Consider the following 56350-nt stretch of genomic DNA (forward strand, 5'->3'; position numbering starts at 1 on the left):
CATTCGGACACTCCGATTACGAAACAACGCCCCCAGATCGTGATGGTGCCGGTCATCGAGCAGGCCCCCGCCGAAGAACAGGGGGAGAATCCCGACCGGATCGATCCCACGGAAGCGCGTCTCAGGGCTGTGGAGGAGAAGCTCGACCTCATCCTCAAGCGGCTTGATGCGATCTCCACGGCAACTCCCGCGAAGCCGTAGCCGGATGCAGCGGGATAGCGTCCAGTTGATGCCCTCGCCGGCGGCGCGACGCCACAGGCGAGGGCATCAACCCATGAATCTCTCAATTGGGGCCGAATCCTGGGCGAAGTCCGGGTTACAACCGGGTGATGGTGCATTTCCGCTGATTCAAGGCTTCCATATTCGCCCTCATCCCCTCGGTGATGCGTCCGACGAGGTCATCGGGTAGCTGGCCTTCGATCACGATCCTGATGTTGCCCAGGCCACCGGTGACCGAGACCGTCACTCCTTCGACGAGGAAGCGTGTTTCATCCCACTCCGCTTCCTCAGGGGGGCCCATCGTATATTCGACGTTCTCGGGAAAGAGCGCCTTCGTATTCATATAGAAATCGATGGATCCGATCTCCTTTTCCTCCTCCTGGACTGAAAACTCCGCCCAGTTCCGGTCGGTCAGCCGACGCCAGACTCCGGTCCGGGTATCCAGGGCGTACTCTTCAAAATTCCGTCGAAAGTCCTGCTTTCCGTCACGCAGTCCGAGAACTTCCCCCCTTCGGACGGTGATGACCCCTTCCGAATCGCACTCGGCCTTGTGCTTGTGGATCCAACCCGGCATCTCGCCCGTGGTCTGAATCTCCTTGATCGCGTAGTCCGCCAGGTCGAGGGCGAAGACGGGCGTGTCGCCGAGGCGGCGGTCGTCGGGATAGCCGACGCTGCCGATGAGGATGATTCGATGGTCGACCAGCGTCGCCGTGTGGAAGTCCGTCGGCGGGAAGATCTCCTTCGGATATCCGTAGATCTCGATCTCACCGCCCGGCCCGGTCACGACGACGTCGTTGTAGATGTAGAAGTCGGGGTCGTAATAATCCTCATGCTCGCCGGCGACGCTGACGTATCGGCCGTCGGGCAACCGCGTGTGGGTCGCGCCCATCCGGTCGAACGTCCAGATCGGGCCTCCGTCATCGCAAATCGACAATCCGAAGCGTTGGCGGGCGTCGTATGGCCCGTATCCCGACTTGACGATCCCGTCGCGGATGATCATGCCGGAGTCGGTGACGACGTCGTCCTCCTCGGGCTCGGCCTTGCCGTCGCCGCGGATCATCCATTCCCAGAATTCGACCCGCATCCGCTCGGGATTGGCGGTGCCCATGCGAGGACATCGCTGCTGATCGAAGATCGAGCGACTGATTTCCATCGGAACGGCCCCCGCCCAGGCTCGGATCGCCCCTTCTCCACCCGTCTGTTCGGCAACGATCGCCGAGGCGGTGACGACGAGGGGGAAGGCCGGCACCGACTGCATCCAGAGCCGCGATGTCGACGCCCGGTTCGCATCCGGCGCCACGTTCGCCCCGGGAATAAGGGCCCGTATCCCGGCATCTCCCAAGCCAGAACGGCTTCGAGACGGCTCGATCAAGGCACGCGCGATCCGGGGCTCAGACGAGTTTTGCGATGGGCTGGGCGGTGCTGGGGAGGATGGAGATGGGGCGGTCGGACTTGTCGTTGACGAAGCCGTTGGGGTCGATGCCGAGGTTGTGGTAGACGGTGGCGAGGATGTCCTGGTAGTGAATGGGCTGGGCGGCGGCGTAGGCGCCCATGGCGTCGGTGGCGCCGATGACCTGGCCGGTCTTCATGCCTCCACCGGCAAGGAGGACACTGTTAACCGGGGCCCAGTGGTCTCGGCCGGCGTCCTTGTTGATCTTGGGAGTCCGGCCGAACTCGCCCATGACCAGGACGGTCACGTCGTCTTGCAGGCCCCGGGCGTGGATGTCCTCGATGAGGGCCGAGATGCCCTGGTCGAAGAGGGGGAGGTGCTTCTTCATGAGGTTGAAGTTGTCGCCGTGCGTGTCCCAGAAGCCGTAGGCGACGGTGACGCAGCGGGCGCCGGCCTCGACCAGGCGTCGGGCGATCAGGAGCTGATCGTTCCACATGGGGGCGGCGTCGCCCAGGGGGGTGGAAACCCCTTTGCCGTAGCGGTCGCGGAGGCGCGGGTCTTCGCGCTCGACGTCCAGGGCACGCGCGACCTTGTCGGAGGCGAGCACGCTGAAGGCACGCTCGTAGAACCGGTCCATGCCCTGGGTGGCGGAGGTGTCGACGGAGCGGCGGAAGGCGTCGAGGTTGGAGAGCAGGCCCTTGCGGTCGCCGAAGCGGGCGGGGGCGATGGAGGTCTGCTGGAGCAGGGCGAGGTCGTCACCGCTCATGCGCGAGGGGGAGTGCGAGACGCCGAGGTAGCCGGGCCCCGGGCTGTTGTAGGGCTTGTGCTGCATGACCGGGAAGAGGTCGATGAACGGGGGGACGACCGGGTCGCGGGGGCCTTGCAGGCGGGAGATGACCGAGCCGAAGTGGGGCCGGTGCTCGCGCTGGGCTACGTCCATCGGGTAGCCGGTAGCGGTGTGGAAGCTGCTGTGCTCGTCGCGCATGCCGACGATCGAGCGGATGACGGCGTACTTGTCGGCGATGCTCGCCAGGCGCGGCAGGTGCTCGCAGACGTCGAAGCCGGGGACCTTGGAGGCGATGGGCTTGAACTCGCCGCGGATCTCGGCGGGCGCGTTGGGCTTGAGGTCGAACGTGTCCTGGTGGGCGATGCCGCCGGCGAGGTAGACGAGGATGACCGACTTGTTGGAGGAACCGAGGCCGGCCTTCTCCTCGGCGCGCAAGAGCTGCGGCAGGGCCATGCCGCCCAGGCCGAGCGTGCCGGCCTTGAGGAACGAGCGTCGGCTGAGCCCGTCGCAGTATCGCCCTTCGCCCCGTCCCAGCATGTCGAGCATCGCGTCGGCCCCCTCCGTCGCGCCGTCGGGAACCGGCCATTTCGAGGCCGGGATGACGTCACGTCAACCAAAGTTTAACACCGGGCGAACTTCGGGGCAACGGCGGGGGGAAGTTCAGGAGAGACAGGCGGAGCCTTGCAAGTGTAGGATGGCTGGCCCAACGCGGAGCCGGGCGGGCCGCCGATGGGCCGGGTCTTGCCGCCTCTATCTGTCCAGTTCCGTCCAATTTCGTGAGGTCGTCGGGGCACTATGAGAGCCGGTATCGTCGGACTGCCCAACGTGGGCAAGAGCACCCTGTTCAACGCCCTGACTAGCTCGAAGCAGGCCCAGAGCGCCAATTACCCGTTCTGCACGATCGAGCCGAACGAGGGGGTCGTCAGCGTCCCCGACGAGCGGCTGGGGCGAATCAGCAAGTACATCGTCCCCAAGAAGCTGGTGCCGGCGGCCTTGCGGCTGGTGGACATCGCCGGGATCGTCAAGGGGGCCAGCATCGGCGAAGGGCTCGGGAACAAGTTCCTCAGCCACATCCGCGAGGTGGACGCCATCTTGCAGGTGGTCCGCTGCTTCGATGACCCCGACGTGGTGCACGTCGCCGGCGCGGTCAACCCGCTCTCGGACATCGAGACGATCGAGATCGAGCTGATGCTGGCCGACATGCAGACCCTGGAAGGGGCGCTCGGCCGGGCCGAGCGCGCCGCCAAGGGGAGCGATAAGGAGGCCAAGCTGCGGTACGACGTGATCCGCAAGTGCCTGGATCACCTCAAGACCGACGAGCCCCTGCGCAAGCTGACCCTCGACGAGATCGAGACCAACGCCATCTCCAGCTTCGGCCTGCTGACGGCCAAGCCCATCCTTTATGTGGCCAATGTCGACGAGAACGACCTGGCCGGCGAAGGCCCGCTTGTGCAGCAGGTCCGCGACTTCGCCGCCAAGGTGGGCGCCTCGGTCGTCCCGGTCTGCGCCAAGCTGGAATCGGAGATCGCCGAGTTGGATGAGGCCGACCGCGCCGAGATGCTGGAGTCGTCGGGCCTGCCCGAGGCCGCACTCCCCGTGCTGGCCCGCGAGGCCTACCGCGTGCTCGGCCTTCAGAGCTACTTCACCGCCGGCGAGATGGAAGTGAGGGCCTGGACCATCCCCATCGGCGCCACCGCGCCCCAGGGGGCCGGCGTGATCCACACCGACTTCGAAAAGGGCTTCATCCGCGCCGAGGTCTACACCCTGGCCGACCTCGAGGCGTACAAGGGCGAGAAAGAGATCCGCGCGGCCGGCAAGCTGCGGGTCGAGGGCAAGAGCTACGTGATGCAGGACGGCGACATCTGCCACTTCCTCTTCAGCAACTGAGCCCCCGCGGCGCGTTCCGTTCCGTTGCGACTTTGACCGAGTCCCCTTCCTCTAGCAGCGAGCGTCCGAGCGATGGCACGTCAGAACATCTCGACCGGAAGCAAGTGGGAACCCATCGTCGGCTATTCGAGGGCCGTGCGCGTGGGCAACCACGTCAGCGTCTCGGGCACGACCGGGACCGGAGCCGACGGCAAGATCGTCGGCGTCAACGACCCTTATGCGCAGACGCTCCAGGCCCTGAAGAACATCGAGACGGCCCTGGTGCAGGCCGGCGCCTCGCTGGCCGACGTGGTGCGGACCCGCCTGTTCGTGACCAACATCGTCGAGTGGGAGAAGGTCGCCAAGGCGCACGGCGAGCTGTTCGGGACCATCCGCCCGGCGACGACCATGGTCGAGGTCAGCCGCCTGATCGACCCGGACATGCTGGTCGAGGTCGAGGCCGACGCGATCATCGAGCAGGGCTGAGGGTTTCCCCCGCCCGTCGGGCACGCAAGCCGCCCGGCCTCATCTTTGTCCTCGGGTCAAGCGTGATTCGAGGTCGATCGAGGCCGGGATGCCCGTCTTCCGCGAAGGCATCGCCTTGAATCCCGTCGGGTGAGGCCAATTCGATGACCGGACTTTCGCGAACCGGCCGGATTGTGATCGCCGGTGGCAGCGGGTTCCTGGGCGTCTCGCTCGCCACCCATCTGGCGGCCCTGGGTGCGTCGGTTGTTTTGCTCTCTCGACGCCCGCCGAAACCTGTCGGGCCGTGGAGGCATGTCACTTGGGATGGCCGCACCCCGGGCGAGTGGTGTCGAGAGCTGGACGGTGCGATCGGGCTGGTCAACCTGACGGGTCGCACGGTCGATTGCATCAAGACACCCGACCATCAGGATGAGATCCTCCGTTCGCGGGTGGAAGCGACGCGGGTGCTGGGGAGGGCCGTGCGGGCCGTCGATTCCCCGCCGCCGATCTGGGTGCAGATGAGCACGGCCCACATCTATGGCGACCCTCCGGAAGTGATCTGCACCGAGGACTCGCCCTTCGGCTACGGCCTTGCACCGTTCGTCGGGCGTGCCTGGGAAGAGGAATTCCGGGCGAGCGTCCTGCCCTCGCAGCGTTCGGTCATCCTGCGGACGAGCATCGTCCTCGGCCGCGACCGGGGCGCCGGGGGCGGAGCCTTGAAGCCGCTGGCGAGGCTGGCAAGGCTGGGACTGGCCGGGACCATCGGATCGGGCCATCAAGGGATGAGTTGGATCCATGAGGCCGATATGAACGGCCTCTTCGAGCGTGCCCTGATCGACCCGGCCATGCAGGGCCCGTACATCGCCTCCTCGCCCAATCCCGTCTCGCTGCGGGACTTCATGCGTGATCTGCGCCGCGCCGTCGGCATGCCCATCGGCCTGCCGGCCTCGTCCTGGATGGTCCGGATCGGGGCGCACTGGTTCCTGCGTACCGACCCAGATCTGGTTCTGTATGGACGGTATGTCGTCTCGAAGCGGTTGCAGGAGGAGCGGTTCGAGTTTCAGTTCCCGGATCTCGGCGATGCCTTGAACGATCTGCTGGGCCGTCGCAGGCCCGAGCCTCACCCCGCCACCTGAGAGGGTCCCGCTCGGATCATGGCCCGCACAGGACGCAACGGGGGGTCGAGCACCCACTGTCCGAGAGTTAATTTCCGGGAGGTCGGCCCCCCTGGGCGAGGGATTCGGGCGAGAGCCAGCTGAGGGTGCGGGCAAGTCGGGCTTGGTTGTCATTGAGTGTCGATCTGGGCTCGGCCTGGACATGCGCCGGGCCGAATGCCCAGGAGGTCAGGCCGCCCGCGGCGATGAGCACGGGCAGGAGCAGGCCGCTGTTCATGGCGAGGTCGGCGACGCTGACGGCCAGCACGGCGACGGCGGCCGAGACGCCCCCCCACTGGGGACCGTCCCAGGCGAGGCGACGCAGGCGGGCCGCGGCCCCGGCCAGGGGAAGGTGGAGGGCGACCGCGACGGTGGCCAGACCGAGGGCCCCGTACATGCCGGCGGCCAGGACCCAGAGGCTCACGGCGATGGGGTCGAGGAAGGTGCCGTCGGGGGTCAGGCCCGACCAGTCGGCCACGCCCCTGCCCAGCAGCGGGTGGGCGGCCAGGGTGGGGAACTGCTCCTGGATCCGGGCCAGGCGCCAGGTGAATGACGACTTGCCCAGGCCGTGGAACAACGAGCGGGCCGCCTGACGCGGGTCTCCGCCGGCGTTGATGGCGACCCAGGCCAGGGCGCCGAGCACCGCCAGGCCGACCAAGCCGACGCCCCCCAGCACCAGGCCCTTGCCGGCGTGCCCGAGCCGGCCCCGGACCGCCAGGGGGAGTAGCGCCAGCAGCATCAAGGCGATGCTGGCGTGCGACTGGCAGGCAAGGCAGGCCGCCGCCAGCGCAACCGGCACGGTCAGGGCGGGGATCGTCAGCCGGCCGATGCGCAACGGCTTGCGGTGGCCCGTGGCCCAGAGCCAGCAGGATGCGACCGCCGCGGTGGCCATCCAGATGCCGAGCTGGTTGCCGTGCTCCAGCAGCACCAGAGGCCGGTGGCCGACCCGGCGCGGGGCCCCATCATAGCGATAGACATGCCCGCCATAGGCCAGGTGATACCAGACCGGCCCGGTGACGAACTCGACGGCGCAAAACGGCAGATAGGCCAGCCCGGCCACGACCCAGGCCCGGCAGAACTGGAGCATCGCGGGCGCACCAGCAAACGCAAGCCGGCCGACGGCGTAAGGAACCCCCCAGGCCAGGATCAGGTGCCGCACCTGGGAAAGCCCCTCGGCGGGAGGCCGGCCATTGGCCAGGCTCGAGGCGAGCGGGATCGCGCACCAGGCGATCATTGGCAGGTCGAACCACCGCGGGCGGAGGCCGGATGGAGAACCAGGCCGGCGCGTCGGGCAGTGGAACAGGAGGATCCCGGCAAGGCACCCCAGGCCGATGGCCGTGGCCTTGTTCAGAGGCGGCGGGGCGGGAATGGCCATCCCATGCACGGGGCCGAAGAGTTCACGGCCGTTTTCGAGGGCCGACTGCGGATACTCGGAGTTGGGCAGGATCGCCCAGCCGCCGATCACGGCGATGAGCGACGCGGTGCGGACGTCGAGCCGCCAGAAGAGCACAACCGTGACGACGATCCAGAGCCCAAGGAACAGGGCGGGCGGTGCGAGCATCGGTCGAGTCTCGGGGCCTGGCGTGGGGCCAGCTTCGGATGCCGACGGGGAGCATCGAGCAGGCCATCCCGAGTATCCTATGAAGCTCAGGGCACCGGCGACACGGGAGACCGGCGGTTTACTCCCGACGATGATGAGGGGACCTTCGGCGATGTCGCTTCAATTGGCCGATTCATTCGTGGGACGCTGGGCGATCGCCTTGATGTGGTCGGCTGTCGCCTGCTGGGGCCTGGCCGCGGTCGCGGCCGTCGCGCGGGGGATCCATGATTCGCGGGCGAGGCGATGGTGGCTGCTGCTCGCCGCCCTGTCCGCGGCGATGTCGCTGGAGATGGCGCTGGGGACGCGCTACCAACTGATCGTCCTGCTGCGCTCGGCCCTGAAGACGGCGGGGCGAGACTACTATCTGGGCCGGCGGCCGGTGCAGGGGGCCCTGATCGTCGGCGGCCTGGTGGTCGCCGCCGGCCTGGCGGCCTGGGCCTGGTCGATCGCGAGGCGAGTGTCGCCCGGGTGCAAGCTGGCCCTGATCGGTGCGCTCGTCGGCTGGGCGGGCATTGTGATCGAGACGATCTCGCTGCACCAGATCGACATGCATTATTCGATCTACTGGGCCATCTGGTTTACGGGCCTCGCGCTGACCTTCGCGGGCCTGGCCCGGGGAGGCAACCCGGGGCGACTCGACGATGCGATTCAGGTCGATTCGACGGGCCGGCGGATCGCCAGGCTTGCCGCGGCCGTCGTGCTGCTGAGCCTGCCGGAAGTCGTCGACCTGGTCTGGAGACGACTCGGGGGTTGAGACGAGACACCGCCACGGACCCCGGCGAGACGCGAAATCTCGCCGGGGCGGCCTTCGGGAATCGGACCCTGGCGGGTGTTGACCGTGGCTAGAGCTTCGGGACGGAGGCCCGCACGACCAGCGTCTTGCCCGTGTCGACGGTCGTCTTCGACCCGTCGGGGTCGGTCACGGAGACGAGGACGTGGTACGTGCCGGCCTGGACGCTCGCGTCCAGTTTCCGCGACGAAATGTTGAGCTTGGCCTGCCTGCCCGCCTTCAGCCTGACCTTCGCCGCGACGCTCGCGATGGTGATGTCCGACGACGAGCCCGTGGTGGTCGTCGAGAGGCTCAGCGTCACCTGTGCCTTCTGCGAGACGGCATCCGAGGAAGCGACCAGCGAGACCGACTGCTGGATCCTGACCCGCTGGCCCGCGACGACCGAGGCGGGCAAGGCGCCCCTGGTCACGGGGGTCAGCACCGAGGCGGGCTGGGGCTTAGTCGACACGGACGGGGGCTGAACCACGGGGGGAGCCGTCCCCGGCGGCGCCGCGGAGACATTCACGACGAACGTCTCCGTCGCTTGACTCCCGTCGGCGCCATACCCCACGACCGTGATGTTCGCGGTCCCGGCCGCGAGCGGTGTGACGACCAGGCTCTTCCCCTGGACCGACGCGGTGGCCACGGCGGGCGCGTTGCTGGAGGTCAGGAACAGTTCGTTCGCCGCGGTCACGCTCTTGATCAGGATCAGGTTGGAGGGCTGGACGCTCGTCCCGGTGGTGTAATTTTGCAGGGGGATCTGGTCCAGGGGCGAGCTCAGCGGCGATGGCGAGGGAGAAGGGACCGCCGCGACCGCGTCCATCACGGCCAGGCCCGCGGCGCCCACCACGCTGCCGAAGACGGTGAAGCCGCCATTCTGGTTGTCGAGGTTGGAGGCGTTGGCGTTGGATTCGTTGAAGAAGAACTGGCTGGTCGCGCTGTTGGGGTCGTTGCCGAGCTTGGCCATCGCGATCGTGCCGCGCACGTTCGACGCCCCGTACTCATTCTTGACCGCGGGGTCCGCCGTGATGGGCACGATCTTCGGCGTCGACGTGAGCTGGAAGCCGCCCGCTTGCCAGATGAAGCCGGGGACCGAGCGATGCACGACGGTGTCGGTGTAGGCGCCCTTGCCGGCGTAATTCAGGAAATTCGCCACGGTTGCGGGCGTGGTCTTGGGCGTCAGCAGCACCGGGATCGTGCCGAGCGTCGTGTCGACGACCGCATAACTGGGGGTCGTCGCATCGGGATCCTTGAAATAGGAATCGAGCGCCACCGGCGCCGAGGCGACGCCCGCCGCGATGCTCAGATCGGGCAAAGGGGCCGTCACGGCCATCGTCAGCAGGGCACGCGTCTCGAGATGCTCGACCGGGCCCAGACGGCCCGACCGACGCAGACGTTCCGGCCTCTTCATCGAAGCTCTCCGAATGACATAACTGCCTGGAATCCGCGAGATTGCAGCCAGGCAAGATTCGAGATCCGGCAGCTCTCTCGGGCCGGCCTACGAATTCGGGAGATAATCGGGCCTCGAAATCCGTTCCCTGATCTCGCGCCGAGGGCCCCCTATTACTGCCGATCGGCCTTCAGGGACAGGCCAGTTTCGGGACGCTCAATTCAAAGCTCATAACTTCTTTGATACAATCCGATGGGATGCGCGTGGACGGCTAGCCACCCTGATCGCGGCGGCCGACGATGACACCCTCGCAACAGCTCGCCGTCACCTTCCAGTGGTTCGCGCAACTCGCCAATGGGTCTGGAATCGTTTCCGGAGCAGGCACACGAAGTGTTCGGGAGAATGCTCAATCAATCAGTGAACTGAATGGGATCCTGGGACATTGATTCGACGCAATCGTGGGTGCAGATTGCCATTGACAACATTCCCCCGATGGAATATATTCCCTGAAAGGAATGAGGGTGCCCGATGGACTGGGATGTTCTGTTCGATGACGAATTCGCGGAATGGTTCGAGACGCTGGATGAAGATCTTCAAGACGAGATCATCGCCCGTACCAACTTGGTCAAACAATGCGGGCCACGGCTCGGAAGGCCCTATGTCGATACGGTCGAGGGCTCCGTTTTCGCCAACATGAAGGAATTGCGGGTGCAGCACCGGGGTTCTCCCTGGCGGATTCTCTTCGCGTTCGATGCCGCTCGGGCCGCCATTCTGCTGGTCGGCGGCTGCAAGCGGGGCGATACGCGGTGGTACAAGACGCAGATCCCGATCGCCGACGAACGCTTCCGTCGGCACCTGAAACGCCTGGAACGGTGAGACGAACATGCCCATTCGTTTAGACGATTACATCGCCAAGCTCCCCAAGGAGAGGCAGGACGCCATCAAGGTGCGGACCGCGGAATTGATTGCCGAGGAATTGACGCTGAGGCAATTGCGCGAGGTCCGCGAGCATTCGCAAGAAGCGGTTGCCCAGGAGCTGCACATCAATCAGGCCTCGGTCTCCAAACTCGAACGCCGCACCGACATGTATCTCAATACGTTGCGCCGGTACATCGAGGCCATGGGCGGCAAGCTCGAGATCATCGCCCGCTTCCCCGATCAGGCCGTGCGGATCAGCCAGTTCGAAGCGATTGACCCCGAACGCCAACCTCACGAGTGAGCCGGCGCAGCCTTCGTCGCGCCGGGATCGTCCCGCGGCTCAACCGAGCTGGATGTTGTAGCGCTTGACCTTGCGATAAACGGTGGCCTGGCCTAGACCGAGGATGCGGGCGGCCTCTCGGACGTTGCCGTTGCCCTGGTGGAGGGCGTCGAGGATGGCCTGTTTCTCGATCCGGTCGAAGACCCGGAGGTCGGGAATTCCCATGGAGAGGAGGGCCGGGGCGGGGGGGGCGGCCTGGATCTCGGGCGGGAGCATGGCGACGCCGATTTCGGGCTCGCGGCAGAAGATGACCATCCGCTCGATGAGGTTTTCGAGCTGGCGGACATTGCCCGGCCAGTCGTGGCGAGACAGGAGGTTGAGGGCCCCGGGGGAGATGGATTCGGCGGGCAGGCCGTGGCGGGCGGCGGCGAGGGACAGGAAGTGACGTGAGAGCGCGGGGATGTCCTCGACCCGGTCTCGCAGCGGGGGGACGGCGATGGGGACGACGTTGAGGCGGTAGTAGAGGTCTTCGCGCAGTGAGCCCCGGCGGACCTGTTCGAGGGGATCTCGGTTGGTGGCGGCGAGGATCCTGATGTCGACGGGGCGCATCTTGCTGGAGCCGACCCGGTGGAAGGCCCGGTCCTGAATGAACCGGAGGAGCTTGGCCTGGAGGGCCACGTCCATCTCGCCGATCTCGTCGAGGAAGAGGGTCCCGCCGTCGGCGGCCTCGCAGGCGCCCATCTGGACCTGGTCGGCGCCGGTGAAGGCGCCTTTCTCGTGGCCGAAGAGGGTGCTCTCGACGAGCTCGCGGGGAAGCGCGGCCATGTTCAGGGCGATGAACGGGCCGTCCCGGCGCGGGCCCAGGTCGTGCAGGCTGCGGGCGACGACCTCCTTGCCGGTGCCGCTCTCGCCCAGGATGAGGACGGTCACGTCCGTCGGCGCGACCCCCCGGATCAGGTCGCGGACGCCTCGGATGGCGAGGCTCTCGCCCAGCAGCCGGGCGGGTTCGGCGGCGAGGGCCGCCCTGCGCGGGGGCTCGGCGTGGTCGAAGCTTTGCCTGATGAGGGCCTGAAGCCGCGTGGGGTCGATGGGCCGGGTGAGATAGTCGCAGGCGCCGAGCTTGATGGCGGCGACGGCCCCTTCGATGGTCCCCGCGTCGGTCATCAGCACGACGACGCGGCCGGGGTCTCGACCGAGGATCTCGCGCATCAGCTCGACGCCGTCGGCCTCGCCGAGCCGGGTCTTCAGGAGGATGAGGCCGGGGGGTTCCTCGGCGAGCCTGGCATGCAGCTGGCGTGCGTCGGCCGCGGCGGTCGACCTCCAGCCCCATGACTGGATCTGGCCGGACAACCCCTTGAGCGAACGCTCGTCGTCGTCGGCGACGAGCACGGCGAATTTCCTGGACGCGGGCATGAAGGCAAAACGAGCCGCGAGGCCCGCCAAGACAAGGGGCGGAACGGAGAATAACTGGCCGGGCCATGGGGATTATCCCGATTGCTCGGCGAGTCGAACACGCACCCGGCGCAATCCGCGTTGTGGCTCGGGGGGTATCTGGCTAAAATGCCACCTGTCGCAATGAACAGGTACCTGCCATCGAGTCAAGAGCAAGGCTCCGGGTAAGGCAGCATCGAGGCGGATGACGGCCCGAAGGGCGGCCCCCGCGATGCGCCGGGCCGAGGACGGATACACGCCCATGTTCCGGTTCTTGCACGCCGCCGACATCCACCTGGACAGCCCCCTTCGCGGCCTCGACCGCTACGAAGGGGCCCCCGTGGATCAGGCCCGTGAGGCCCCCCGCGGCGCACTCGGGAACCTGGTCACGCTGGCCCGAGACGAGAAGGTCGACTTCGTCGTCATCGCCGGCGACCTGTATGACGGCGACTGGCCCTGCCACAACACGGGGCTGCATTTCGTCAAGCAGATGACGACCCTGAAAGACGCGGGGATCAAGGTTTACGTCATTCAGGGGAACCACGACGCGGCCAACGTGAACACCCGCCACCTACGTCTCCCTGACAACGTGACGGTGCTGCCTACCGACTCGCCTGTCACGCTGCACCTGGACGACTGGAAGGTGGCCCTGCACGGCCAAGGCTATGCCACCCGCGCGGTGGAGGCCGACCTGGCCGCCCGCTATCCGCAGGGGGAGCGAGGCTGGTTCAACCTGGGCCTGCTGCATACTTGCGCCGAAGACGACGGCGGCGAGCACGGCCGCTACGCCCCTTGCACGCTGGACGGGCTGCGGTCGAAGCACTACCAGTACTGGGCGCTCGGACACGTCCACGGACGACGAGGCCTGCACGCGGCGGGCGACGAGCCGGTCTGGTTTCCCGGCAACATCCAGGGCCGGCACGTGCGCGAGCCGGGGCCCAAGGGGTGCTTGCTGGTGACGGTGAACGACTCCAACCAGGCCGAGGTCGAGTTCCGCGCCCTGGACGTCCTGCGCTGGGAGACCCTGAGCGTCGACGCCGCCGACGCCGAGGACCGCGACGCGGTACTCGACCGGGTGGGGACCGAAGTCGCCCTGGCGATGGAGAATTCCGAGGGTCGCCCCCTGGCGGTACGGGTCGAGCTGAGGGGGAACTGCCGGGCGCACGCCGAGCTAACCGCCGACCCTCACGACCTGGCGCAGCAGGTCCGGTCGACAACGATCACGGCGAGTTCCAACCGGGCCTGGGTGGAGAAGGTGCGCGTGCTGACCTCGCCGCCGAGGCGTCGTGTGCCGGTTTCCGTCGGCGACGGGCCGCTGAGCGAGCTTGTCGGCCTGCTGGGTGAGCTTCGTTCGGATCCCGAGTCCCTGGCCAGGCTCGTCGCGAAGGAGCTGGGGGACCTCAAGGCGAAGCTCCCCGCGGAGCTACGCACCGGGACGAGCGTGGATGACCCGGCCAGGCTGCGAGACGCGCTCGATGCCCTGGTTCCAGGATTGCTGGGCCAACTGGGTCTGGCCGAGGCCGATTTCTGCGAGCGCAGCCGGGGGCCCGGGCAATGAGGATCGACCGACTCGACCTGCAAGCGTTCGGGCCGTTCCAAGGGCGGACCCTGGACCTCTCCGCAGGGCAACACGGCCTGCACCTGATCCACGGGCCCAACGAGGCGGGCAAGTCGTCGGCGATGCGTGCCGTCCGGGCCCTCTTCTTCGGCATCCCGGTGCAGACGCCCGACAACTTCCTGCACAGCTACGATAAGCTCAGCCTGGAAGCCGACTTGCGCCTTGCCGACGGCACATCGCTGACCGTCCGCCGCCGCAAAGGGAAGAAGGACACGCTCTCGCGCATCGGGCCCGACGGCACGCAGGTACCCGACGATGACGCGCTGCGGGCCCATTTCTCGGGCGTCGACGAGGCGCAGTTCAACCAGCGGTATGGGCTGGGGCACGACGAGCTGACGCAGGGGGGCCGGGCGCTGGTCGAGGGCAGGGGGGATCTGGGCGAGGCCCTGTTCACCGCCGGCATCGGCCTGGCCGAGCTGAAGAATCTGATGTCGACGCTGACGGCACAGGCCGAGGCCCTGTTCCTTCCCCGCGGCAAGTCGGTGCCGCTGATCAACAAGGCCCTGGCCGACCTGAAGGAGAAGCGCAAGGAGTTGCAGGGGACCGAGATTGCCGGCGAGGCCTGGGCCCGCCAGGAGATGCAGGTCAAGGACTCCAGGCAGCGCGGAAGTGAGATGCTGGCGCAGCTACGCGCTCGGCGGGCCGAGCGGGGGAAGCTGGAGGCACTCACTCAGGCCAGGCCCCTGCTCTTGCGCCGCCAGGCGGCGCTCGAAGGGCTGGAGCGGCTGAGATACGCGCGATTGCTGCGACCCGAATTCGCCGCCGAGCGGAGTCAGGCGGAGCGAGACCGCGCGGCGGCCTTGACGCGGCATGAAGACGCCCGGAAGACCCAGGTCGATCTGGCCGGCCAGATCGACGCGATGGAGCCCCCCGGCCCTCTGCTCGACGCCTCCGACGCCATCGAGCACCTGCGGGAGCAGCTCGGGACGCATCGCAAGGACCTGGTCCGTCGGCCTCAGATCGCCGATCGGCTGGCCGCCGCCGAGGACGAGGCACGCGCCAGGCTCGCCGAGCTGCGCCCCGACCTGGCGCTCGACGAGGTGGGCAGCCTCCGGCCCACCAAGGCGCAGGTCGCGGCCATCAGGTCGCTCGGCCAGCGTCGCGAGGCCCTTGCCGACCGCCTGGACGCGGCCCGCAAGGCGATTGCCCACGCGCTGGATGCCCAGGCCAGGCTGGCCGGTGACGGCGGATCGGCTGAGGGCCCGGGGCGCGTCGAACTCGAATCGCTCCAGCAAGCCATCGATGCGGCGCGCCAGGCGGGCGACCTCGATACCCGCCGCGCCAGGGCGCAGGCCGACCTGAATGCCAGCTCCGCCAAGGCCCGCCGCGACCTCGATCGCCTGGCCGGCTGGAACGGCTCGCTCGACGAGCTCGAGGCCCTCTGCGTGCCCGATTCCGAGACCCTGGGCTCGCACGAAACCAGGCTTCGCGACGCCGAAGACGACCTCAAACGCCTTGGCGACGAACTCGGCGAGGCCGAGGCCGACCGCAACCGGGCAACCGTCGAGCTCGACCGATGCCGCGAGCAGGGGGACGTCCCCACCGAGGCCGACCTGCTTCGAGCCAGGGCCAGGCGCGACGCCGGCTGGCGCCTGGTGCTGGACGTCTGGAAAGGCCCGGAAACCGACGCCGTCACGCAGGCCGCGGTCGGCGTTGGGTTCGATTTCCTGGCCGATCTCCCCCCGGGCGCCGACCTCGCGTCGGCCTTCGCCGGGGCACAGGCCGAGGCCGACACCGTGGCCGATCGCCTGCGTCGGGAAGCCCAGCGATCGGCCGAGCTGGCCCACGCCCGAAGTCGGCTCGAACTGGCCGCGCATCGCGTGGGCATGCTGCGGGCCCGGGTCCGTCGGGCACGCCGGCACCTGGACGCCGCCCGCTCGGATTGGGCCTCGCGGCTCTGGGCCCGACTGGGGCTGGATCCTCTCCCCCCGCGCGAGACGCGGGCCTGGCTCCAGTCGCATCAATCCCTCTGCACCCAGGCCGAGGCCGTGCGAACGGGCGGCGCGACCCTCGCCGAGCTCGACCGCGAGATCGGCCACCATCGCGGGGCACTGGCCGCGGCCCTCGGTCGGCTCGGCCACGCCGCGGGCGCGACGGATGGTTTCACGCTGGCCGACCCGCTGACGCGGGCGCAAGCCCTGGCGAATCACCTGCGGGAGACGGATCAGGCCCGCGCCGAGCTGGCCGGCGCGAGGCGCGAAGCCGATGAGGCCGAGGCCTCCCTGGCGCGATGGAAGCTCGACTGGGAGGCCCTCGTCCGGCCGATCGGGCTCGACGCCGACGCCACGTCCGAGGACGCCTCGGCGATGCTCGGCGCCATCGATGACCTGCTCCGCAAGGTCGAGGACCGCGACAAGTGCCGGCGCGAGCTGGCCACGATCGACGGTGATGCCGATCGCTTCGAATCCCAGAGCAGGGTCCACATCGCCCAGCTTGCCCCCGACCTCGTCGGCCAGCCCGTCCATCTCGCCGTGCAGACCCTCGCCGCCCGACTCAAGCTGGCCGGCGAGGCCAAGGTCACGCGTGACGGCCTGGTTGCGCAGGGAAACGCCGCAGAGCTGAAGGCCAGGGCCGCCGAGCTGAAGATCGCCGAGGCCACGGCGCAGCTCGAAGCCCTCTGCCGCGAGGCCGGGGTCGATCACGTCGATGACCTCCCGCTGGCCGAGGAAGCGAGCCGAGAACGACGCGACCTGGAGCAGAGGCGGCGCGAGATCGACGACCAGCTGACCGACCTGGGAGGCGGCATGGATGTCGACAGCATCCGGGACCAGATCGACGCGTACGGGCTGGGGCCGAAGGAGATGGAGGAGGAGATCCAGCGCCTCGACGATGACATCAAGGTCCTCGAGGAGGCGTACGGCGAGGAACGGCAGGTCACCGGCCAGATGTCGCAGGAGCTGGACCGGATGGACGGCGCGCCGACGGCGGCCCGGCTGAACCAGGACGTGCAGTGCATCCTGGCGGGGATCGACACCGACGCCGACCGATACATCCGCGCCCGGCTCGCCTCGGCCGTGCTGCGGACGGCGATCGACCGCTACCGGCAGAAGAACCAGGACCCGATCCTGAACCGGGCCAGCGACCTGTTCGCGGCCCTGACTCTGGGGTCATTCAAGGCGCTGAAGGTGGACAACGACGACCGCGACGACCGGCCCGTGCTCAGGGGAGTCCGGCCCGACGACAGGACCGTCGACGTCGCCGGCATGAGCGACGGAACCGCCGACCAGCTCTATCTCTCGCTGCGGCTGGCCAGCCTGGAGGGCCAGCTCAACCCGCGCGAGCCGCTGCCGCTGCTGGTCGACGACATCCTCATCCAGTTCGACGACGCTCGCGCCGTGGCGGCCCTGCGGGCGCTTGCGGAGCTTGCCACGCGCACCCAGGTCCTGATGTTCACGCACCACGGCCACCTACTGCCGCTGGCCCAGGCGAAGCTCCCCAAGGGGACCGTCTTCGTGCATGAGCTGGCCTGAATGACCCGGAGTTGGGGCCGGGTCCCCAACTCCGTCCGTGTGGGCTCAGTGGCCGTGGAGCCAGTCGTAGAAGGGGCGGTCCGAGAACAGGCCGGAGACCCCTCGCTCGGCGTCGAACAGGTCGTGGTTCTTGTTGTACTGGAAGGAGCCGGGGGCGATCTGGCCCGCCTCGTCGACGGCGAAGCAGCCGACCACATCGCCGGTCGGGGGCTCGTCGGCGTCGTCGCCGCGGAATCGTGGGTCGACGATGTAGAGCCACTCGCCCGGCTGCTTGGCCGCCTCGCCCTTGATCTCGGGGGTCTTGGCGGCGACGTCGTTCATGTAGCCGATGAACTTGGCGATGAAGTCGGGGTTGAGCTCGAAGGTCTCGAGCTGGAAGTCGCCGTCGGGGCCGGGCTGGAACCGGCCGACGATCGAGGCGGTGTCGATGCCCCGGGCCCCGGCCAGCACCGGGTCGACGAAGCAGACGACGTGCGCCTGCACGCCCTCCAGGTCGATCTCGTAGACGTTCAGCAGCGGCAGGGACGAGTCGGGCATCGTCGAAGAATCCGTGGGCGTCGGGGTCGTCGCGGGGGACGGCGAGTCTACGCGATTGCCGGCCCCCTTGCCGACCGCAACCAGGACCCTCCCCGCGCGAACGGGGGAAATCGGCCGCCGGAGGCCGCCGCGGCCCATCGACCCGCGTTGCAGCAGCCGCCCGCTCGATGCGGAGACGCTTACGAGTGATGGCGTCCGCGCGTGACCTGCGATAATCGCCCGGATGTCGCCCGTGAGTTCTTCAGCATGGTGGCCTTGCTCGCCGAAGCCAGGGGGGCCGCCCCCGAGCCGAAGCAAGCCTTCGCCAGGTCAACGAGGGCCGAGGCCTGCGGGGCGAGCGTGCTGGCCCCGACCCGGCGCAGACAGGACCGATCAACAAATGGAAAACCACGATGAAAACATGATTGATGGGTGACGTATAATCGCCGTTTTGGCGGTCCCGGTCGGCCGATCTCGCGAAAAAAAATCCGGCCTGGGACAGCCCGGTTGACTTGCGGATCTTGATCTTGCACTGTAGTTCGAACGTTGGGTCTCATGCTCGCAGGACGGGCCGGGGATTGATCTCGATTTCGAGATCAATCCTAAATGATACAGCCCTGAGACATCCTCCGCTCGGCCCATCTCAATCCCGCACATCCCCTCTTCGTTCGCCCCAACCGGTTTGAGTGCCAGGGCACTGCGGCGATCGGCCAGAAATGGCCACTCCACCTAATCGCCCCCCCAAACTCCTATTAAAGTCCGCTTTGATTGAACCCCCTTCGAGATCGCATGGAATGGCCGAAGTCCCGCCTCAGCCCGTGGTCGCCCCCCCCAGCCGAATGCCTCTCCTCATGCTCGGGCTCATCAATCTGGCGCTGCTGGCGGCGCTGCTGGTGACGTCAGGGAGAGTGAAGCTGCCCAGCGTGATGCCCGGCGTCGGTGCGTCGCTGGTCGTGCTCAACGAGACGCTCGCGCCGATGCTCGAGATGACCCTGACTTATCCGGGGGGTAACTTCCCGATCCCCAGGCTCGACGCCGGCAAGTCGGTCGGCTCCCCGGTGAACGTCCCGGGCGAGTGCAAGGCGACGCTGTCGTTCCGCGACGAGGATGGGAACCCCTACACGCAGGAATTCACCATCAAGCCGGTCGGCGACTTCCTGATCCTGATCTATGTTTTGCCGGTGCTCGAGCCGTCCGAGGTCGAGCTGGCCGGCGGGTCCCGCCAGAAGGTGCTGGTCCCCTCGCGCACAAAAGCCCGCGTCCTGGTCTCCTACCAGGGTGAGAATCTGAACATCTGAAGAGGCGTTTGACCGACATCCTCGCCTCGGCCGCCGGGCTCGCCCAGGTCGGCCGACCGAGGACCTCAGGAGTTCCCTCCATGACGTTCCCCCTGGCCGGCCTCCGCTTCGTCCTCGTCTCGTTGCCCGCGTGTGCGTTGTTCGCCCTCGCGGGCGGCTGCGGCGAGGCACCCAAGGAGCCCGTCGCCGTCCCGCCGGTCGTGACGAAGAGCGACACGCCCTTCAACTTCGAGAACCCGTACAACAAACCGTCCAAGTCGCCCGCCAAGGGCAAGAAATAACCGAGCCGGGGAGACGTCCAGCCCCCACCTCGTCTTCGCCCCCTTCCCTCGGCCCGACCCGAATGGGACGAGCCACGATCCTCAGCTTCGTACGCCCGAGTCCCCTGAGCGGAGAATCCTCACGATGAGTCGAGCCCTGACCGGTTGCCGTGTCATCCTGTGCTCGACCCTGGCTTTCGGCATCTTCGCCTTCTCCATCGCCGGCTGCGGCGGCGGCGAGAAGGAAGTCGTCTACGCCCCGTCTGGCAAGTCCAAGGATGCCCTCCAGAAGGACATCGAGAATCCCTACGGCGTCGCCCCAAAGGCCAAGAAGAAGTGACGTCGGGGGCCCCTCGCCCCCCTCTCCATCTCGACCATATCCCCCCCTCGTAGGCGATCTCCCGGGGTCGCATCACGATGCAACGAACCAGGTCGCCGCGCGCGGCCAGCTTTCAGTCCGCCCTTCACATCTCCCGAACGGAGCCTCGGATGCAGAGAATTGCGTCGCGTCACCGCGCGTTCACCCTCATCGAACTGCTCGTCGTCATCTCCATCATCGCCGTCCTCATCGCCCTGCTGCTGCCGGCCGTGCAGAGCGCCCGTGAGGCCGCCCGCCGGATCCAGTGCACCAACAACATCAAGCAGCTCAGCCTCGGGTTCGCCAACTACGAGAGCGCCACCGGCAGCTTCCCCCTCGGCGGCTTCCGCGCCCCCTCGGCCGGCGGTGCGCCCTGCAGCGGCTCGCACGAGCATAGCTTCATCCTGGCGCTGCTGCCGTACATCGAGCAGTCGCCCCTGTACAACGCCCAGAACTTCAACGTCCACTTCACCTCGGCCGACAACTCGACGGTGACCAGCACGCAGATCAGCGCCCTGTCGTGCCCGAGCGACGGCGCCGCGGCGGTGCCCGACAAGCGCTCGCTGGGCTACAACATGTACTACACCAATTACCGCGGCTGCGCCGGCACGGCGTACCAGGTCGGCCGCTACTCCGAGCCCAACTGCGACCCCGCCTACAGCGCCAAGGCGGCCGCAGCCGACGGCATGCTCTACTTCTACAGCAACGTCAAAATCTCCGGCATCACCGACGGCACCAGCAACACGATGATCCTGGGCGAGCTGGCCTACGGCAAGCTCCCCGTCGATGAGCGTTGGGACTGGGTCTGGTGGAACTCGGGCAACAACGCCGACACGCTGTTCAACACCCTGTTCCCGGTCAATCCCCAGAGGAAGATCAACCAGGGCTACACCAACACGGGCACGCTCGGCGCCAACGTAAGCATCGCTTACCACAGCGCCTCGAGCTTCCACCCGGGCGGGATCAACGCCGGCTTCTGCGACGGCTCGGTCCGGTTCATCAAGGACACGATCAACACGATGCCCTATGATGCCACGACCGGCCTGCCGATCGGCATGGCCCCCGACTCCAACGGCATCCTCCGCGTGGTGCCGCCCGCCCAGCGTGGCATCTGGCAGGCGATCTCGACCCGCAACGGCGGCGAAATCGTCAGCTCCGACGCCCTGTAAGGCGATGCCGGTTCGCTCCGGACCGGGATCGATCTGACCTAGACCATCGGCCGAGCGGGCCAGCCCCCTTCCCGGAGTGGCTGGCCCGCTCGGCTCGTTTCCGCCCTTCGCGCCTGATCGCCCCATCCCGCGGGCCACCCGCCCGAGGCCCGAACTCCGAGAACCAGGCAGGATCTTCCCTCGATGAAACCGAGCTTCCACCGCCGCAACTTCCTCGCAGCGAGCGCAGCCAGCGTGGCAACCCTCGCCGTAGGTGCCTCGCCCGCCAAGCCGCTCGGACAGAAGCGGCCTCTGGTGATCAGCGGCTCGCTGGCCGTCGTTGAACTGGCCATGAAACGCGTTATGGAAGGCGCCGACCCGCTTGATGCGGCCATCGAGGGGGTGGCCATCCACGAGGCCGACCCCAATGACCACTCCGTCGGCTACGGCGGGACCCCCAACGAAGAAGGGGTCGTCGAGCTCGACGCCGCCGTGATGCACGGCCCCACCCACGGCGCAGGCGCCGTGGCCGCCCTGCGCAACATCATGCACCCGGCAGCCGTCGCCCGCGTGGTCATGCAGCGCACCAAGCATTGCCTGATCGTCGGCGACAACGCCCTGAAGTTCGCCCGCGAGCACGGCTTCCCCGAGACCAAGCTGGAGACCGAGGTCACCCGCGAGGCCTGGATCCACTGGAAGGAAAACCTGCTCCGCGGCGGTGGGGCCCGTCTCGGCACCAAGCTCAGCCAGCTCAGCCCCGACGCCCGCGAACTGGCCCAGACCTACATCCACGGCACGGTCCACTGCTCGGTGATGGACACCCACGGCGACCTGGGCTGCACCACCTCCACCTCGGGCCTCGGCTACAAGGTCCCCGGCCGCGTCGGCGACTCGCCCATCCTGGGCGCCGGGCTCTACCTGGACAACACCGTCGGCTCGTGCGGGTCGGTCGGCCTGGGCGAGGTGAACCTGATCAACTGCTCGTGCTACCTGGTCATCGAAAATATGCGTCGGGGCATGCACGTTAAGGACGCGATGATCGCCACCCTGAAGCGCATCGCCGAGACCGCCACCCGCGATCCCAGGTTCCGCAACGACGACGGCAAGCCCAACTTCGACGTCACCTTCTACGGGTTGTCGAAGGACGGCAAGTTCAGCGCCGCCAACCTGAGGGGCCCGACCTCGCTGGCCGTCCACGACGGCAAGACCGCCCGCAACGTCGACGCCGCCTCGCTGGAAGACTGAGCCGGCAAAGTCATCGGCGAACCCGCCTGTCCGCTCACAAGTCAGACAATCGCTGCGTGGGGCTCGCCCAACCCCACGCAGCGATTGCGTCCAGCGAGTGAATTAAGGAACAGCAAGCGAAGAGATGGACCCAGGCAGCGTATCGCCGCGCCTTCAGAGCGAAGATCGCCGGCGTTCGCTCTGCGAGCCTTGCCATTCGCCGCCCGATTCTCGCCGTGACTTTCGCCTTCTAACTCCGGTATCTTGGATTCCTCCGATCGCCCGAGGCAAACGAAGTCCGGGTCCCGATTGATTCCCGCCGCACCCCAGGGGATGAAGCCCGTGGACGGTTCGATCCTCGACAAGATCGTCGCCACCAAGCGTCGAGAGGTGGCCGAAGCTCGTCGACGCCTCCCGCTGGACGAGGTGGAACACCAGGCCCAGGAAGCCCCGCCGACCCGCGACTTCAGGGCCGCACTGGCCGGCTCCGGGCCGATCCGGCTCATCGCCGAGGTCAAGAAGGCGAGCCCCTCGGCCGGCATCATCCGGGCCGATTTCGAGCCGGTCAGCCTGGCTCGCACCTATCAGTCCCACGGCGCGGCCTGCCTGAGCGTGCTCACCGACGAGACCTACTTCCAGGGCCACCTCTCGTACCTGGCCAGGATCAGGGCCGCGGTCGCCATCCCGTTGCTGCGCAAAGATTTCCTGATCGACGAGTATCAGGTCGTGGAGGCTCGCCTGGCCGGCGCCGACGCCATCCTGCTCATCGCCGAGATCCTCGACGACGACCAGATCGCCGCCATGATCCGCAGGGCCAAGGGCCTGGGGATGGCCGCCCTGGTCGAGTTCCACGACGAGGCCAACCTGCCCAGGGTGCTCGCCGCGGGTGCCGACCTGGTGGGGATCAACAACCGCGACCTGCGGCACTTCACGACCGACCTCGATCTCACGATCCGCCTGCGCGACCAGATCCCCGACGACGTCGTCCTGGTCGGCGAGAGCGGCATCCACACCAGGGCCGACGCCGAACGGCTCGAGGCCGCGGGCGTCCACGCAATGCTCGTTGGCGAGTCGCTGATGCGGGCGGACAACGTTGGCCTCGCCGTCGAGCGCCTCCTCGGGCTCAGCCCCGAGCCGATTCCGACCCTTGAGCCTTGGACTTCCTGAGCCGATGGGGACCGGATAGGGAAGGGGCCTGGGACTGGACGGGCGACCCCGCCTCGATCTCCCGGATGCGCCGACGCTCGGCCCGCATTCGGGCCTTCTCGATCAGCATGATATTGCGGACATAGATGAACAGCCCCATCGCCTGCCCGACGATGATGACGGGGTCCTGACGGTGGACCGCGTACGTCAGCAGCGTGAAGCCGCCCAGCAAGCTGAGCCACCAGAAGGCGACCGGGACGACCGAGTCTTTCTTCTTCTCAGACGCGGCCCACTGCACCATGAAGCGCATCGTGAAGAGCGTCTGGCCCAAAAACCCGACGATCAGCCAGCGTTCCGGGGTCATCGCGATCGACAAGGGATCAGGCCTCCTGTCCAACGGTCCGCCGCACGATCCCGAGATGGGTCGGCTGGGTCGACGCCAGGGCCGACTGGTCGGCAATCTGGCCCGCGACCGTGTAAGCCACCCCTCGACGCATCAGCCAGGCCACTCCTAGCAGGTCGACCACCACCTGGACCGACCGGTTCCAGATGTTGTAGTGCGAGTTGCCATGAGGACGCGGCCTGTGAGTCACCGGCAACTGCGCAATCCGACACCCTTCGCGGAGGAGCAGGGGCCCCATGAACCGGTGCGAGCCGCGGAACATTGGCATGCGTAAGGCCATCTCGCGTGAGAAGATGCGCACCGAACAACCCGTGTCGCGGATCGACTGCCCGAGCACCCAGTTCCGGGTTCGGTTGGCCATCTTGCTGATGATCCGCTTCGACCAGATGTCCTCTCGCTTGACCCGCCACCCCAGCGCCGCATCATGGCCGGGCAGGGCATCCCAGAGCGTGGCCAGGTCGGCCGGATTGTTCTGGAGGTCGGCATCCAGCACCGCAACCCAGCCCCCGCGAGCCGCCCTGAATCCGGCGGCCGTCGCGGCCGACTGGCCAACGTTGTTCGCCAGAACTAGACCCCGCAACTCGGGGTAGTCGGCCGTAAGCCGCCAGAGAACATCCTGGGTGTCGTCGGTCGATCCGTCGTCGACAATCAGGAGTTCAAATCCGGCCAGTCGATGCACCTGATCTTCGCCGCGTCTGGCCCTCAACGCGCGGAACGCCTTGGCAACTTCCTCGACGAGTTGAGGTAGGCTGGCCGATTCGTTCTTGGCCGGGACGACGATGGACAAGAAACCATCGGGCAAGCCCGGGGTCGAATCGCCGCCGTTCGTCAGCAGCCCACGGCCATTCGGGCCTGGTCGGTGCGACGGGTCGTGTCGCATCGCGGTCATGTCGAGGGCCTCCTTGCCAACCTACCTGGGCGGGCGACGCACCGGGATCCTTCCCTGGCCCCGGGCGCCACCGTCGTGCATTCTGTTCGATTCCATCGGCGCGCCTACCCCAATTGCTTTGGTCCGAATTCCTCGGTCCGACCCGGACCAGACAGATTCTGCGCCCCAGGTCACGCTGGACAGGACAGACCGCCGCTGCTAGCCTCCGACAAATCTGACAACTCTGACGATTGAACGGGCCCAAGCCCCCATGCCGAGCCCCGCAACCATCCTCGCCGAAGCCCGCCCGATTCCTGTCGCGATCCTCCGACCTAACCCCTTCAGCGTCATGGTCTACGGTGATCCCGCGTCCGAAATCGGGGGGCTCATCGACGGAGTCCGCGACCACGGGATCCTCGTCCCTCTCGTCGTTTCCCCCGCCGAACAGGGCTACGAACTCATCTCGGGGCACCGTAGGCTCGCATGTGCCCTCACTCTTGGTCTGACAGCCGTTCCGTGCGAAATCCGGGTCTATCCCGATGAGGCCGCCCGTCGCGAGGCAGTCATCGAGTACAACCGTCAACGGCGCAAATCGTTCACTCAGAAAATGCGTGAGGCCGACGCCGTCGAGATTCTCCTCGCCACCGCAGCCACCGCACGCCGCCTCTCCAACCTCAACAAAGGCAGCGAACCGAACGGTTCTCCCGATCGTCTGAATTCCGACGGTCGAGCCGGTCGCACGGACAGCCACGTCGCGGAGCTGATCGGGCTCGGAGGCAAGGATCTTTTTCGCCAGGCACGGGCCGTCTGGAAGATGGCCGGGCAGGGGGACCCACGCGCCAGAAGCGGCGTCGCTCTCCTTGACCTGGGCGAGAAGTCGATCCACGCCGCCTACAAGGATCTCCGCCGCCGCGATCGGTTCACCTCGGATTTCCGCCCGACTCCCTACGATGTCTGGAAATTCCGCCACGACCGCGCCTACGGTGTCCCCCATCCCGGCTCCATCCCCCCCGGAATCGTGGCGCACGCGGTCCATTACTTCGCCGCCCCCGGTGCCCTGGTGGTCGACCCGATGGCCGGTGGGGGAGTCACCCCCGACGTTTGCGCCGCCATGGGACGCCGCTGCCTGGCCTACGACCTTAATCCCGCCCGCGAAGACATCGCCGCCCATGACATCCGCCTCGGCTTCCCGGAAGAGGCACGCGACTGCGACCTGATCTTCTGCGACCCCCCCTACCATACAATGCTTTCCGCAGCCTACGCGAAAGAGGGCGTCTCAAACTCTCCGCTCGACGCATGGACTAGCTTCCTGAAACTTCTAGCCGGCAGCGCCTACGCCGCCTTACGCCCAGGTGGCTACCTTGCCCTCCTGCTGGCCAATCAGACCGAGAAAGACCTGCCCGCTGGCCACGGCTATCTCGACCACGTTTTCCTGGGTTATCAGGCCCTGACCCAGGCCGGATTCCTGCCCGAACGGCGGATTCATTGCCCGATGGACGGGGCTTACCTGCCCCAACACGTCCGCAGGGCGCGCGTGGAAGGACGCATGCTCGGGCAAGTCAGAGACCTGCTCGTCATGCGTAAACCCTTACCAAACCAAGCCTTACCGCCACTTAGCTCTTAAGTGGCATCCGGCTCGCCGCCGGCCAGCTCGTAGACCATGTTGCGGACGAATGGATTGCTCAACGTCGGGTTGCGACGGACGATCGGCCCCGGAAGCATACCGACGGCACGTTCAACCAGTCGTTCGAGTTCGTCCGGGCTCAGCCGCTCCAGCACCAGCCCCATCGCCTCATCTTCGGACTCTCGCTCGACTTCCACCCGAATCTGTTCCTGTTTCGTGGAGACCTTGCGCAACGATTCCTCGAGTTCTCGGCGGCGGACTTCCAGTCGAGCGGCGACCTGAGGGAGCAGGTCGTATCCGTCCTCGATTCCCGCGCGGAGATATCCGGGCCCGTTCTGCAATTTGCCTTGGCTCTGGAGGTAGAACGCATTGAGCAAGACCTTGGCCACATCGCTCGGGTCTTTTTGCGCCGCAATTCGCTGAGCCAGGCGTTGCGGGATCCCTTGATCTGTTAACAAACCTTGCAAGTCCGCAGCAACAATCAGGCGACCTTCGACCGTCAGCTGGAACGGCGTTCCCGGAATCGGAATGGTGTGCGTATCTTCTCTCGTTCGTTGTTCTCGTTTGGGCCCAATCCCGGGGCCGCCCGGGCCGAGGAATGAGGCCACCGCCCCTAAGGAGATTGGGACACCTGGCGGGGTCGCCCCTAAAGAATCTGGGCCAGTGTCGAGGATGGGTGCGAAAGAATTTGGGACAGTGCTGTGGGGGCCTTGGGGCGGTTCGCCGCCGGTCGCTCGGATCCGAGGCTTGGGCCGTTCTGGGGCCTGGCTCATCACCTTGTAGGCGGTCGACTTGCCCCTCGACTTGCTCGTCGCCAGTAACCCGCGGCTCGTCAATTCTTCGATCGCAGCCAGCACCGTCTGGCGGCTGAGCCCCCCCTGCCGCGCGATGGTCCTTATGCTGGGATACGCCCAGCCGGTGCCGAAATCCGCGTATAGGCCGATGACCAGATAGACCTTGATCGCCGATCCGCCGAGCGTCTTGAACGCCTCGGATCGCAGCAACTCGTGCTCGACTCGGAAGAAAAACGAATCCATGGACGGCGGCTACCTTCCCTGGGGCCGACGTAGGCACAGCCTGAGACCGGACGGTCTGATCCTCGGGCGGCGGAATGGGACAGTGCAGATTCAGGCCGACATCTGTTCGGGCGGGTCCGAGACGAAATAGGTCTTCACCTTCCCCCGCTCGTTCGCGGTCGCGACGACCAGGCCGAGCGTCTCGAGACGCGTCAAGCCGTCGATGACCGTCGGGCAAGTCAGGTTCGTCCGCTTCATCAGCTGGCTGAGACTCAAGGTGACATTCTGTCCCGGTTCGCCACCACATGCTTCGAGCATCGCCAGATAGATCTTGATCGCATCTCCTTTGATACGAGCAAGATAACCGCGATCAATAAGGACGCTCTTGAGCCAGCTGGCCTGAATTGGCATGGCAACGGGCACGACGGTCCCCCTCCCTCTGATTCGGCCAGATCGAAGCCCCGGACATCAAGGCGAGCCTCTACGTGCAAGCCTCATACATCTGGCCAGTGGGCGACCGAGATCAGGCTTGCGTAATCGCGAATACCCGCTGAATCCTATCGGCCGGCCTTGGCCCGGAGCATCAGCAAAGGGCCCCCATTCGGAAGTTCCAGATAGAGTCAGTCTTCGCGCGCGTCTATAAGGAAAGTGAGGGCTATGGAGAAGAAAAGAGGAGGAAACGCGTGAAGAATCCAGGGTCAGATCGTTGACACTCCGCCAGACCCTGGTACTATCCCCTTGTCGCCAGTGACGAGACGCGGAGACGCGAAACGACACGAAGGGTGACTCAAACGTCCGGTTCACTCGAGTCCGCGGTCAGGCCTCTCGGGGCAAAGATCGCAAGACCCGACGGGTGGATCATTCAAGACGTGGCCCGGTCGAGACGACGGGGCCGAAAAAATCGGGGTTGACGCCTGACGGGGCCACGCGATACAGTGGCCCCTCCTGACGCGAAACGCTGCGGAAACGCGGTGACGCGGATGCGGGTGTCGAAGGTGGCCGGGGGGTTCGAGGGGCGTGCAGACGCCCGGAGACGACCCGGTCGCGACGGGCGGCGAGCGATCGCGGCCCCGGTATCGACTGTTCGGTTCGAGTCGGTTCTTTGACAATTCGGTCGATCGAGAAGACAGTCCACATGAGTGGACCCTTGAGGGAAGCCGATGCGAGTCGTCGCACTCATCGGGACGGGGGGCTCTTCGGAGTCGCTCGGACGGATGATGCGGGCGGACTCAGCTCCGGCCGGGGGGGTTAAAGCCCTTGGCTGGTGCGACCAAGTTTTTTTCCTCGACCCAGAGGAATGGTTCGGAGGAGGAGTGCGGGACGGGGATTTATTCCCGGACTACGCTTCTCTTATCTCGACCTCATCTCGAAGGGTTTGATCCTGGCTCAGAATGAACGTTGGCGGCGTGGATTAGGCATGCAAGTCGTACGCACCGCAAGGTGAGTGGCGCAAGGGTGAGTAAGGCGACGGTAACCAACCCCATGGTTGGGCATAGCCGGGAGAAATCCCGGGTAATTCCCAGCGACGTCGCGGGGAGGCATTTCCCCGCGACCAAAGGTGCGATTCCGCCGTGGGACGGGCCGTCGTGGTATTAGGTAGTTGGCGGGGTAACGGCCCACCAAGCCTTCGATGCCTACCGGGCGTGCGAGCGTGGCCCGGCACACTGGGACTGAGACACTGCCCAGACTCCTACGGGAGGCTGCAGTCGAGAATCTTCGGCAATGGGCGCAAGCCTGACCGAGCGACGCCGCGTGGAGGATGAAGGCCTTCGGGTTGTAAACTCCTGTCGAGGGGGAGGAAGGGGCGGCGCAGAGCCGTCCTTGACCGATCCCTGGAGGAAGCACGGGCTAAGTTCGTGCCAGCAGCCGCGGTAAGACGAACCGTGCGAACGTTATTCGGAATCACTGGGCTTAAAGAGCGCGTAGGCGGATTGCCGCGTCGGAGTCTGAAATCCCCCGGCTCAACCGGGGAACTGGATCCGAAACGGGCAGTCTTGAGGGACGTAGGGGGGGCTGGAACTTCCGGTGGAGCGGTGAAATGCGTTGAGATCGGAAGGAACGCCCGTGGCGAAAGCGAGCCCCTGGACGTCTACTGACGCTGAGGCGCGAAAGCTAGGGGAGCGAACGGGATTAGATACCCCGGTAGTCCTAGCCGTAAACGATGGACACTGGGTAGGGGGCTCGCCGATGGGCTCCCTGCCGCAGGGAAACCGTGAAGTGTCCCGCCTGGGGAGTATGGTCGCAAGGCTGAAACTCAAAGGAATTGACGGGGGCTCACACAAGCGGTGGAGTATGTGGCTTAATTCGAGGCTACGCGCAAAACCTTATCCCAGGCTTGACATGCACGGATTAGCCGGCGGAAACGTCGGTGAGGCCGCAAGGTACAACGTGCACAGGTGCTGCATGGCTGTCGTCAGCTCGTGCCGTGAGGTGTTGGGTTAAGTCCCCTAACGAGCGAAACCCCTGTGTCCAGTTGCCAACGCGTCATGGCGGGGACTCTGGACAGACCGCCGGCGTTAAGCCGGAGGAAGGCGGGGATGACGTCAAGTCCTCATGGCCCTTATGCCTGGGGCTGCACACGTACTACAATGGGTCGGACAGAGCGAAGCCAACCGGCAACGGTGCGCCAATCGCAAAAACCGCCCCCCAGTTCGGATTGCGGGCTGCAACCCGCCCGCATGAAGCCGGAATCGCTAGTAATCGCGGATCAGCATGCCGCGGTGAATGTGTTCCTGAGCCTTGTACACACCGCCCGTCAAGCCACCAAAGCGGGGGGCATCCGAAGTCGCCGGAGCCGCAAGGCAGGCGCCGAAGATGAAACCCGTGATGGGGACTAAGTCGTAACAAGGTAACCGTAGGGGAACCTGCGGTTGGATCACCTCCTTTCTAAGGATGTCTCCAAGTTATCGGCACCGCCCGCAACCGCGGCGGCACGCGTCGGCTTCCCTCAGAGGTTCACACGCTGGATCTGTCTTCTCGCTCGATCGATCACCGCGCGGATAGTCGCCGGCCGGGTTCGTCCCGTCCGGCGATTGTTCACTCGGATGGTTTGGGGATTCGGTCCCCCCCCTGCTTCACCGGGCGGGGGGCGTCGCCTGCACTTGACTGTGCGGACGTCGCCCTCCGGCCGGTGGCCGGGTCTCTCGGCGGCTTCGGCCGTCGGAGGGACACTCTTTGACAATCCGGTGTCAGTCACGCAAGAAGTTTCTAGGACGTGATACATCTCCGCCTCCGGCGGGCGTGGGCTTCGGCCCATGAGCCTCGGAGGGGCGACTTGCACGTTTCATCTCCACGAAAGTGGACCTTCGGAGCGATAGTGATAAGTCAGTCCTCGCCGTGAGGCGACGATTGACTTGCAGAGCAGAGAGAGGACCGCATCGGTCCGGATGAGCCAGGCTGGATCAAGGCCGAAAGGTCGTGGGTCCGACAGGGCGGGTTCGGGTCGGCGTGGTCAAGCTCCTAAGGGCACGGGGGGGATGCCTAGGCGTCATCAGGAATGCAGGCGTGGAAGGCTGCGAAATGTCCGGGGGAGCTGCCCAACGAGCATTGATCCCGGAATACCTGCGGAAGACCCGGGGAACTGAAACATCTCAGTACCCGGAGGAAAAGAAATCAACCGAGACTCCCTCAGTAGCGGCGAGCGAACGGGGACCAGCCTAAACCGTCGGGGACACCCGGCGGGGTCGTGGGGCCGGAGCCATGGAATGCGAGTTTCTGTAGCCGAAGTCCGCTGGAATGCGGCACCGCAGCGGGTGATAGTCCCGTAGGCGACATGGGAACTCCTCCTATCCGGTACCCGAGTAGGGTCGGGCACGTGAAACCCGGCCTGAATCGGCGGGGACCCTCCCGCAAGGCTAAGCACTCGATGACGACCGATAGCGAACCCAGTAGGGCGACCGAACGGTGGGAAGAACCCCGACCAGGGGAGGACACTGATCCTGAAACCCCGTGCCTACGAGCGGTGGGAGGGCGTTTGGCCTCGTGCCAGCCTGACCGCGTGCCTTTTGCATAATGATCCGGCGAGTTACTGTGTGCGGCCCCAGGTTAACCTCTTCAGGAGGGGAGCCGCAGGGAAACCGAGTCTGAACAGGGCGACATAGTCGCACGCAGTAGACGCGAAACGAGGTGATCTACCCATGGGCAGGTTGAAGCGGCCCTAACCGGCCGTGGAGGACCGAACCCACCAGTGTTGAAAAACTGGGGGAGGACCCGTGGGGAGGAGTCAAAGTCTTATCAAACCTCGAGATAGCTCGTTCTCTCCGAAATGGCTTTAGGGCCAGCCTCGGACCATTGTCGTGCGGGGGTAGAGCGACGGACTTCGGATGGGGGGCTTCCCGCCTACCCACCGAAACCCAACTCCGAATACCGCACGATGTACTCCGGGAGTCAGAGCGTGGGGGATAAGCTCCATGCTCGAGAGGGAAACAACCCAGACCGCCGACCAAGGCCCCCAAGACGACGCTCAGTGGTAAAGGAAGTGGGATCGCGGTGACAGCCGGGATGTTGGCTTAGAAGCAGCCACCATTTCAAAAGTGCGTAACAGCTTACCGGTCGAGCCATCCCGCGCCGAAAATGACGGGGACTCAAGCGTCGCGCCGCAGTCGCGGATTCTTAATTGAATGGTAGGAGAGCGTCGGAGGCCGCATCGAAGCCGGACCGTAAGGACCGGTGGAGCGCCCCCGAGTGCGAATGCCGGAACGAGTAACGATAAGATGGGTGGGAAGCCCATCCGCCGAAAGCACAAGGTTTCCTGGGGAAGGTCAATCCGCCCAGGGTCAGTCGGGACCTAAGTCGAGGCCCAAGGGCGTAGACGATGGGCAGGGGGTTAATATTCCTCCACCCGGCGGTGAGGTTGAATCGCGGAGGACGCCGTGATGAGTCAGGTCGGGGCGTTAGATTGCCCCGTGCCGCAAGGCCGACAGCATTCGATCTGGAAGCCTGATGACTTCATGGCCACGAAAAGCCCCGCGAGGACGATCCGTCGGCCCGTACCGCAATCCGACACAGGTGTGCTAGGCGAGCATCCGAAGGCGTTCGGGAGAACCCTCGTGAAGGAACTCGGCAAAATGACCCCGTAACTTCGGGATAAGGGGAGCTCCCATCGCGAGATGGGAGCCGCAGAGAATCGGCTCTAGCGACTGTTTATCAAAAACACAGGACTCTGCTAACTCGCAAGAGGACGTATAGAGTCTGACGCCTGCTCGGTGTCGGTAGGTTAAGGGAGGCGGTGAGCGCAAGCGTAGCCGGCGACCGAAGCCCCGATAAACGGCGGCCGTAACTATGACGGTCCTAAGGTAGCGAAGTTCCTTGTCGGGTAAGTTCCGACCTGCATGAATGGCGTAACGACTGGAGCGCTGTCTCCACGAGGGACCCGGTGAAACTGTAGTCGTGGTGAAGATGCCACGTACCCGCGGTCAGACGGAAAGACCCCGTGAACCTTTACTGCAAGATGACATTGGTCCTGCGTCCACGCTGTGTAGCATAGGTGGGAGGCTACGATCCGACGGCGCCAGCCGGCGGGGAGCCACCGGTGAAATACCACCCTGCTTGGACGTTGGCCCTCACCGGCGCGATGAGCTCGCGCCGGGACCGTGTTCTCCGGGCAGTTTGACTGGGGCGGTCTCCTCCCAAAGCGTAACGGAGGAGTGCAATGGTACCCTCGGCCCGGTCGGCAATCGGGCAACACGAGCGCAAACGTATAAGGGTGCCTCACTGCGAGACCCATCAGTCGAGCAGGGACGAAAGTCGGCGTTAGTGATCCGGCGGTGCTGGATGGAAAGGCCGTCGCTCAACAGATAAAAGGTACTCCGGGGATAACAGGCTGATCTCCCCCGAGCGTCCATAGCGGCGGGGAGGTTTGGCACCTCGATGTCGGCTCATCGCATCCTGGGGCTGGAGAAGGTCCCAAGGGTTTGGCTGTTCGCCAATGAAAGCGGTACGCGAGCTGGGTTCAGACCGTCGTGAGACAGGTCGGTCCCTATCTGCCGTGGGCGTCGGAAACTTGCGGAGCGTCTCCCCTAGTACGAGAGGATTGGGGAGGACCGACCTCTGGTGTGCCGGCTGTCCCGCTCGGGGCATCGTCGGGTAGCCAGGTCGGGACCGGATAAGCGCTGAAAGCATCTAAGCGCGAAGCCCCCTCCAAGACGAGGTTTCCAGTGACTTCAGGTCACGAAGGCTCCTGGAAGACGACCAGGTCGATAGGCCGGGAGTGTAAGGCGGGCGACCGCCTCAGCCGACCGGTACTAACAGCCAAGACGCTTGACCACCCCGACTCGGCCCCGCCCCACCAAGGCGGGCCACCCGAGACGAACAGGGTGAGTCCTCAACCTGCCGCGAGTGCCCGCACCCTCGACCTCCGTCGAAATGCGGAATCACCGCTCCGGCCCATCTTTCGCCACGAGACGAGGCGTCCAACGACGCCCCTCGCGGACGATCGCATCCCGCCCGAAGATTCTGATCGCGTGACTGACCGGATTGCCAGAGCAGCATCCACCGCGAACGTCGGGCCTGACCGCCCGCCGTCCGCTTTCCCGGCGACCATACTGGCGGGGCCACACCCGTTCCCATCCCGAACACGGCCGTTAAGCCCGCCAGGCCCATGATAGTGCGCAAGCGCGAAAGTCGGTCATCGCCGGGATCCCCCAATCGCCCAACGCCCCGCCGATTCCCCCCACGGAATCGGCGGGGCATTCGGCGTTTCGAATGACGCGGCTTTCAATCTCCGATTACCCTCCTTCCCGGAGAGATCAGATTGAGGACGTCCATGGGCTGGTCCTGGCTTTCCAGAGGCGTTCTCTTTGTCTTGGCCTTCGTTTGTTCGCTTCTTTTCGTGCTCAAATTTGCCTGGTACGATCGACCGCCTCTCGCTCTAACTCCCACCAAATCGCTGAATCGCACAGCCACGCTTCCTGCAGGGGCTCCGATGCGAATTGATCCCAAGGATCAGGCTCGCGTCGGTCGCGAGCGGTCGGACAATGGTTTGCGCATGAGGTTCTGCTGGTGTCCCCCAGGTTCCTATCAGAGGCGTGTTGCGTCAGATCGTCAGCCTCAAGCCGGCTCTGTCAGTTTCGAGCTTGTGATTCTGGGCCACGAATATTGGATGGGGCAATTCGAGGTCACACAGGCCCAATGGCAATCTGTCATGGGGAAGACTCTGTTGGAACAGAGGGCAATGGATCCGTCCCAGCCGCGTCCTTTGGGAGATGAGTCCATGCGGGATCATGTCGGGCTGGGGCCCGACTACCCCATTTACTTCACAAGCTATTCCGAGGCCGAGGAGTTTTGCCGCAGGCTCACCAAGGCCGAGCTTGCCGCGAGGCGTGTCGAACCGGGCTGGGAATATCGATTACCAACCGAGGCCCAATGGGAGTTTGCTTGCCGCTCAGGGACGATGACGGCGACCGCGTTTGGCGATCAACTCAGCAGTCTTCAGGCGAACTTTGACGGAACCCAGCCATTCCAGGGAGCAGCCGTCGGCCCCTATCTCCATGAAACGACTCAGGTTGGTCGATTCCCAGCCAATGGGTGGGGGTTGCATGATATGCATGGCAATGTCTGGGAATGGTGCCTCGAGGACTCCGCGGAAGAATCCGGCGGAGCGACTGGCGCGCCGGTAAAGAACTCGTCCTCACAACGGCCATATCGGGGTGGGTGCTGGCATAATCCGGGCTCCCTCTGCCTTTCGACGTCGCGTGGCCAGGGCGAGGCCGGCACTCGAGGTTCCGGTCTAGGGTTCCGGGTCGCCCTCGTCCGGAGCGAACCTTGAAGAATGAATTCCGTCGGTTGCTTTCGATTCTCGGGCTGATGACTCGTTGAGAGGCGACGTTCCGGCTAGAATTGGGTGTTGACCTGTCTTCAGATTGGGTGTTCTCCGTCCCGGAAAGATTCGTTTCCATGAAGCGTCCTCTGTTGCAGGCGACGACGGCGGAGCTTGCCGGCTGGATGGCCGAGCGGGGTTATCCTGGGTATCGCGCCAAGCAGGTGATTCGCTGGGTCTTCGAGCGGCGCGGGACTCAGTTTGACGCGATGTCGGATCTGCCCAAGGGATTGCGGGCGGATCTGGAGGCGGAGTGGGTGGTCTTCCAGATGGAGATCGCCCACCAGAGTGTTGCCCCGGACGGGACCGATAAGCTGCTGCTCAGCTGTTCCGATGGGCGGCGGGTTGAGTGTGTTTTGATCCCTGAGGGGGATCGTCGGACGGTCTGCATCAGCACCCAGGTTGGCTGCGGGATGGGGTGCGTCTTCTGCGCGAGCGGGTTGAAGGGGGTCGAGCGCAACCTGACCTCGGGGGAGATTCTCGAGCAGGTGATCCAGATGCGGAACCTGTTGCCCGAAGATGGACGGCTGTCCAATATTGTGGTGATGGGGATGGGGGAGAGCCTGGCGAATCTGGACAACCTCATCGTCGCGCTGGACCGGATCTGCTCGACGGAGGGTCTGGGGATGTCCCAGCGTCGGGTGACGATCTCGACGGTCGGATTGCCCGAGAAGATGAGGGCGCTGGCGGCCCTGGATCGGCAGTATCACCTTGCCGTGTCGCTGCATGCGCCGACGGAGCAGCTTCGCAATGAGCTGGTCCCGATTAACGACAAGATCGGGCTGACGGCCGTTGTCGAGGCGGCCGATGCCTATTTTCGGTCGTCGGGACGGCGGGTGACCTATGAATATGTCATGCTGCGTGGGATCAACGACCGGGCCGAGGATGCCTCAGCGATGGTCGGTTTGCTGAGGGCTCGCAAGGCGCACGTGAACCTGATCCCGTACAATCCGGTGGCGGGCCTGCCGTACGAGCGGCCTTCGCCTGCGTCGGTCCGCCGGTTTGAGGGGATCGTGTCGGCGGGCGGGGTGAGCGTCAGCGTGAGGAAGACGAAGGGGCAGGAGATCGACGCGGCGTGTGGGCAACTGCGCAAGCGGGTCGAAGACGCGGCGACGGCTGTGGCCGACTGACGCGGCATTATTGCACACTCGACGGCCCGACGATGGGAAGCGGTCGTGGTGGTTGAAGGGGGATGGACCTCGTGGCCGACGGCGAGACGCAGGCTCAACTCCTGGAAGCACGCGACCCCGACATCCGGCTGATGCTCCAGGTGCGCGACGACGTGCCGGGCGCGTTCGAGGTGCTGGTGGAACGCTATCAGCACCGGCTGGTCGGGATCTTGTCGCATCTGGTCGGGCGGGTCGAGGAGGCCGAGGACCTGACCCAGGAGGTGCTCTTGCGCATCTACCGGGCCCGCAAGGGGTACACGCCCAAGGCGAAGTTCTCGACCTGGCTGTTCACGATTGCCAACAACCTGGCACTGAACCACCTGCGGGGCAAAGGGCGGGGGACCGGCGACGCGGTCGGGGGCGTGGGGGAGACCGGCGGGACGTCGGCGATGTTGCGGCCGGCGGTCGAGCGGGTTGAAGGGCGAGAGGGAACTCCCTCGTCGTCCATGCGGCAGGCGGAGCTGTCGGACGTGATCCGCGGGGCGCTGGAGACCCTGGGCGAAGATCAGCGGATGGCGGTGCTACTGAACAAGTTCGAAGGCATGAGCTATCAAGAGATTGCGGAGATCATGAAGCGGACCGAGCCGGCGATCAAGTCGCTGCTCTCGCGGGCCCGGATGCAGCTACGCGGGCAACTCGAGCCTTATTTGAAGGGCGACTCGCGCAGGGCGGGAACCTGAGGGATGGGGGCGGGGATGGCGACGCGCAACTCCTCCGGGAGGCTGGGGCGGTGGAAGGCCGCCTGTGCCGGGGTGCTCGATGCGCTGGTGTTCCCCTGGTCATGCGCCGTCTGCGAGGCGGCCTGCGACGGGCCCTTCTGCGAGCCATGCCGGGCGGAGCTGGCGGGGGCGGCGGGGCGTTGCTGCCGCAGGTGCGCCATGCCAGTCGGTCCTCATGTCGACGTGGACGGGGGTTGCTCGGATTGCCGGGGCAAGTCGCTCGGGTTCGACGCGGCGTTCGCGCTGGGGCCCTATCAGGGGCCGATCCGCAGCCTTTGCCTCGGCTTGAAGCGTGAATCGAACGCCTGGATGGGGCGACATCTGGGGGACTTGCTGGCCGAGGTTCACGGCGACGCGCTGGCGGCGGCCTGGCCGGCCCGGGTGGTGCCGGTTCCTCTGCACTGGCTCAGGCGGGTTAAGCGAGGTTACAACCAGGCGACCGGCCCGGCCGAGGCGCTGGCGCGACGACTGGGGCGGCCGATCTCGCATCCGCTCTGGCGGGCGTCGAACACGAAGGCGCTGGCCGGTGCGAGCCGGACGGAGCGTGCCTTGCGCATGAAGGGGGCATTCCGGCTGCGGCGGGGGTGGGATCTCCGGGGGGAGACGGTGGTGCTGGTCGATGATATCCTGACGTCGGGCGCCACCTGCGGCGCGGCGGCCCGCGCCTTGAAGCAGGCGGGCGCGTCGAGGGTGATCGTGGCGGTCGTCGGCCGAGCCGACGGCGTGAATCGGACGCCGGGCGCGGGCGCGAATGCGGGCGGGGGATGGTTTTGATGTCGACGTCGGGCGGCGAGTACCAGCAGGCCGAGCTTTCCACCGCGTCGCACCCGCAGGTGCGGACCAGGGTCCGGATCGGCACGAGGAGCAGCCCGCTGGCACGCTGGCAATCGGGCTGGGTGGCCGATCGCCTGCGCGAGCTATATCCGGGGCTGGAAGTCGAGCTCGTCGAGATCAAAACGCACGGCGACCGCGATCGGAACTCGCCGCTGGCGGCCATCGGCGGCATGGGCCTGTTCACCAAGGAGATCCAGCGTGCCCTGGTCGACCGCGAGGTCGAGGTGGCGGTGCACAGCCTGAAGGATCTGCCGACGACGGGCCCGAAGGAGCTGACCCTGGGGGCGATCCCGCTGCGCGAGGGTCTGGCCGACGCCCTGATCTCGCCCCGATATGGCACGCTGCGCGACCTGCCGGCGGGTGCGAAGGTGGGGACCGGATCGCTGAGACGCAGGGCGATGCTGCTGCACGCCCGGCCCGACTTGATCATTGAGGGGGTCCGGGGCAACGTCGAGACCAGGCTGGGGTATGCGCTGGACGGGCGGCTCGACGCGGTGGTGCTGGCCGAGGCGGGTCTCAGGCGGATTGGCCTGGATAGGCACGTCACCGAGCGGTTGGCCCCTCCCGAGTTCCTGCCGGCGGCCGGGCAGGGGGCCCTGGGAATTGAGTGCCGGGCCGACGACCGCGCGACCCTGGTGTTGCTGGCTCCGCTGGACGACGCCATCACCCGACGCTCGGTGCTGGCCGAGCGGTCGGCGCTGGCCGATCTGGAAGGGGGCTGCATGATCCCCCTGGGGGTCTGGGGCCGCGATGCCGGCGATGGTCTGGCGCTCGACGCCTATGTTTTTGACCCCGACGGGCGGACCCGCCTGTCCGCCCGCGCCGAGGGGCCTCGTTCCGATCCCTTGGGGTTGGGCCGGCGTGTCGCCCGGCTGCTGCGTGATCAGGGGGCCGATGCCGTCCTGGGTCGCGGCCCGACGCCCTGAATCGACGCGCGATCGCGGGCGTCGATCCTCCGAAACGGGGGCGTTTCGTCCCTTCGGCTCGCCCGATCCGGCCGCCATTTCCTGGAAGCGGAGGGTGCCTCGATGGTCTGGGCAACCGAGCCCTGGTTCGTGTTCATGCTGATCGGCCTGACGATCGTGGCCGTCGCCCTGACGTCTCGCAAGCGCTGATCGCCGGGGCCCGACGGGCGGGCAAGGGCTTGCCGGGGCGGGCCGGCGGCAAGATCATGGGCTCCGAATGCACCGAGATGGGCGCGGGGCCCGGGCGGCCCCGCGCCCTCGCACCGATCGAACCTTGCCGGGGTTTCCGGGCCAATGCCGGGCTCCCCGGCCCATCCGCCAAGGAGCCGACCGAATGCGATCCCAGAGGAACTTCCGCCTGGCCGCAGGGCTAGCCGCCGCGATGCTGGCCCCGTCCGCGATGAGCCAGGCCCACGCCCAGGGGGCGAAGTCGCCCGCCTTGCGCGTTTATATCGGCACATACACCGAAGGGCCGAGCAAGGGGATCTACCTGGCCGAGTTCGACCCGTCGACGGGGACCCTGACCACCCCCAAGGCCGTCGGCGAGGTCTCCAACCCGTCGTTCCTGGCCGTCCACCCGAGCAGGAAGTTCCTCTACTCGGTGAATGAGGATGCCTCGACGGCGGGCAAGACCGGCGGTGCCGTCAGCGCCTTCGCCGTCGACCCGAAGACGGGGGCCCTGACGCTCCTGAATCAGGAGTCGACGAAGGGGGCCGGCCCGTGCCACCTGGTCGTCGACCGGACTGGCAAGGCGGTGATCTCGGCCAACTACGGCGGCGGCAGCGTCTGCTCGATGCCGATCGGGGCCGACGGCAAGGTGGGCCCGGCCTCGACGTTCATCCAGCACAAGGGGGAGGTGGCCGACCCCGCCCGCCAGGGGGGCCCGCATGCGCATTCGGCCAACATCGACGCTTCGAACAAGTACGCGTTCGTCGCCGACCTGGGGCTCGACCGGATCTTCGTCTACAAGCTCGACCACGAGACCGCCACGCTGGTGCCCAACGACCCGCCGGCCGCGAAGGTCGCCCCGAAGTCGGGCCCCAGGCATTTCGCCTTCCACCCGGGCGGTGAGTACGCCTATGTCATCAACGAGATTTCCAATACCGTCACCGCCTTCAAGTACGACGCCGCGGCGGGGACGCTCCAGGAAATTCAGACCGTCACCACGCTTCCGGCCGACTTCAAGGGCACGAGCAACACCGCCGAGGTGCAGGTCCACCCCTCGGGCAAATTCGTCTACGGGTCGAACCGCGGGCATGACAGCATCGCGTCGTTTGCCGTCGACCAGGCCAGCGGCAAGCTGACCCCCACCGGGTTCCAGGCCGAGGGGATCAAGACCCCGCGCAACTTCGGCGTCGACCCCACCGGCGCGTTCGTCCTGGTGGCCAATCAAGCGGGCGATTCCATCTCGGTCTTCGCCGTCGACCAGGCTGACGGCACCCTGAAGCCGACAGGCAAGTCGGTGGCCGTGCCCAAGCCGGTCTGCATCAAGTTCGTGCCGGTCGACTGAGCGGAATGATCGATCGGGCCCGCAGCTTCCCCGAACCGAGGGGGCGCGGGCCCGCGTCCGTCTCGTTGCACGCCGATCGATTGGCTTGAAGAGGATGGGACGCCGATGGAATCGACCGCGACCCAGGATCGTCCCGCGCGCCCGTCGAGGCTCGCCCGGCTCGAGATCCCGGCCATCGCCTTGCTGGTCGTCGCGTTCATCGGCTCGCTCTGGGCCGTCCGCGGCGAGCCCGGGATGACCTGGGACGAGCCCTACTTCTTCGAACGTTCGCAGTCCATCGGCGGCTGGTTGGGGCTTGCCGCCCGATCGCCGGCGCAGGCCTTCCGGCGTGCTGAGCTGGAGAAGGGCTGGCCCTTCTGCCGCGAGGTGCCCGATCAGCACCCGCCGGTTCCGGCGCTTCTGGGCCTGATGTCGGACCGTGCCTTCGGCGGCTGGCTCGGGCCGTTGCGCGGATACAGGCTGGCGACGGTCGGCGTCTTCGCCGTCGCGGCCGGGGCGATGTTCCGGTTCGTGCGGATGCGGTGGGGCCTCGCCCCGGCGGCGGTGGCGCTCGGGGTTCTGGTGTCCGATCCACGGCCGTTTATCCATGCGCAATTGATCACGGCCGACTCGGACCTGGGGGCGTTCTGGTTCCTGGCGGCCCTGGCGCACCTGCGGGCCACCGAGACTGGCCGGTCTCCCTGGTGGTTCGGGGTCTGGGCGGCCCTGGCGGTGATGTGCAAGGCGACCGGGGTTCTGTTGTTGCTGGCGGCCCTCGCCTGGGCCATCCTCTATCGGCCGCGCGGGGCCTGGCGGCCGCTGTTCTGGGCGATCTTGACGATCCCCCCGACGATGGTGCTGGTCAACCCGGCCTGGTGGCCCGACCCCGTCGGCGGAATCCTGCGCTGGGGGCGCGCGTTCCTGGCCTATCCTCAGAAGGTGCCGGTCTACTACCTGGGGACGGTGTACGACTCGGTCCGGACGTTCCTCCCCTGGCACAACACGGCGGTGCTCACCTCGACGATGGTGCCCATCGGCCTCCTGATTCTGGGCGTGCTGGGCCTGGCGGCGACGGCCTGGCGGTCGATCCGGGACAGGCGCTCGCGGGTCGTCCGGCTGGCGGGCGAGCGGCTTCCGGACGGGGTTGTCGGCGGGTGGGCGGCCGTCCATTTTCTGACGTATCTGGTCCTGCGGATGTTCCCGTTCCTGCCCGCGCATGACGGATTGCGGCAGTTGGTCCCTGCGTTTTACTTCCTCCCCGTGCTGGCGGCCCTGGGCGCCTGCGTCCTGCTGCGGGGCGGCCGGGCCCGGGCCTGGCTGGGGCGGTGTGCGGTGGCGGCCTGCGTTCTGAGCGCCAGCTGGGAGACGGTGCGCATCCACCCCTTCGAGATGTCGTATTACAACGCGGTGATCGGCGGCCCGAGGGGTGCGAAGGCGGCCGGGATGGAGACGACCTATTTCTGGGACTCGGCCACCGACGAGGTGCTCGGTTGGATGAACGCCAACCTTCCCCGAGGCGCCACGGTCCTGATCTTCCCGCCGCCGAACGTCCTGACCTTCGGCTGGGAGCAGCGTTGGGGAAGGCTGCGGGGCGACCTGGAAATCCTGAACCTCGACGGCCGTGACTTCGGGTCGAGGCTGGCCCGGATGGGCGGGAGCCGCCCCTGCTACCTGATCTTCCAGATGCGCCAGGGCCTGTACGTCCAGCCCCCGGGAAGGCCCAACTACTTCGCCAGGCTAGCGGAAGCCCCGGCGACCTACGAGCTGGCACCCGCCCGCGTCGACGGCGTCCGGCTGCTGGCCATCTACGACCGTGCGGCGTTCCTCGGCGTTGTCCCTTGATTCTTTAAAAACGTGGAGACAGGCCACAAACGGCGACCTAGGTTTCCTCTACAGGACCGATTCGGCGGGCGGGAAGCGACCGACCGATCCGCGACGACTCGCGACGGGGCGGGAACCGGGCGGGCATGAGATGAGGACACCTCAGGGAGAACCGTCGCGATGACCCCATATGCGGGACGCCGGTCGCAGCAGAACGCCCCATCCACGCTCCAGATCTACTTGCAGGAGATCAACAGCACGCCGCTGCTGAACGCCATCGAGGAGCGCGAGCTTGCCGGCAGGGTGGCCCTGGGCGACCCATTTGCCCGCGAGCACATGGTCAAGGCCAACCTCCGCCTGGTCGTCAACATCGCCCGCGGCTACCTGAACAAAGGGCTGGGGCTGGAAGACCTGATTGAGGAGGGGAATCTCGGCCTGATGCGGGCCGTCGAGGGCTTCGACGCCACGATGGAGACTCGCTTCAGCACCTACGCGAGCTACTGGATCAAGCAGTCGATCCGCAGGGCCCTGATGAACCAGGGACGGCCCATCCGGCTGCCCGCCTACATGGTCAGCCTGCTGTCGAAATGGCGGCGGGCGTCCACCGTGCTGACCGAACGCCTGGGTCGGCCCCCCACCGCCGAAGAGGTGGGCAAGGCGCTCCGGCTCTCCAAGAAGAAGGTGGGCATCGTCGCCAAGGCCATCGAGGTCAACAACCTCCAGGCCCACTCCGACGGCGCCGAGGAAGACAGCCTGGTGCTCGGCGACGTGCTGACCGACGACCGGAGCAAGTCGCCCGACGCCCTGATGATCGAGAACGACGACCTCGACCGGATCTTCCGCCGCCTCGACCTCCTCGAGCCGCGTGAGGCCAGCGTTGTCCGGATGCGATTCGGCCTCGACCCTTACTCGCCGATGACCTTGCGCGAGGTGGGCGAGAACCTCGGCCTGACCCGCGAGCGCGTCCGTCAACTCGAGAACCACGCCCTGGTCAAGCTCATCGCCGAACTCGGCGAGGACGAGCTGGACGCCAGGACCTGAACCAACGGATGGGGATCGGCCAGGCCCGGCCCTACTCCGCCCGAATCGCCCACCCCGGTCGTCGCGCGTGTGCCCCGCGCCTCGGCCGGGGTGGGCGTTTTTCTTGGGATCGCTGCGCCCGCCCCCGATTCCCGCGTCTCCGACCGGGATTCCGGACCGGCCGCCGGCCGATTGTCGCTGACTTAAGGGCTCGTAGGGCCAAGCCCTTACCTCGACGGCGATTCGTCCTAGACCCGATCGGAGAGATTCGATGCGCACCGCGATGCGTCCCCTCCTGGCGTTCGGCCTCATGGCCCTGATCTCGACCCCCGCCCTGGCCCAGCAGGGACGTGGCGGCTTCGGCGGCGGTTTCGGCGGCGGCGCCATGCTGCTGACCAATGAGGGAGTCCAGAAAGAACTGAAGCTGGAAGACGATCAGGTCAGCAAGGTGAAGACCCTTGCCGACGAGCTCCGGACGAAGTCACGCGACGGGTTCCAGTCGCTCCAGTCCCTCGAAGGCGAGGAACGCGGCAAGAAGATGCAGGAGCTGGCCAAGGAGAACTCCGAGGCCCTGCACAAGGGGCTCGCCGAGATCCTCAAGCCCGACCAAGTCAAGCGGTTCAAGCAGATCGAGTGGCAGCAGCAGGGGGCCAACGTCCTGGCCAACGCCCACGTGGCCGAGACCCTGAAGCTCAACGACGAGCAGAAGACCAAGGTGAAGGACCTGCTCGCCGGCCACTCGAAGCAGCAGCGCGAGCTGTTCCAGGCCGCCCAGGGCGACCGCGAGACCATTCGCGAGAAGATGACGGCGCTGCAGAAAGAGACCAAGGAGAAGGGCCTGGCCCTGCTCACCGCCGAGCAGAAGTCCTCGCTCGACAACCTGCTGGGCTCCCCCTACGAAGTCGTCCGCCAGCCCCGCTGAACATGCCTCGAACGAATCAGATCAACACAGGCGGGCGGTGTCGCGGTCGAAAGGCCTCCGACGCCGCCCGCCTTCGCGCGCCGTCGGTGAGCTCGAGTTTCCGCCCTGGTCTCGTCGGGGCCCGGCCCCGTTTCGCGGGCGAGGCATGCAGAGGGGCATGGACGCCGCAGGCCCCGAGCCGCCGGAGTGGGGGGGAACTCCGGTGGCTCGGGGCCTGCGAACGAGGGGGAAACCTTCGCGGCTCGCCGGCCGGGGGGGAATCCGGCGAGCCGCGAAGACCGCTCGAAGGTCGGGGGGGAAACCCTCGAATCTCGCCGGCGGGGGGGAACCGGCGAGGCGGGACGACGACGCGAGGGCGGGGGGAATCCCTCGCTGCTCATCGGAGGGGGGGGCTCCGGCGAGTCGACTCAAACTCCCGAGGGCGGGGGGATGTCCCGCGGGATGCGTCGGCCCGGGGGGAAGGCCGACGGCAGACGGAGGCGATGCGGGGGAGGGGGGGATTCCCCGCGTCGCCGGGGCCCGCCGCGAACGGCGGCCCTGGTCGCTCAATGATCGGGGGGCCGGATCAACGGCGGGCGGACCTGGAGAGCAAGCCCAGCATCGACAGCTCGTCGACGGCCCGTCGGAGGTCGGACTGAGGGCGCGCGACGAGGTCGGTCGGCTCGTCGATCTCGATGGTGGGATCCAGCTCGTTGTGCCCGAAGATCCAGGCCACGGGGGCGCCGAAGCGGGTAATCCGGAACTTCTCGCCCTTGGCGACCCTGTCCAGCAATTTCGGCAAGGTGGAATCGGTCTCGGGCAGATCGATGATGGTCGTCATAAACGTCATCCTCTCGATATGAGGGGTGAATTGAATCGTTGGAGAGGCGACGAGGCAGAGGCGGCCCTTCAAGGACTGCCCACTGGCCGCGGCACGCCGATTGAGGACGTGACGCGACGCTTGCCTCATCGTGAGGCATTGAGAGTCGTGACGAGGCCGGGGATTGGGGCCCGGACACTTGGATCTCGCACGAGCCTGAGCTGGATCGAGCCGTGAGATGTCGCCAAATCAGCGACGAGAGGGCCTAATCCGGTCCGCGGACTCGCGAGATGTGATTTCGAGCGGGGCAAGGCCCCGAAAGGGCTCAGACGCGCCGGGGTTGGTGCGCTTCGTCTGGCCCGTCGGCACCGGAGAGGTGCCTGATATAAGCGTACTCGGCCAGGCAGGGCGGGACCGCGGCCTGGAGCCGGACGCGGGCGGGGCGAGTGATCAGGCGCTCGATTTCCTCGGGCAGGGCCCGGGCGATCGAGCGTTCAAAGCCGAGCCGCTGTGCGAGCGTCGCCTCATTGGCGGAGTCGTCGACGACCTCTTCGGTGGGAGACTCGGCTTCCGCGTCTCTCTCGCCTTCGTGGTGGTCGAGTCCGCAGGCGATCCAGTCCCAGGGGCCGGACTGGGGATCGGTCTGGGCCGGGCACTGGCCATGGGACACCTCCGCCGGCTGATCCGGGGCTGCGGGCTGCGGAAACCGCGCCACGCCCAGGATGAGCAGCGTCACCGCAATGCGGTGGAACAGGCGTCTCGGACCGATCCGATTCATGCACGCTCGCCGATAATATCAGGTGGGGGATCTATGGAACTGTAGCGTTCACCCAAGAGATCGTCAAGCACTGATGCCCGGCTTGAACCGGGACAGGCCGAAGTTGCCCATCGTTCGGCCGTCAGGCTAGGCGTTCGACTCGTCGGACAGCAGGTGGCGGCTGGACTGGAGGATCCGGTGGTGTCTGGCCTGGGTGGCGGCCGGCGGCTGCTCGGTCTTCTGGCGGAGGTCGGCCAGGTTGGCCTCGCAGTAGGCGCAGGCGATGACCTCGACGTGAAATTTGATGTATTCGGCCAGGTCGGGGTCCAGGGCGTCGAGCAGGAAGCTGCCGAGCTGCTGGCGATTCGGGCAGGTCAGCCGGGTGCGGCGCCAGATGGCCCCCAGCGTGTGCAGGCCGGCGTCTCCCCGGTTCTGTCGCGCGTCCTCGAGCTGGGCTCGCAGCTCGGAGGACTCGCGCAGGGCCTTCTCCGCGCGGGCCATTTCCTCGGGGGGGAGTGCGTCGGCCAGGTAGGCCCTCAGGAATTCCAGGTCGATCGGTCGGGCGTCCATCGGCTTCGGCGCCTCGCTTGGGTCGTGTCGTGTTCGGGCGCGGTCCGGTCCGTCCCGATGGTCAGTCGGCGGCCCAGTCGTCCAGGCTCATGCCGGCCTTGCGGGCCATGTCCTTCAGGCGTGCGACGGCCTGAAACTTGTAGCTGGCCACGGCCTGCTCGGTCAGGCCCAGGTATTTGGCCACGTCTTTGTTGGCCCACCCCTTGACGATCAGGAGCTCCAGGCAGCGCAGGCGGTCGTAGTCGCCGCGGGTGATCCACTCGCGGATGAGCTGGCCCAGCGAGTCGGCGAGCTGCCGCTCCTCGGCGGCCCGGCGCTCGTCGCTGCGGGCGATGCTGGAGGCCGGGCGCACCAGGCCGGGCACCTCGTCCATCGGCCGGCCGTGGTCGTCGGAGCCGAACTGGTCGACCGGCCGCCGGCCCTGCTTGCGCAGGTGGTCGGTCAGCTTGTGCGCCGCGATCGAGAAGAGGTAGGCCTCCAGGTCGCGCTTCTCGTCGTAGTGCGGCATGCTGGTGAGGAAACCGACGAAGGTCTCCTGCACCACGTCCTCGCTGGTGGCCCGGTCGCGGAGGCGGCTGTCGACGAAGGCGAGGAGCCGCCCTTCGTACCGCTCGATCAGCTGTTTCCAGGCGCGGGAGTCGCCGGCCCTGACCTGGCGGATGAGCAGGATGTCGGCGTCGGAGTTGGCCATCGCTCCCCTCGGGCACCGCGGATCGAATGGTCCGGCACGGGGCGCATCGCCGTTTCGGTTCACTGATTCGAGTGTACACATGCGGCCGCCCCCTTGCCCAGCCTGCAGGCCCGGTCTCTACGGCGTTGCCGTCGGAGCCGCGGGCCCGAGGCGGAAGAGGCCCTTCTGCGCCTCGGAGTCTAGCGGGTCGCGCTCGATGGCGAGCCTGTACCAGGCGCGGGCCTCCTCCAGCTTCTGCACCGCCTCGCAGGCCTTGCCAAGTCGGAGCATCAGGTCGGGGGGCTTGGGGCCCGTGCTGGAATCGGCCTCCTGGAGCAATTTGGACAGCTCCGCGTACCGCCGCATCGCGGCCAGGTAAGGTTGGGCCGCGGCGGGGTCACCGCTCATCGTCAGGGCGCGGGCGAGCCCGCCGAGGGCCTCCTGGTCGTGCGGGTCGGCTTCGTGGGCGGCCCGGAAGTGGCGGACCGCGGCCTTGGCGTCGTGGCGGAACATCGCGGCCCGCCCGCGGAACCGTTCCAGGTCGAGGCGGCCGTCGGGGATCCCGGCGATGCTGGCCTCGAGGCCCTGGCCGACGCCTCGCTCCTGGCCGATCTGGGCCCGCAACAATTGCGCCTCGGGATCGGTCGCGGGCAGCGGGGCCAGGGCCGCCTCGGACTCGTCGAGCCGGCCCGCCAGGCGCAGGCGGGCGGCGAGGGCCAGCCTGGAGAAGCGGTCGCCGGGGTCGGCCTTGACGAATCGGGCCAGGTCGACCTCGCTCTCGGGCGTGACCCACGACTCGTCGCAGGTGATGCACCAGCGGGTCACGTCGCTGACGCCCAGCGGCGTCAGCTTCGACAGGGCGAGGAACCGTGCGTGCAGCTCGGGCCTGCGCCGCTGCATCCCGTAGATATAGATCAGCGACCGGTGCGCCTGGACCAGATTCGGATCGAGCTTCAGGGCGGCCAGCAGGGCCTCCTCGGCCGCCCTGAGGTGATGCAGCTTCAGCTCGATCTGGCCTTGCTGGAACTTGGCCTGCGAGGTCGCCGGGTGGTCGTCGGGCACCTGCCGCAACTCGACCAGGGCCTCGGCGTACAGGTCCTTCGTCAGCGCGACCTGCGCCCTGAGCATCCGGTCGAGCACGGTAGGCGGGCGCATCCGCCCGAGCCGCGCCAGCGCGGCCTCGGCCTGGCCGTGCCGCCCGGCCTTGAAGTCGGCCAGGGCCTGCATCGCCAGGTGTTCGGGGTCCTCCGCCCCTCTCCGCCAGGCGATCGCGCCGGCCGCGAGACCCGCCAGCGCGACCGCGGCCAGCGTGAGGTAAATCGTCCCCGGCCACCTCGGTCGGCTCCGCATCGGCATCCCCCGCCCGTTGTCCTCGGGCCGTCGAGCCTCACGGCTGATCCCGGGGGCGACGGGAGCGGCCGGAGACGGCTCGAACTAGAAACTGTCGGAGCTGAGGATCTCTCCGCCCGACCTGGTGCCCAGGCCCCACCAGGTCAGGCGGCTGATGGTGCTCTTGATGAACTTGACGCTGCCGTCGGCGAATAGCACGTTCACCCCGCCGGGGTGCGCGCTGCTGGCGCCATAGGAAAAGCCGCTGTCGGGGTAATTGTTCGGGCCGCCGTCGAGCCGGCAGGTGCCGAAGACATCATTGGGAGTCTGGATCGTGTTGAACAGGGAGTAGCCCGTGATCCCGTGCGACCATCGGTAGCCGCGGTGGTCGCCGACCTTGTCCGTGGAAGTCTTGAAGGCGGCGGAGCACTTGTCCAGGATGCTCAGGATCAAGGGCGGGTTGGTGTTGGCGTCGAAGAGCCGGCTGCCGTTGTCGCCGGGGCTGGCGTTGTAGATCATGTTGCCTCGATACCGGCTGGGGGGGCTGGAAGTCGGGCCGAAGACGCTCGACGCCTTGCCGTCTCCGGTCAAGGCCTCGGCGTAAGCGATGGTGTTGGACGTCCCGTCAACGCAGTCACGCACGCCATACGTGACGGCCTGGGCGAACAGTCCTGTGCTGCCCGTGTACGTAAACGGACGGGCATCCCCTCCGTTCCAGTTGGCGGACGACGAGCCGGGCGGTGTGATCATCGAGTCGGTCGTGGTGCCGATCGAGCCCGCATAGTTGTTGGTATTCAGTCGGCTCGCCGCATTCGGGTCGGAGGGGCAGAGGAAGCCGGCGACGATGGTGAGGGTCACCGTCGAGTTGCGGCCCCCTTCGAATTCGGCGGCCCAGCTGAAGTTGCAGGCGTTGAACAGGGGACCCTGCTCCAGGTAAGGCAGCAGCATCGACTGGGCGCTCTGGTTGGGCGCCCAGGTCGCGTACCAGCCGTTCGGGGTCGGGCCGCCGTCGGTCGAGTTCACCGCCGCGCCGGGCGGGAACGAGTCGGAAGCCGTGTGATAATTGTGCAGCGCCAGCCCGATCTGCTTCATGTTATTGACACATTGCATCCGCCGAGCGGCCTCGCGTGCGCTCTGCACGGCGGGCAGGAGCAGCGCGATGAGCACCGCGATGATCGAGATGACGACCAGGAGTTCGATCAGCGTGAATCCGGCGCGTCGACGGCGTGACGACATGGCATTCCTTCGCGCAAAAGGGGCGGGGAGGGTCCAACATACCGCGTGACATGCAACGGCGGGCCCGTGTCGGGGGCGGTGGAGGCCCCGGATCGCGGGTCGCTAGAGGGTCGGGAAAAATGGGGACTCGGCTCCCGATCAGTGGCGGGCCGACGGTCGCGCGGGCGAAGACGGGCGGCCCTTGGCCGAGGCCTTCATGCTGTCCATGATCTCCTTCTCGCGCTGCTTGTAGGTGTCCGGGAGTGCGGCCCGCGAACCGCTGGCGGGCACGTTCCCGCCGCATCCGGGGCCCGCGATCAGGGCGAACGAGAGGGCCGAGAGGCCCAGGACATGCCGTCGGTCTGACACGTTGCTTGCTCCTTCGTCGATCGGGCCGGTTGGACGCACTCGATGGCGGCGATCGCCGGATCGGAGGCTGCCAACCTCAGGGGCGATGCGCGGGACCGATGCCCGTCTCCTGGGGGGACCTCGGGGGCATCAGGTCGGCCTTGTACCGGCAGATCGAGCGGATGTGCTCGATCATGGTCCGGCGGCAGCTCGCCGGATCGCCGGACCTCTGCGCCCCGATGATTGCGACGTGCTGATGCCAGCAGACGCGGCGGATCTCGGCGGGCTCGGCCGGGTCGATCCGGCGGCCCGGGATCAGGGCGCTCTCCAGCTCGATGTGGATCAGCATCGTCAGGTCGTGGAGCTTGCCCGCCTCGCGGGCCAGGAACGGGTTGCCCGAGCGGGCCGAGATCAGGCGGTGGAGGCCGACGTCGAAGGAGTCGAGCGCCGCGAGGTAGTCGGCCGCGTCGGAATCGCCCGACGCCCCGGCCAGGCCGTCCAGCCGGGCGAAATCGGCCTCGGTCAGCCGGCCGCAGGCCAGCTCCGCGGCCATCCCCTCCAGCGCCTCGCGCACCTGATGCAGGTGGATCAGTTCATCGCGACCCAGGCGGCGAACGACGGCATTGTGGTTGCGTCGCGTCTCGACGACGCCATATTCGGCCAGTCGGCAGAGTGCCTCGCGCACCGGCGTCCGGCTCACCCCCAGCTGAGCGGCCAGCTCCGACTCGCCCAACGGGCTCCCAGGCGTCAATTCGCCGGAGAAAATCCGCCGGAGCAGGTGCTCATACACCCGGAGTGATAACGTCTGCACTGTGAGCATGGGAGGGGGATCTCGCCTATTTGACGTGAGGCGATGTGTAGGGTGGACTGTATGCAACCTCCCGTCAAGAAAAATCCGAAGATTACCGGATCGGGCTCGCCGCGCAAATGAACGCGGCCCCCGCATCCTTTTTGGGTTGCGCGGGCCGCGTGGAGACGGTTGGGTTTCGATGTTCGAGGGTTGCTCAGCGGGACGCGGTGGCGTTCTCGGAGAGCAGGGCTTCGATCGTCTTGGTGAACGACTCGCGTGCCTGGGTGTGGAACTCGCCGCTGGCCGGGCTGGCGAAGCCGGAGTGGACCTTCTTGACCTTGCCGTCGCGGCCGACGAAGAAGGTGGTCGGCCACGAGTTCAGGTTGTCGGCCTGCGGCACCTTCACCCACATCTCGATCGGTGCGCCGGCGACGAGGTAGGTGTAGTTCACGCCGTACTGCTTGACGAACGCCTTGAGCCGCTTGTAGCCGGACTCCTGCTCCTCGATCTCTTCGAAGTCGAGGGCCACGATCTCGAGGCCTCGGTCGTGATACTTGCGGTCCAGCTCGACGAGGAACTGGGCCTCGTCGTGGCAATTGGGGCACCAGGTGCCCGTCACGACGGCGACGACAACCTTCCCCTTGAACTTCTCATCGGTGCTGGAGAAGGTCTTGCCGTTGACGTCGGGGAAGCTGAAGTTGAACGGCTGGTCGGCGTCCTTGATGGTCGTGTGCTTGGCGAAGTCGGCCGGCTCGGGCAGGCCCTTCTGGCGGGCCACTTCCGGGCGGTAGGCGGTCAACTTCTTGGCGATGCCGGGGCGGCCGAACTGGACCAGGGAGAGGTTGCCGTCCTTGTCGGGGGTCACCTCCAAGCGCAATGCGCGGGAGCCCGAGAAGTGGGCCAGGACGAACTTGCCGTCCTTGTAGGTCCCGCGAAGGGTGCCGGTGTCGCCGTCGACCCGGAGGATCGAGCCGCGGACGTCGGCGCCGTCCTGCTTGACGATGAACCGCCACGACTTCTCGCCCTTGGGGCTCTCGACGGGGATCTCCCAGAGGCCGTCGATGGAGGGGACGTCCTTGACGGCGACCTTGGTGTCGGAGTGGCGCTCGGCGTGGAACGGCTGCTCGCCGCCGGGGCCTTCGCCGCCGCGTGAGCTGGCGAACTCGCCCTTGATCTTGCCGTCCTTGACGGTCCCTTGGAGCTTGCCGAGGTAGTGGTCGAAGTTCAGGACGAACTTGCCGTCCTTGTAGGAGCCGCCCGTGGATTTGACCTTCACGTCGCCGTTGAGGAACGAGCCGGAGAAGGTGTCCCCCTCGCCCGCGAACTCGATGAGGAACGGCAGCTCGATCTTGTTGTAGGTGATCACGGCGTCCCAGCGGCCGTCGATCGACTCGGCCAGCACCGAGGCGGAGGCGCCGGGGGCGACGACCGCCACGGCGGCGGCGAGGGCGATGTTTCTGTAGCTCTGCATCCGGGTCTGTCTCCGCAGGAGAGTTGGGAGGAGGTCGGCCCAGGGGACGTTCGCCCCGGGGCTTGCTTCAAAGGGCCGGGCGGCGTTGTGTGGCCCGCGTCGGCTCAGGGGGAGGACGCCTCGGCGAGGCCCGCGGGGCGGGCGAGTTTCCAGTCGCCGGGCAAGCCGAGCTTGGTGGCCCGGAGGATCTCGAGCACCGAGGCGCGGTCCTCGTCGGAGATCCGGGCGAAGTCCGGCCCGCGTTCGCGGCCGGTGAGCACCTCCAGGAGTCGGCCGTAGACGTAGCCCTTGGCCGGCTCGGGGATCGCGTCGAACGCCTCGGAATAGATCAGGTAGCTGCACGGATATTTGAACATTCGTCGCGTCAGGTCGAAGTCGCGCAGCGACCGCCCCGCTGGGTCGCGCGGGCCGATCGCCGCGAAGTCCGCGGCGAAGGAGGTGGTGCCGGCCACGGGCTCCTCCAGCGGTGCCTCGTTGGCGAAGAGGATGTAGCGGACCAGCTCCTCGGCCGGCTCCTTGAACGCGGCGAGGACGTCCTCGGCACGCTCGGCCTCGGTCCTGGCCGGCGCGGCCTGGGGCGCCTCGACGCCCGCTTTCGGGGCCGGGGCGGGCTTGGGATGCTGGGCCAGGCGGGTCTTGTAGTTGACCAGCGTGATCAGGTTATGCATCTGCGTCTGGTGGGCCAGGACCAGCTGGGCGACGATGTCGCTGTGGCCGGTGGCGTATTCGCCCGAGGGGAACCTGGTCGAGAGGTCGACGACGTTGGACCCGTCGGCCCAGATCGCCGCCTCCTTGGCGTCGATTTTGCCCCGCCCGCCCGGGACGAACGCGTTGCCCCGGTGCGCCTGCTTGCCGTGCGTCCCGGTGACGTACCAGCCTCCGAACCGCTCCGAAAGCGGGGTCTCGTGGCCCGTCACCGTCGACCTGCTGCGCGCGGCCTGGGTGCCCGTCGCGGTGGTGGGCACCGACCTGAGGAAGACCCCGGGAATACCCCTGGTCTCGCGGGCGACGTGGCACTGGGTGCAGTCGATCGACGCCCTGAGCAGCGTCGGCGAGTCCGACCGGACCTGATCGAGCTGGTAGAAGATCGCCCCCTGCTTGGGGTCGAACGACGCGATCTCCAGCAGGTCACCGCCGCGCACCCAGCCGACGTAGACGTTGTCGTTGTAATACAACGCCCTGGGCGTCTTGGGCGAGATCTTCTTGTATTGCAGGCTCGTCTTGGAGAAGACCAGCGTCTGGGACGACACGGGGATCTCTAGCAGTTTCAGGACCGAATCCAAGTAGCCATGCTTCGGCTCGAAGTCGAGCGCGACCTCCCCCTTGTCGAGCCGATCCTGGAGCCTGGCCACCGGGTCGTCCACCGGCGAATCCAGGTAATTGATGGGCTCTTCGCTGTAAGGCACGAAGGCCCGGGCGGGGGCCGTCTGCGCGGTCGCATGGCCCGCACCGAAGGCCGTCGGCGCGATCGCACAGAGTCCCATCATGAGGAGGCGGCCGAGGGGCGTCGGGCGCCGGGGCGACCGGTGGTGTTGGTGATCGGGCATCGTCCTTCGGCTCCTTGGACCGTCCATGCCGGGGCCATCCTTGGACAGCTCGGCTCAATGTCGACCAAATCTATCGACTAAATAATATCGAGTCAACAGGCTCGCCGGAAATTCGATCGAGTTTCGATATGTTGGTCCCGGACCGAGGAGAAAATCGCCGTTTTCTCAGGGAAAATCGCCGTATTGAAAATTCCTCCAGGACTTCTTGACGTTCTTTCACTATGTCGATAGATTTGGTGGACTTTCCAGGCGTGGTCGCCTCGGGACAGCATGTCTCGATGAATGTGCCCTCGTGACATTTCCCTCGCCTATTCCCGAGCGACGCGACGCCCCCCGGGCTTCGGGGCGGGCCGCCTCCTCGGTCGATCGCCGGAGAGAATCCATGCTGGTCTGCACGTCTCGCCCGCGGCTCCGCCTGGTCGCGGCCCTATCCCTGGCGGCCCTCGTCGCGTTTCCCGGTTGCGGCGGCGAGGAGACCAACGGCGGCGCGGTGCCGGCGAAGCCCGTCGACGAGTCGGCCGAGGTGCGGCCGCCGGACATCCCCGCCGGGATCGCCACCCGCCAGGTGCGAGGCAAGGTCAACCGACGGGTCGCCTCCCGCCCGGCCAGTCCCCTCCGCCCTTGATGTTTTTGTATGTCGATTTTCAACTTCGTTCAGAGTCCATCTCTCTCTCCCAGAGGTCCCGTCATGAGCCAGTCGAGTCGTCGCAGGTCGGGGTTCACTCTCATCGAACTCCTGGTCGTCATCTCGATCATCGCCGTCCTGATCGCGCTGCTCCTGCCGGCCGTGCAGAGCGCCCGCGAGGCCGCCAGGCGGTCGCAGTGCGTCAACAACCTCAAGCAGATCGCCCTGGCGAATCACAACTATGTGAGCGTCAACGAAGTGTTCCCGATGGGCGGCTATTACAACGACTACTCGACGTCGGCCAACAAGTGGGACAAGGGCTGCCTGGTCGGCCTCTCGCAGTACCTGGAGCAGGGCAACGTCTTCAACGCCTTCAACCAGAGCCTGCGGTACAACCACGAGTCGAACACGACGGTGCTGGCCAGCCAGATCGCCACTCTGCACTGCCCCAGCGACCCCGAGAGCTCCAACAGGCCGCTCCTCTCCGGCACGCTCGACGTGGCCCGGACGAACTACCTGGCCAATGCCGGCCCGTGGAACAGCCCACCCCTGGGCCTGGTGCCCAGCGACCCCAACTACGCTGCGATGAAGGCCAATGCGTTGGGCCTGATCTACCTGTACAGCAACACCACGCTGGCCAGCATCACCGACGGCACGAGCAACACGCTGCTCTTCGGCGAGGCCGTCTACGGCCGGCTGGCCGCCACCGACAAGTCGGGCTGCCGCTGGTGGATGGCCGGCAACTACGGCGACACCATCATGAACACCATGTATCCGCCCAATCCCGGCAACAAAAATAGCGACATTGATATCTACAACAACCGCGCCTCGGCCTTCGACATCTACCGCGTCGCGGCGTCGAGCAACCACCCGGGCGGCGTCAATGCCGCGCTCGCGGACGGCTCGGTCCGGTTCATCAAGAATACGATCGACTCGTGGCCCCTGGACCCCGGGAACAGCTACGCCCCGATCAGCGTGCTCTACAACGTCATCTCGCCGCCGTTCGGCACCTTCTCGGTGAAGCCGGGGGCCAAGCTCGGCGTGTATCAGGCCCTCTCCACCCGCGCCGGCGGCGAAGTCCTCAGCTCGGACGCCTATTGACCCCGAACGGGCGAGCCTGGACCGAACGCGCGAGCGGCCGCGACCTCGAGATGAGGCCGCGGCCGCTCGCCGTCATGTGCGCAAGGATCTCACGAGAAGTCGCGGTCGTCGCGGCCCGCGGTGGGCTTGGCCTCGGGCCAGCGGGCCTGGCGGAACGGCCGGAACATCAGGACCCCGGCGGGGGGCAGGACGATCAGGAGCATCGCCCAGATCAGCTTGTCATTGCGCCCCGGGAAGGCCGCGTCGTCCAGCCGGATCAGGTGGCGGAACTCGCGGGCCCAGGCGATCGAGAACAGGTAGAGGCCCACGCCCAGGGCGACCACCAGCAGGGCGGGCATCGCGGGGACGGAGAGGATCAGCAGCAGCGCGGCCCCCAGCGCGAGTTGCCAGGTCTCGGCCCCCGCGGCCCAGCCCTTCAGGCGGACCCACTGCGCGTCGACGGTCGGATGCAGATGCATGGGGATTGGTCCAGTCGTGGGATGAAGGCTTTGGATCAGAGCCCGTCGAAGGCCGCGGCGTGCGCCGGGTCCTTGGCGACGGCCGGCCAGCGGGCCTCGGAGAAGGTGCGGAAGGCCCAGACCGCCATCGGCGGGGCCAGGACGAAGGCCAGGATCCAGGTCGTCTTGTCGTGGCGGCCGGGGAACTCGGCGTCGCGGCGCGCCATCAGGCCGAGCAGCTCGCGGCACCAGGCCCGCACGAGCGAACCGACGGCCAGGGCGATGCCCAGCCACAGCCAGGGCTCGGGGTGGTGGGAGACGGCCAAGGTCGCCACGATCAGGAGGGCGGCCGCCAGCCGAATCTTCGTCCCGACCGTGGCCCTCGACATCCAGTCTTCCACGCTGCGCCAGCTCCAGCCGGCACCGCCAGTGGGGGCCGGCGCGGGCAGGCCAAGGGACCTGCGGTGGAGGCAGAAGAGAGGGACACCCAGAGGCGCGAGGAGCAGCATCAAGATCGCCCAGGTCGACTTGTCGCGGAACCCCGGGAAGTCGGCGTCGGCCATCGCCATGAGCGTCGAGAACTCGGCGACCCAGAACCAGACCAGGGCGGCAAACGCCATCAGGCCCAGCGCGAACACGGGGCCGGGGCCGGGCGCCAGGATCAGGACGAGGAAGGCCGCCTGGAGCACCACCGCGATGGCAACCTGCCGGGCCGTCA

49 protein-coding genes, 3 rRNA genes and 1 pseudogene (2 of these 53 running past the window's edge) are annotated in these 56350 nt (G+C 66.8%); 30 read left to right on the forward strand and 23 right to left on the reverse strand.

Translation table 11 applies throughout. The features are described 5' to 3' along the window. Positions 1 to 201 carry the 3' end of a sigma-70 family RNA polymerase sigma factor gene (locus EP7_RS12645; RefSeq protein WP_463528208.1) on the forward strand. It extends 1464 nt beyond the left edge of the window, so the window shows 201 of its 1665 coding nt (coding positions 1465-1665); its start codon lies off the left edge, out of view; the stop codon is at positions 199 to 201. A gap of 115 nt (positions 202 to 316) precedes the next feature. On the opposite strand, the gene EP7_RS12650 is transcribed toward EP7_RS12645, so the two are convergent. Continuing rightward, complete coding sequence (locus EP7_RS12650) at positions 317 to 1327, reverse strand: hypothetical protein (RefSeq protein ID WP_463528209.1); 1011 nt, start codon at positions 1325 to 1327, stop codon at positions 317 to 319. A 283-nt stretch (positions 1328 to 1610) separates the two neighbouring features. Next, complete coding sequence (locus EP7_RS12655; protein WP_463528210.1) at positions 1611 to 2942, reverse strand: DUF1501 domain-containing protein; 1332 nt, start codon at positions 2940 to 2942, stop codon at positions 1611 to 1613. Positions 2943 to 3191: 249 nt separating this feature from the next. Here EP7_RS12655 and ychF point away from each other — a divergent pair, with 249 nt between their 5' ends. The 3 genes from ychF (at position 3192) to EP7_RS12670 (ending at position 5863) form a co-directional block, all read left to right on the forward strand. Further along, on the forward strand, positions 3192 to 4283 hold the full coding sequence (gene ychF / locus EP7_RS12660; protein ID WP_463528211.1) for a redox-regulated ATPase YchF: 1092 nt from the start codon (positions 3192 to 3194) through the stop codon (positions 4281 to 4283). Positions 4284 to 4355: 72 nt separating this feature from the next. Beyond that, positions 4356 to 4748, forward strand: a complete 393-nt coding sequence (locus tag EP7_RS12665; protein ID WP_463528212.1) for a RidA family protein — start codon at positions 4356 to 4358, stop codon at positions 4746 to 4748. A gap of 143 nt (positions 4749 to 4891) precedes the next feature. Further along, positions 4892 to 5863, forward strand: a complete 972-nt coding sequence (locus EP7_RS12670) for an epimerase (RefSeq protein ID WP_463528213.1) — start codon at positions 4892 to 4894, stop codon at positions 5861 to 5863. A gap of 67 nt (positions 5864 to 5930) precedes the next feature. On the opposite strand, the gene EP7_RS12675 is transcribed toward EP7_RS12670, so the two are convergent. Next, positions 5931 to 7442, reverse strand: coding sequence for a hypothetical protein (locus EP7_RS12675; protein WP_463528214.1), 1512 nt, complete (start codon positions 7440 to 7442; stop codon positions 5931 to 5933). Between the two features lie 151 nt (positions 7443 to 7593). On the opposite strand from EP7_RS12675, the gene EP7_RS12680 reads away from it, so the two are divergent. Further along, positions 7594 to 8235 carry a hypothetical protein gene (locus tag EP7_RS12680; RefSeq protein ID WP_463528215.1) on the forward strand — a complete coding sequence of 214 codons (642 nt, stop codon included), beginning with the start codon at positions 7594 to 7596 and terminating at the stop codon, positions 8233 to 8235. Positions 8236 to 8323: 88 nt separating this feature from the next. Here the strand turns inward: EP7_RS12680 and EP7_RS12685 are convergent, their stop codons facing one another. Further along, positions 8324 to 9661, reverse strand: a complete 1338-nt coding sequence (locus tag EP7_RS12685) for a peptidylprolyl isomerase (protein ID WP_463528216.1) — start codon at positions 9659 to 9661, stop codon at positions 8324 to 8326. Positions 9662 to 10168: 507 nt separating this feature from the next. Here EP7_RS12685 and EP7_RS12690 point away from each other — a divergent pair. Together EP7_RS12690 and EP7_RS12695 are read left to right on the forward strand one after the other, a co-directional pair. Next, a complete protein-coding gene (locus tag EP7_RS12690) occupies positions 10169 to 10516 on the forward strand; it encodes a type II toxin-antitoxin system RelE/ParE family toxin (RefSeq protein ID WP_463528217.1) in 348 nt (115 codons plus the stop codon). A gap of 7 nt (positions 10517 to 10523) precedes the next feature. After that, on the forward strand, positions 10524 to 10859 hold the full coding sequence (locus EP7_RS12695; RefSeq protein ID WP_463528218.1) for an XRE family transcriptional regulator: 336 nt from the start codon (positions 10524 to 10526) through the stop codon (positions 10857 to 10859). 39 nt (positions 10860 to 10898) lie between these two features. On the opposite strand, the gene EP7_RS12700 is transcribed toward EP7_RS12695, so the two are convergent. After that, on the reverse strand, positions 10899 to 12227 hold the full coding sequence (locus EP7_RS12700) for a sigma-54-dependent transcriptional regulator (RefSeq protein ID WP_463528219.1): 1329 nt from the start codon (positions 12225 to 12227) through the stop codon (positions 10899 to 10901). 247 nt (positions 12228 to 12474) lie between these two features. Between EP7_RS12700 and EP7_RS12705 the strand changes: the two genes are divergently transcribed. Both EP7_RS12705 and EP7_RS12710 read left to right on the forward strand, forming a co-directional pair. Then, positions 12475 to 13827 carry a metallophosphoesterase family protein gene (locus tag EP7_RS12705; protein ID WP_463528220.1) on the forward strand — a complete coding sequence of 451 codons (1353 nt, stop codon included), beginning with the start codon at positions 12475 to 12477 and terminating at the stop codon, positions 13825 to 13827. Then, on the forward strand, positions 13824 to 17357 hold the full coding sequence (locus EP7_RS12710; protein ID WP_463528221.1) for an AAA family ATPase: 3534 nt from the start codon (positions 13824 to 13826) through the stop codon (positions 17355 to 17357). Before EP7_RS12705 ends, EP7_RS12710 begins: the two co-directional genes overlap by 4 nt. A gap of 45 nt (positions 17358 to 17402) precedes the next feature. Here the strand turns inward: EP7_RS12710 and EP7_RS12715 are convergent, their stop codons facing one another. Next, complete coding sequence (locus tag EP7_RS12715) at positions 17403 to 17894, reverse strand: hypothetical protein (RefSeq protein ID WP_463528222.1); 492 nt, start codon at positions 17892 to 17894, stop codon at positions 17403 to 17405. A gap of 773 nt (positions 17895 to 18667) precedes the next feature. Between EP7_RS12715 and EP7_RS12720 the strand changes: the two genes are divergently transcribed. The 6 genes from EP7_RS12720 to trpC all read left to right on the forward strand — a co-directional run bounded on the left by EP7_RS12720 (position 18668) and on the right by trpC (position 23328). Next, positions 18668 to 19171 carry a hypothetical protein gene (locus EP7_RS12720; protein WP_463528223.1) on the forward strand — a complete coding sequence of 168 codons (504 nt, stop codon included), beginning with the start codon at positions 18668 to 18670 and terminating at the stop codon, positions 19169 to 19171. An 80-nt stretch (positions 19172 to 19251) separates the two neighbouring features. Beyond that, complete coding sequence (locus EP7_RS12725) at positions 19252 to 19452, forward strand: hypothetical protein (protein WP_463528224.1); 201 nt, start codon at positions 19252 to 19254, stop codon at positions 19450 to 19452. 124 nt (positions 19453 to 19576) lie between these two features. Further along, a complete protein-coding gene (locus EP7_RS12730; protein ID WP_463528225.1) occupies positions 19577 to 19771 on the forward strand; it encodes a hypothetical protein in 195 nt (64 codons plus the stop codon). A 149-nt stretch (positions 19772 to 19920) separates the two neighbouring features. Beyond that, positions 19921 to 20958, forward strand: a complete 1038-nt coding sequence (locus tag EP7_RS12735; protein WP_463528226.1) for a DUF1559 family PulG-like putative transporter — start codon at positions 19921 to 19923, stop codon at positions 20956 to 20958. Between the two features lie 183 nt (positions 20959 to 21141). Next, positions 21142 to 22182 carry a N(4)-(beta-N-acetylglucosaminyl)-L-asparaginase gene (locus EP7_RS12740; RefSeq protein ID WP_463528227.1) on the forward strand — a complete coding sequence of 347 codons (1041 nt, stop codon included), beginning with the start codon at positions 21142 to 21144 and terminating at the stop codon, positions 22180 to 22182. A gap of 321 nt (positions 22183 to 22503) precedes the next feature. Further along, positions 22504 to 23328: an indole-3-glycerol phosphate synthase TrpC gene (gene trpC / locus EP7_RS12745; protein WP_463528228.1), complete on the forward strand. Its 825-nt coding sequence runs from the start codon at positions 22504 to 22506 to the stop codon at positions 23326 to 23328. Here the strand turns inward: trpC and EP7_RS12750 are convergent. Both EP7_RS12750 and EP7_RS12755 read right to left on the reverse strand, forming a co-directional pair. Continuing rightward, on the reverse strand, positions 23285 to 23683 hold the full coding sequence (locus EP7_RS12750) for a lipid-A-disaccharide synthase N-terminal domain-containing protein (protein ID WP_463528229.1): 399 nt from the start codon (positions 23681 to 23683) through the stop codon (positions 23285 to 23287). The two genes, trpC and EP7_RS12750, sit on opposite strands and share 44 nt — an antisense overlap. A gap of 4 nt (positions 23684 to 23687) precedes the next feature. Next, positions 23688 to 24599 carry a glycosyltransferase gene (locus EP7_RS12755; protein WP_463528230.1) on the reverse strand — a complete coding sequence of 304 codons (912 nt, stop codon included), beginning with the start codon at positions 24597 to 24599 and terminating at the stop codon, positions 23688 to 23690. A 250-nt stretch (positions 24600 to 24849) separates the two neighbouring features. On the opposite strand from EP7_RS12755, the gene EP7_RS12760 reads away from it, so the two are divergent. After that, the gene (locus tag EP7_RS12760) at positions 24850 to 26202 is read left to right on the forward strand and encodes a DNA methyltransferase (RefSeq protein WP_463528231.1); all 1353 of its coding nucleotides are present in this window, start codon (positions 24850 to 24852) and stop codon (positions 26200 to 26202) included. Here EP7_RS12760 and EP7_RS12765 read toward each other — a convergent pair. From EP7_RS12765 to EP7_RS12775, 3 genes and pseudogenes are all read right to left on the reverse strand, one after another. Beyond that, the gene (locus tag EP7_RS12765) at positions 26199 to 26810 is read right to left on the reverse strand and encodes a hypothetical protein (protein WP_463528482.1); all 612 of its coding nucleotides are present in this window, start codon (positions 26808 to 26810) and stop codon (positions 26199 to 26201) included. The genes EP7_RS12760 and EP7_RS12765 overlap by 4 nt on opposite strands. Before the next feature lie 219 nt (positions 26811 to 27029). Continuing rightward, positions 27030 to 27239: pseudogene (locus EP7_RS12770) on the reverse strand (helix-turn-helix domain-containing protein); the annotation flags it as partial. A gap of 90 nt (positions 27240 to 27329) precedes the next feature. Then, a complete protein-coding gene (locus EP7_RS12775; RefSeq protein ID WP_463528232.1) occupies positions 27330 to 27641 on the reverse strand; it encodes a hypothetical protein in 312 nt (103 codons plus the stop codon). Between the two features lie 940 nt (positions 27642 to 28581). Here EP7_RS12775 and EP7_RS12780 point away from each other — a divergent pair. The 12 genes from EP7_RS12780 (at position 28582) to EP7_RS12835 (ending at position 43973) form a co-directional block, all read left to right on the forward strand. Further along, positions 28582 to 30104, forward strand: a 16S ribosomal RNA gene (locus EP7_RS12780). Positions 30105 to 30667: 563 nt separating this feature from the next. After that, a 23S ribosomal RNA gene (locus EP7_RS12785) occupies positions 30668 to 33484 on the forward strand. Between the two features lie 263 nt (positions 33485 to 33747). Beyond that, positions 33748 to 33855: ribosomal RNA gene (gene rrf, locus EP7_RS12790) — 5S ribosomal RNA — on the forward strand. Together the 16S, 23S and 5S rRNA genes form the textbook arrangement of a ribosomal RNA operon. Before the next feature lie 348 nt (positions 33856 to 34203). Next, positions 34204 to 34983, forward strand: coding sequence for a formylglycine-generating enzyme family protein (locus EP7_RS12795; protein ID WP_463528416.1), 780 nt, complete (start codon positions 34204 to 34206; stop codon positions 34981 to 34983). A 128-nt stretch (positions 34984 to 35111) separates the two neighbouring features. Next, entirely contained in the window at positions 35112 to 36164 is a 1053-nt protein-coding gene (gene rlmN, locus EP7_RS12800) for a dual-specificity RNA methyltransferase RlmN (protein WP_463528233.1), read from the forward strand. Positions 36165 to 36226: 62 nt separating this feature from the next. After that, positions 36227 to 36883, forward strand: a complete 657-nt coding sequence (locus EP7_RS12805) for an RNA polymerase sigma factor (protein WP_463528234.1) — start codon at positions 36227 to 36229, stop codon at positions 36881 to 36883. 15 nt (positions 36884 to 36898) lie between these two features. Continuing rightward, positions 36899 to 37696 (forward strand): phosphoribosyltransferase family protein, encoded by a 798-nt coding sequence (locus EP7_RS12810; protein WP_463528235.1) that lies wholly within the window; start codon positions 36899 to 36901, stop codon positions 37694 to 37696. Beyond that, complete coding sequence (gene hemC, locus EP7_RS12815) at positions 37696 to 38682, forward strand: hydroxymethylbilane synthase (RefSeq protein WP_463528236.1); 987 nt, start codon at positions 37696 to 37698, stop codon at positions 38680 to 38682. Before EP7_RS12810 ends, hemC begins: the two co-directional genes overlap by 1 nt. A gap of 373 nt (positions 38683 to 39055) precedes the next feature. Next, positions 39056 to 40231, forward strand: coding sequence for a lactonase family protein (locus EP7_RS12820; RefSeq protein WP_463528237.1), 1176 nt, complete (start codon positions 39056 to 39058; stop codon positions 40229 to 40231). A gap of 105 nt (positions 40232 to 40336) precedes the next feature. After that, the gene (locus EP7_RS12825) at positions 40337 to 42052 is read left to right on the forward strand and encodes a glycosyltransferase family 39 protein (protein WP_463528238.1); all 1716 of its coding nucleotides are present in this window, start codon (positions 40337 to 40339) and stop codon (positions 42050 to 42052) included. Positions 42053 to 42211: 159 nt separating this feature from the next. After that, a complete protein-coding gene (locus tag EP7_RS12830; protein ID WP_463528239.1) occupies positions 42212 to 43072 on the forward strand; it encodes a sigma-70 family RNA polymerase sigma factor in 861 nt (286 codons plus the stop codon). Between the two features lie 250 nt (positions 43073 to 43322). Continuing rightward, the gene (locus EP7_RS12835; RefSeq protein ID WP_463528240.1) at positions 43323 to 43973 is read left to right on the forward strand and encodes a hypothetical protein; all 651 of its coding nucleotides are present in this window, start codon (positions 43323 to 43325) and stop codon (positions 43971 to 43973) included. Positions 43974 to 44538: 565 nt separating this feature from the next. Here EP7_RS12835 and EP7_RS12840 read toward each other — a convergent pair. The 10 genes from EP7_RS12840 to EP7_RS12885 all read right to left on the reverse strand — a co-directional run bounded on the left by EP7_RS12840 (position 44539) and on the right by EP7_RS12885 (position 53469). Then, the gene (locus tag EP7_RS12840; protein WP_463528241.1) at positions 44539 to 44793 is read right to left on the reverse strand and encodes a hypothetical protein; all 255 of its coding nucleotides are present in this window, start codon (positions 44791 to 44793) and stop codon (positions 44539 to 44541) included. A 304-nt stretch (positions 44794 to 45097) separates the two neighbouring features. Further along, positions 45098 to 45550 carry a hypothetical protein gene (locus EP7_RS12845; RefSeq protein ID WP_463528242.1) on the reverse strand — a complete coding sequence of 151 codons (453 nt, stop codon included), beginning with the start codon at positions 45548 to 45550 and terminating at the stop codon, positions 45098 to 45100. A gap of 126 nt (positions 45551 to 45676) precedes the next feature. Continuing rightward, positions 45677 to 46099: a hypothetical protein gene (locus tag EP7_RS12850; RefSeq protein WP_463528243.1), complete on the reverse strand. Its 423-nt coding sequence runs from the start codon at positions 46097 to 46099 to the stop codon at positions 45677 to 45679. A 61-nt stretch (positions 46100 to 46160) separates the two neighbouring features. Further along, a complete protein-coding gene (locus tag EP7_RS12855; protein WP_463528244.1) occupies positions 46161 to 46790 on the reverse strand; it encodes an RNA polymerase sigma factor in 630 nt (209 codons plus the stop codon). Between the two features lie 117 nt (positions 46791 to 46907). After that, complete coding sequence (locus tag EP7_RS12860) at positions 46908 to 48119, reverse strand: tetratricopeptide repeat protein (protein WP_463528245.1); 1212 nt, start codon at positions 48117 to 48119, stop codon at positions 46908 to 46910. Positions 48120 to 48203: 84 nt separating this feature from the next. Then, positions 48204 to 49334 (reverse strand): DUF1559 family PulG-like putative transporter, encoded by a 1131-nt coding sequence (locus EP7_RS12865; RefSeq protein WP_463528246.1) that lies wholly within the window; start codon positions 49332 to 49334, stop codon positions 48204 to 48206. A 138-nt stretch (positions 49335 to 49472) separates the two neighbouring features. Continuing rightward, complete coding sequence (locus EP7_RS12870; protein ID WP_463528247.1) at positions 49473 to 49682, reverse strand: hypothetical protein; 210 nt, start codon at positions 49680 to 49682, stop codon at positions 49473 to 49475. A 76-nt stretch (positions 49683 to 49758) separates the two neighbouring features. Next, positions 49759 to 50481 carry a GntR family transcriptional regulator gene (locus EP7_RS12875; RefSeq protein ID WP_463528248.1) on the reverse strand — a complete coding sequence of 241 codons (723 nt, stop codon included), beginning with the start codon at positions 50479 to 50481 and terminating at the stop codon, positions 49759 to 49761. A gap of 184 nt (positions 50482 to 50665) precedes the next feature. Then, on the reverse strand, positions 50666 to 51922 hold the full coding sequence (locus EP7_RS12880) for a peroxiredoxin family protein (RefSeq protein WP_463528249.1): 1257 nt from the start codon (positions 51920 to 51922) through the stop codon (positions 50666 to 50668). A gap of 104 nt (positions 51923 to 52026) precedes the next feature. Continuing rightward, a complete protein-coding gene (locus EP7_RS12885) occupies positions 52027 to 53469 on the reverse strand; it encodes a hypothetical protein (protein WP_463528250.1) in 1443 nt (480 codons plus the stop codon). Between the two features lie 382 nt (positions 53470 to 53851). Here EP7_RS12885 and EP7_RS12890 point away from each other — a divergent pair, with 382 nt between their 5' ends. Then, positions 53852 to 54094, forward strand: coding sequence for a hypothetical protein (locus EP7_RS12890; protein ID WP_463528251.1), 243 nt, complete (start codon positions 53852 to 53854; stop codon positions 54092 to 54094). Positions 54095 to 54157: 63 nt separating this feature from the next. Continuing rightward, a complete protein-coding gene (locus tag EP7_RS12895; protein WP_463528252.1) occupies positions 54158 to 55195 on the forward strand; it encodes a DUF1559 family PulG-like putative transporter in 1038 nt (345 codons plus the stop codon). A gap of 89 nt (positions 55196 to 55284) precedes the next feature. Here EP7_RS12895 and EP7_RS12900 read toward each other — a convergent pair whose 3' ends face one another. Continuing rightward, positions 55285 to 55653 (reverse strand): hypothetical protein, encoded by a 369-nt coding sequence (locus EP7_RS12900; protein WP_463528253.1) that lies wholly within the window; start codon positions 55651 to 55653, stop codon positions 55285 to 55287. 35 nt (positions 55654 to 55688) lie between these two features. Beyond that, positions 55689 to 56350, reverse strand: partial view of a hypothetical protein gene (locus tag EP7_RS12905; RefSeq protein WP_463528254.1) — the 3' portion only. 118 nt of this gene lie beyond the right edge of the window; only the last 662 of its 780 coding nucleotides appear in the window; the start codon falls outside the window, past its right edge; its stop codon occupies positions 55689 to 55691.

It is taken from the genome of Isosphaeraceae bacterium EP7 (assembly GCA_038400315.1).
GTDB lineage: Bacteria > Planctomycetota > Planctomycetia > Isosphaerales > Isosphaeraceae > EP7.

What these genes read in the sequence shown, in the direction of transcription:
- EP7_RS12860 (WP_463528245.1), bottom strand. Translation starts at nt 48,119, where the DNA reads ATGCGGAGCCGACCGAGGTGGCCGGGGACGATTTACCTCACGCTGGCC.
- EP7_RS12850 (WP_463528243.1), bottom strand. Translation starts at nt 46,099, where the DNA reads ATGGACGCCCGACCGATCGACCTGGAATTCCTGAGGGCCTACCTGGCC.
- EP7_RS12680 (WP_463528215.1), top strand. Translation starts at nt 7,594, where the DNA reads ATGTCGCTTCAATTGGCCGATTCATTCGTGGGACGCTGGGCGATCGCC.
- EP7_RS12795 (WP_463528416.1), top strand. Translation starts at nt 34,204, where the DNA reads ATGAGGTTCTGCTGGTGTCCCCCAGGTTCCTATCAGAGGCGTGTTGCG.
- rlmN (WP_463528233.1), top strand. Translation starts at nt 35,112, where the DNA reads ATGAAGCGTCCTCTGTTGCAGGCGACGACGGCGGAGCTTGCCGGCTGG.
- EP7_RS12835 (WP_463528240.1), top strand. Translation starts at nt 43,323, where the DNA reads ATGCGCACCGCGATGCGTCCCCTCCTGGCGTTCGGCCTCATGGCCCTG.
- EP7_RS12690 (WP_463528217.1), top strand. Translation starts at nt 10,169, where the DNA reads ATGGACTGGGATGTTCTGTTCGATGACGAATTCGCGGAATGGTTCGAG.
- EP7_RS12710 (WP_463528221.1), top strand. Translation starts at nt 13,824, where the DNA reads ATGAGGATCGACCGACTCGACCTGCAAGCGTTCGGGCCGTTCCAAGGG.
- EP7_RS12895 (WP_463528252.1), top strand. Translation starts at nt 54,158, where the DNA reads ATGAGCCAGTCGAGTCGTCGCAGGTCGGGGTTCACTCTCATCGAACTC.
- EP7_RS12670 (WP_463528213.1), top strand. Translation starts at nt 4,892, where the DNA reads ATGACCGGACTTTCGCGAACCGGCCGGATTGTGATCGCCGGTGGCAGC.
- EP7_RS12865 (WP_463528246.1), bottom strand. Translation starts at nt 49,334, where the DNA reads ATGTCGTCACGCCGTCGACGCGCCGGATTCACGCTGATCGAACTCCTG.
- EP7_RS12805 (WP_463528234.1), top strand. Translation starts at nt 36,227, where the DNA reads ATGGACCTCGTGGCCGACGGCGAGACGCAGGCTCAACTCCTGGAAGCA.
- hemC (WP_463528236.1), top strand. Translation starts at nt 37,696, where the DNA reads ATGTCGACGTCGGGCGGCGAGTACCAGCAGGCCGAGCTTTCCACCGCG.
- EP7_RS12650 (WP_463528209.1), bottom strand. Translation starts at nt 1,327, where the DNA reads ATGGGCACCGCCAATCCCGAGCGGATGCGGGTCGAATTCTGGGAATGG.
- EP7_RS12735 (WP_463528226.1), top strand. Translation starts at nt 19,921, where the DNA reads ATGCAGAGAATTGCGTCGCGTCACCGCGCGTTCACCCTCATCGAACTG.
- EP7_RS12665 (WP_463528212.1), top strand. Translation starts at nt 4,356, where the DNA reads ATGGCACGTCAGAACATCTCGACCGGAAGCAAGTGGGAACCCATCGTC.
- EP7_RS12820 (WP_463528237.1), top strand. Translation starts at nt 39,056, where the DNA reads ATGCGATCCCAGAGGAACTTCCGCCTGGCCGCAGGGCTAGCCGCCGCG.
- EP7_RS12705 (WP_463528220.1), top strand. Translation starts at nt 12,475, where the DNA reads ATGACGGCCCGAAGGGCGGCCCCCGCGATGCGCCGGGCCGAGGACGGA.
- EP7_RS12760 (WP_463528231.1), top strand. Translation starts at nt 24,850, where the DNA reads ATGCCGAGCCCCGCAACCATCCTCGCCGAAGCCCGCCCGATTCCTGTC.
- EP7_RS12715 (WP_463528222.1), bottom strand. Translation starts at nt 17,894, where the DNA reads ATGCCCGACTCGTCCCTGCCGCTGCTGAACGTCTACGAGATCGACCTG.
- EP7_RS12890 (WP_463528251.1), top strand. Translation starts at nt 53,852, where the DNA reads ATGCTGGTCTGCACGTCTCGCCCGCGGCTCCGCCTGGTCGCGGCCCTA.
- EP7_RS12880 (WP_463528249.1), bottom strand. Translation starts at nt 51,922, where the DNA reads ATGCAGAGCTACAGAAACATCGCCCTCGCCGCCGCCGTGGCGGTCGTC.
- EP7_RS12855 (WP_463528244.1), bottom strand. Translation starts at nt 46,790, where the DNA reads ATGGCCAACTCCGACGCCGACATCCTGCTCATCCGCCAGGTCAGGGCC.
- EP7_RS12875 (WP_463528248.1), bottom strand. Translation starts at nt 50,481, where the DNA reads ATGCTCACAGTGCAGACGTTATCACTCCGGGTGTATGAGCACCTGCTC.
- EP7_RS12695 (WP_463528218.1), top strand. Translation starts at nt 10,524, where the DNA reads ATGCCCATTCGTTTAGACGATTACATCGCCAAGCTCCCCAAGGAGAGG.
- EP7_RS12810 (WP_463528235.1), top strand. Translation starts at nt 36,899, where the DNA reads ATGGCGACGCGCAACTCCTCCGGGAGGCTGGGGCGGTGGAAGGCCGCC.
- EP7_RS12730 (WP_463528225.1), top strand. Translation starts at nt 19,577, where the DNA reads ATGAGTCGAGCCCTGACCGGTTGCCGTGTCATCCTGTGCTCGACCCTG.
- EP7_RS12840 (WP_463528241.1), bottom strand. Translation starts at nt 44,793, where the DNA reads ATGACGACCATCATCGATCTGCCCGAGACCGATTCCACCTTGCCGAAA.
- EP7_RS12655 (WP_463528210.1), bottom strand. Translation starts at nt 2,942, where the DNA reads ATGCTCGACATGCTGGGACGGGGCGAAGGGCGATACTGCGACGGGCTC.
- EP7_RS12830 (WP_463528239.1), top strand. Translation starts at nt 42,212, where the DNA reads ATGACCCCATATGCGGGACGCCGGTCGCAGCAGAACGCCCCATCCACG.
- EP7_RS12825 (WP_463528238.1), top strand. Translation starts at nt 40,337, where the DNA reads ATGGAATCGACCGCGACCCAGGATCGTCCCGCGCGCCCGTCGAGGCTC.
- EP7_RS12720 (WP_463528223.1), top strand. Translation starts at nt 18,668, where the DNA reads ATGGCCGAAGTCCCGCCTCAGCCCGTGGTCGCCCCCCCCAGCCGAATG.
- EP7_RS12740 (WP_463528227.1), top strand. Translation starts at nt 21,142, where the DNA reads ATGAAACCGAGCTTCCACCGCCGCAACTTCCTCGCAGCGAGCGCAGCC.
- EP7_RS12685 (WP_463528216.1), bottom strand. Translation starts at nt 9,661, where the DNA reads ATGAAGAGGCCGGAACGTCTGCGTCGGTCGGGCCGTCTGGGCCCGGTC.
- EP7_RS12845 (WP_463528242.1), bottom strand. Translation starts at nt 45,550, where the DNA reads ATGAATCGGATCGGTCCGAGACGCCTGTTCCACCGCATTGCGGTGACG.
- EP7_RS12675 (WP_463528214.1), bottom strand. Translation starts at nt 7,442, where the DNA reads ATGCTCGCACCGCCCGCCCTGTTCCTTGGGCTCTGGATCGTCGTCACG.
- EP7_RS12885 (WP_463528250.1), bottom strand. Translation starts at nt 53,469, where the DNA reads ATGCCCGATCACCAACACCACCGGTCGCCCCGGCGCCCGACGCCCCTC.
- ychF (WP_463528211.1), top strand. Translation starts at nt 3,192, where the DNA reads ATGAGAGCCGGTATCGTCGGACTGCCCAACGTGGGCAAGAGCACCCTG.
- EP7_RS12755 (WP_463528230.1), bottom strand. Translation starts at nt 24,599, where the DNA reads ATGACCGCGATGCGACACGACCCGTCGCACCGACCAGGCCCGAATGGC.
- EP7_RS12900 (WP_463528253.1), bottom strand. Translation starts at nt 55,653, where the DNA reads ATGCATCTGCATCCGACCGTCGACGCGCAGTGGGTCCGCCTGAAGGGC.
- EP7_RS12725 (WP_463528224.1), top strand. Translation starts at nt 19,252, where the DNA reads ATGACGTTCCCCCTGGCCGGCCTCCGCTTCGTCCTCGTCTCGTTGCCC.